The following is a 56,768-nucleotide window of genomic DNA, read 5'->3' as shown; positions in this document are numbered from 1 at the left end:
CGTAGCCGATCCCATCGTACGGGCGGGCGGACCCGGGGCCCGCGAGGCGGACGGCTGGACGTACTGGCAGGCCGGCGGCTCCGGCCGCGGCATGCAGGCGCTGCGCGTGCACGTCCCGCCCGGCCGCGGCCAGGGCGAGCTGGTCCGCGTCCACCCCGGCGAGGAGTGGCTGTACGTGCTCACCGGCACGCTACGGCTGCACCTGGGGGAGGCCGAGTACCTGCTGGAGCCGGGCGACAGCGCGCACTTCGACTCGCTCACGCCGCACCGGATCGGTGCGGCGACCGCCACCGGGACGGACCTCCTGTTCGTCCACACCCTGCTGCAGAGCAGTCTCGCCGGGCTGTGCCTCGGCGGGGCGGCCACCAACCCCACCAGCCCCCGCTGACCGAGGAGCCGCACCATGTCCCACACCCCGCCGCCCGACCAGCCCGTAGGCGTCCTCAAGCGCATCGAGTCCAAGTTCCCGCGCGGGCTGATCATCCGGCTCGTCGCCTACCTCTTCGTGGGCCACCTCTTCGCCGCATTCGTCTACCTGCTCTTCGTCCTCGGCGCCCGCAACCAGTGACGGCGGGGCGCTCGGCTGCGCACCCAGCCCAGCACCAGCACCGACGCCACCGCCGCGAACGCACACCAGGTGGAGGCGAACTCCAGCCGCCACAGCCCCGCACAGACCACCGCGCCCACGGCCAGGACCGCCCCGATCAGCCGCAGCCGGCGGTCACCGCCGAGCAGCAGGGCGCCCAGCGTGGCGAACAAGTAGCCGGCGATGACCGGCGCCGGGTACGGCACGTCGACGCCGTAGCCGATGGTGTGGCCCCGGATCCGCGCCGACACCGGGCCGGTGGCGAGGCAGTGTGCCAGGACCCCGGCCGTGGCGAGACCGGAGGCCACCGGCCACCACAGCCGCCGCGGAGCACCCGGCCCGGCGGCCAGCAGCACCCCCAGTGACACCCACACCGGCAGCACCGGCAGGGCGATCACCGCCCACGCGGTGGCGGCCGTGCCACAGCCCCCGCCCGACTCCCAGACGGCCGCCTCCAGCAGCTGGTGGACGCCGAGCAGCAGCGGCAGCGCGGCCACGGGCAGATCGCGGGCCCGCCGCACGCGCAGCACGCAGACCGCCCCCACGGCGGTGATGACGGTGCCCGCCGTCAGGTCGGCCGTCGCGCTCCAGCACATCGCGGCTCGAAGGCCTCACCCCTCCGCCGTGCGCGGCGGTTCCAGGGGCGCCTGCGTCGCTCGCGGCGGCTCCAGCGGCGGCGAGGTCACCCCGCAGCACGTACGGCACAGCGGGTGGCACGCCGCCGGCGCGGGATTGCGCACGGTCGTCCACGCCAGCACCGCCCCCACCACCAGCACCCCCGCGCACCAGGCCATGGCCCGGCCGAAGGCCGCGTCGAAACGCGGCGCGGAGAGGTAGGAGTCGGGGCCCATCCCCGCCAGCAGCGGCAGCGCGGCCACCGCCAGCAACCCGGCGGCCCGTGCGGCGGCGTTGTTGATGCCGCTGGCCAGACCCGCCCGGCCGGGATCCACCGAAGCCAGCACCGTCGCCGTCAGCGGAGCCACCAGGGTCACCATCCCCATCCCCATCACGACCAGTGCGGGCAGCACGTCCAACAGGTACGAGGCGCCCGGTCCGACGCGCAGCATCAGCAGCATCCCGCCCGCGCACAGCAGCGGGCCCACGGTCAGGGGGAGCCGTGGCCCGATGCGCTCCCCGAGCGCGCCCGCGCGGGCCGACAGCAGCAGCATCAGCGCCGTGGTCGGCAGCAGCGCGGCCCCGGCGGCCATCGCCGAGTACCCGGAGACCACCTGGAGCTGGAGCACCACGAGGAAGAAGAAGCCGCCGAAGGCCGCGTACACGCACAGGGTGACCAGGTTGACGGCCGTGAATTGGCGGGAGGCGAATATCGACGGCGGCACCATCGGGTACTGCCTGTGCCGCTCGACATAGACGAACAGGACCCCCAGCAGCAGCCCGCCCACCGCCGTGGCCGCCACCAGCGCCGTACCGGACCGGGCCTCGATCAGCGCGTAGGTGAGCAGGCCGAGCGCGGCGGCCCCGATCACGGCTCCCGCCACGTCGAACCTCCCGTGCGCATCCGGATCGCGTGATTCCGGTACGTGCCTCAGCGCCACCGGCACGCACAGCGCGGCGAGCGGCACGTTCAGCAGGAACACCCAGCGCCAGCCGGGCCCGTCGACCAGCCACCCGCCGAGGAACGGCCCCACGGCCGCGCCGACACCGCCCAGCCCGGACCACAGACCGACTGCCCGGGCCCGGTCGTCGCCCCGGATCGAACCCTGGATCAGCGCGAGGGAACCCGGTGTCAGCAGCGCCCCGCCGATGCCCTGGAGGGCGCGGGCGCCGATCAGCACACCGGCGTTCGGCGCGATCCCGCACAGCAGGGAACCGGCGGCGAACCACACCACGCCCAGCACGAAGACCCGCCGCCGCCCGAAGCGGTCCCCGAGCGCCCCGCCGACCAGGATCAGCCCGGCCAGGGTCAGCAGGTAGGCGTTCACCGTCCACTGGAGCACCGCGAGGTCGGCGCCGAGGTCCCGGCCGATGCTCGGGAGCGCGACGTTGACCACCGTCGAGTCCAGCAACACCATGCTCGACCCGAGCACGGTGGTGAACACGATCCACCGCCCCCGCGCGGAGGCCAACGGCACATCGGGCACCCCACCCCCGGCGGATGGCGGAACCCTCGGCCCGACGGACGGCTCTCGCGGCGGCTCCACAGCTCCGGTCATGACCCCAGGCTCACCCCCTCACCTCGGAAACACCACCCGGCCGGGGCCCGGCCCGGGCGCCTGCCGCACGCCGAGGCGGGTGTAGTACTCGGTGGAGAGGATCCGCTCCCGGGTCTCGGCCGACAGGCGCAGAAGAATGCCGGGAAGTGAACGCTCCCGCGCTGCTTCACTGCGGTGCGCGGCGATGGCGGCCCACTTCTGCCCCAGCCAGGCGCTCACGTCGACGGTCGCGGTGATGTGCTCGTCCGGCACGCTCAGCAGCCTCTTGCCGACCCGGGCCAGGAGGGGACCCAGCTCGCCGACGCCGGAGTGCGGGTGAGTGGCCAGGTGGAGAGCGGCCGGCTGCCAGGGCGCTCCGGCGTCGGGATACAGGTGTTCGAGCCCGGCGGCGTGCGCTGCGACGGTGGTCAGCCGGTGGGTGCGGACGTGGTCGGGGTGACCCGTCAACTGGCCGTAGGCGTCATGGGTGACGATGACCTCCGGACGGAACTCGCGGATGTGCCGGACCAGCAGCCCGGCCACCTCGTCGAACGGCGCGTCACACAGCCGTGGCCGCCCGGGCGCCGAATCGGGGACCCGCGCGTCGGCGAACCCGAGCATCCGAGGGCGTCCGGCCCCGAGGACGGCCAGGGCGTCGGCGAGCTCGGCGGCCCGCCGGCCGTCCGGCGCCCAGGTGGTGGTGACGACGCCCGTGCGCGCGCCGCCGGCGGCGAGCTGGGCGAACACGCCCCCGGCGAGGAGTGATTCGTCATCGGGATGGGCTTGTGGGCGGGGTTGTGGGCTGACCGTTGACCGCTCTCGGTGTTGTTGACCCTGGGCATGGCGTCTCCTAGCAGATCCAGCGGGTCTTGTCCGACAGCCGAGAGAGCAACAGTCAGTCGCGGTCAAGGATTGACTGCAGGACGCCCGGGTCGGTCAGATCTCCCTCGGGAACCTCATAGCGGTTGGGCCAGGTATGAATGACCGCAGGCTTCTTCGTCTTGATGACGATCGGAGTGGCTAGCTGAAGCCCTGTGAGGACATGAAGAGTGGCGTCGTCTTCTTCGTCCAGGATGAAGAACGTGTCAGTAGCCAGGGCCTGAACCAGCTGGTTGCGGAAAGTAGGGGAATCCAGGCGCGGGCTGGGTTCCGGAGCGTCTTCGAGTCGCGTGAGTCCGGCGGCATGCCGGATCGCGTCTCTCAGTCGCTGCATTGCGTCAGTCAGTTCAGGCCGACTCGTTTCCGTGACGATGAAGAACCCGCATTCGAGCAACCCACGTCTGGCATGTAGGCAGCGCTCAAGTGCTCCAGCCCTGACCCAAGCCGTGCCGTTCAAGGTGATGAGGTGCGGGATAGGGACCAGCGTGGTGGCGGGGACCTGCGTCCCGGCGGAAGGAAGCGCAGCAGCTCGCCGACGTCGCAGCTGAAGCCGGATCATGGGCAGGTGGACGAGGTAGCTGAGTGCGACGACGAGGGGGCTCAGCTTGCCTGGGGTCGCTGCTAGCTCGGCCAGCCATTCCTCGGTGTAGCGCTCCGTGACATCAGGGCTCCCTAGGCGCCGGGCCGTCCATCGTGTGATGCGTTGGGCTGATGACGGCGCCCGCTCGCTGAACTCGCTCAGGGCAAGGGGAAGCACGATCGCGGTGAGCACGAAAAGAATGACCGTCGTCATCAACGTCCCCCTGCGAGACCTGGCCGGGCGATGCCGATGCCGTGCGTCTTCGGCCGGTTCCGGGAAGCCACTAGCCTGCGTGCCCCGGCGTCGCAGTTCGGGTCCAGCTCATAAAACCGGCGCCGCGGCCCCCGGCTCTCCGAGCCAGAGTCTTCCCACTTGCTGGTGACCCAGCCGCAGTCCTCAAGTCGCATGAGGATGGGAACGACGCTGCCGGAAGGGCGGCCGATCTCTTTGGCGATCTTCAGACCGTAGAGATCCGGCTGGCCCGTGAGGAGCACCTCGATCACGTCGAGGGTCGCGTCGGTGACGCGGAAGGGAACATCCATGCAGTCAACTCTAGCTAGCTAGAGATAGCGTGTCAGGGGTTCAGAAATCTGGTCTATCGGATATTCCGCCGGACGGGGATGCTGGTGACGTTGGCAGCGTTCTCGACGGCTTCGAGGAGCCGTGCGTTGCGGAGGGCGAGGTGTTGGATCTGTGCGGCGGCGAGGGCGAGCTGGTTGGTCAGGTCGCGGTTTCGTCGGCGGAGCTTCGCGTTGCGGGCGATGAGCTTGTCGTGTTCGGTCGGCCCGCCGCGACGAGCGGTGGGTGCGGCTCGATGTTCGGAGATCTCTTGCGCGATCTCGGGATAGCGGCGGCGGAATGTCGTGTTGGTGAGATTGAGGCGTCGGGCCAGCGTGAGAACGCTGGGTCTGGTGTTGCTTGCCCGGCAGGCGTCCAGCATCTCTTGGAGATGCCTGCGGACCAGGGCTTCGGGAAGGTCGGGGACTGGGCGAGTCATGCCGGGATGACCTCCTGTCCGTTGGCCTCCAGGAAGGCCACCACCTCAGCCCGCCGGTTCTGGTGGAGTTGCTTGAGGCGGGGGGCCAACGTCGGCCGTGAGCCGAGGCGCTTGTCGATGCGGGCGATCTCTCGTTGCCAGGCACCGACGTTCTCCGGCGTGAGCGTGACATTGCGGCAGGCCAGGGGCAGGCAGCCGCCGTGGGCCGGCAGACCTTCGCTGTTTCCGCGGCGTGCCTTCTCGCAGAGGGCTTTGGCGGGGTCGTTCACGCAGGTGATGTACTCGCCGGGGTAGATCGCTGGATCGTTGCGCTTCATGATCCTTCTCAGGCGGTGCTTGTCCAGGGCGACCTGGCCCTGGAACTGGGCGCGGTCTCCGAAGTCCGTCAGGCGGCGGGTGGCCTCTTCGGCTGAAGGGCCGGCGAGGTTGAGGTGCTGGTGGGCTTCGATCATTTCCATGTAGACCTCGCCGCGGGCGATGGCCTGCTCGCTTTCGACTTCGGCCCGGAAGCCGGAGTCGCTGGTGCCGGCGTAGCCCTCGAACATCCGGATCGACCGGTGCCGGTATTGCAGGGCGCCGGCGATGACTCCGCCTGGGTGCCGGGCGATGAACCAGGCCAAGGTCCGCCGGAAGTAGCTGGTCTTGAGCTTGAAGGGCCGGCCCGCACTGTCCGCGATGATGTCGCTGCGGCCGCGGTCTGCGCAGAGCTGGTTCACGAACGCCACGAGGTCGTTGAGGTGTGTGTTGGTCGCTCTATTTCCCTCCACCTTGTTCGATGACTTCTTGGCGCCGTTGCCGTGAAGGAGTCCCGTGAAGAGGTAGTCGCAGGTCTTCGGCTGGAGCTTCTCGAGCATCTCGACTGCGCGGACGACAGTTGCGCAGACCGTCCAAGTCGCTGGGACGCCCTCCACCTCGTCTTCCCCTTTGAATGCGAGGCTGCTGAGTTTCCAGCGGTAGGGACGGCCGTCTTCGTCGTACTTGATCTCGATGCAGTCGCGTTTGATGTTTTTGACCTCGCTCTCTCTCATGCCACTGAGGAAGGCGATCACCACGTAGCAAGAGGCGTGGAGAATGCGGCTGAGCCGGGCCAGGCTGTTCGCAGACTCGTGGTTGGTGGCGATCGAGTCGACCCACGGTTCCCCGTCCAGACATCCTTGGACGCTTCCGTCGAGGAATGCGCCCTCGGTCACGCCGACGACAGCGGCGGCGGCCGCGAGGGCAGCCTGATGGGGCCGGACGGCGTCGTGACGGCAACCGAGAAGGCGGCTGAAGTGGGTCAGGCTGGGCTGTCCGCGCCAGCCGGGCAACGGGCGGCCGACGGCGATGTATTCATCGAGGATCGCCTGCAGGCGTGATCCGACAGCGCTTCGCTCCAGGTATGGGCCAATATGCTTTTCACGGCTTGCTCGCCATTCTCTGTCTGCTTCGAGGATGTCGGGGGCGAAGTCGTCGATGAAACGGAGTGCCCAGACCAACAAGGGCCCCAGGACTTCCTCGGGCAGTCGGTCGGTTTTGTTCTCGCCCCTCCCGGTGCTGGACGACTCTCTCCATCCGTCGAGGTGGAGCGGTTCGAACCGCAGGGCGTGTTCATCCATCTGCAGTCGCCAACGCCAGAGCAGCCGTACTCCGCCTCGGGAGGACTCGCGCTGAGAGCGATTGTTCGGGAAGCGGGCCAGGAGGTGTTTGCCGTAGTCCTCGAGATCGCTTGAGGACAGTGCAGACAGTTCGTTCCGCTCCGGTGACCACCGTTTGTCGAGCCACATCAAGAACCGTCGCATCTCCGTGAACATCCCTCGGATGGTGGCGATGGTTGGGGATGGCTCACCATCCGGCGGCTTCAGCGAGAGCAAGGCGTAGAACAGCTGCTTGACCGCCTGCCGAAATCGTTGGGGCAGAGACAGAAAGTTCAAGATCATCGAGTACTCGTGGATCTTGAGTCGTGCGGGCGCCAGGTGCCAGACGTCGTGGCTGTAGCGGGAGGTGTCCTGCAGCCGGGCTCCTGGCCGCAGCGGGCGGCCGTGGAGGACGTACGGGTCTTTCAGCGTGACTGCGTTGGGGTTGGAGGCGAAGGTCGCGATGCTCATGGCTGTTCCCAGGGTGGTTCGACCAGGTCGAGGAGGGCGTCGGGCAAGGACTGCTCTTGTGCTTTGCTGACTTCGGCCGAGGAGAACTTGGCGAGGATGTCTCGCCGGACGGCGACCCATGCAGGGCCGTAGCGTTTCCACCAGTCGTCTTCGCTCATGCGTTGGCGCAGGCCCCCCAGGGCTTCCAGTAGGGCCAGGAGCCGGGGGAGATGATCGCGGGTGACCAGGCAGTTTCCGCAGTGGAAGCAGGCGAGGAACGAATCGCCGCAAGGTGCTCCGGTCTCCGGGTTGTGGTCGTGGTCCTCGCAGGCCGTCCAGGCGGTGTCCAGGTTCCCCTCGGAGAGATCGCGGGCGGTCTGCGGGGCGAGTCCTGCTTCCTCGAGCTGCTGGGCGGAAGAGTCGTCAGTGATCACCTTGGGGCCGCCACCGCGTCCCGCCACCGCCGCATGGGCGTCCAGGGCAGCTTGCTCCGCATCCCCGAGAGCCTCGGTGATCACTTCCTCCGCCCACTCGCGGGTGGCTTCGTCGGGCTTGAGGTAGTTGGCGAACAGAACCTGGGCGGTGTTGCTCTTCGCCGACGAGGGCAGGTGGCCACCCAGCTGGCGAGTCCGGCGAGCGTCCATACTGGTTTTGATTTTGTTGAAAGTCACCACCAGCGGGACTGGCGGCTCCTTCTCCGGGGCGTCTTCCGTGGCCTTCGCTTTCGCAGCAGGCCGCGGATCCGCGAGTACTGGTTTGGCCCTCGTGGCCGCCCATGCGGACATTTCGATCTTAGAACCGCGTCCAAGGTCTATCTCGAACGGAGCGAAGTGCTCCGACCGGTTGCGGTCTGCGACGGCCCAGTTGTTGCGCCAGAAGCAGATGGCCGCAGTGGAGCCGCAGAATTCCCGGCTGCGGCCAGTCAGCTCGAGCAGGAGTAGGTAGAGGCCGCCTGGGGTGTGCAGCTCGCGCGACTTGGGGCCGATTTCCCAGGTCACCGTCTCGAACCACTGCTGGGCTCGGTGGCGCCGTTTCACAAGGACGACCTCGACCGCCCGGTCCTCCAGCAGCCGGTGCCTGGCAGGAAGCTCCTTGAGGGTTTCCCCGTTGCGTTCAGTGACTATGGCGAGGAGAGCCATCAAAGGCGCCAGATCCGCCCACGTCATGAAGAGGTGTCCCGCGAGATCGGCTCTCCGGCGGAGCCAGTTTCTGTCGCCCTCCAGCAGAGGGATCTCGCCGGTCTCCGCGATGCGGACGAGGGTCTCCCCTAATTCTCGCTGCCGAGCATCCAGTTTCCCGGGGTCGTCCCGCGCCTGGCGCAGGAGCTGTTCGCCGGCACGAATACGCCGAGAGATCTGGGCCACGTCCGCTCGGGCTGCGGCCGTCAGGCGCTCCAACTCGCCGTGCGAGTAGCCTCCGACTCCCGACTGCTTGAGCGTGGGCAACCGGCGGTTGAAGGCATCCCAAGCGTCAGAGGGAAGGCGGCGCGAAATCCGCTCATTCTCGAACTGTTTGCTCATTTCGCGCATTTGGATGTGCCGCGTACTCTTGGCGAAACCTGGTCGAGTGTAGAAGGCATCCACATGTTCGCGGGTTAGTCCATCGACGGTTTTCGGCGGCTGCTCCAGCGAGACCAGGAACTGGATCCAGGCTTTGGTCGAGTTCCAGCTGTTCCGGCATCCCGCCAGAGTTCGGATTCCGCCGCTGTGTCCGACCCTCAAAGCAAGGGCCTCAGCCAGAATCGGATGCCAGCCGGGCATCGCCAACGGCCCGAAGTCGTAACTGACCCGACGGTCGTCATCACCATGGAAGTCGACGACCAAACCGCCCGTGTGTCCCGCACGGACCAACGGCGGCGCTTCATAGCCACTGGGCGGCAGGGCCGACGGGCGTCCTGGACCAGTGCTGCCACGGCCTCGACTCGTCATGCCGATACCTCACTGGGAAGATCCTGCGGCGGCGTCTCGTTCCCGAGGTTCACCAGCGGAGTGTCCCGAGGGTCCTCCCAGGTGTCAGGAACCAGGGCCATACGCGTCTCCATCTCCAGTTCCTGCAGGGCATGCAGATAGATCAAGGTCGAAAGCTGCGAAGCATGGCCGAGCCTGCGGCGGATCCAGTCCATGGGATCGCCGAAGATCCGCTGGTAGTGGAGTCGCTGAGCCTGGTTCATGTCGGCGAGCTGGGCAATGTGGCCGCGCTGGAGCTGTTCGAGAGTGATGACCGCAAACGTGTGACGCAGCAGGTGGGCATGAGCTCGCAAAGCCAGGCCGGCCTCTTCGCATCGGCGGTTGGCGTCGGTGAACATGTCCTTCCACGTCGACAAGGACAACGGCAGCCCGCTCTCACCGAGCCAAAACAGCGCGGGCTCGAGGCCGTCCTCGGTATCCACCAGCAGCCGGCGCCGCTCGTGCGGGTCGAGGAGCCTGACGTTCACCTTCTCGCCGCGGTTGACGCCGCTCGTGTACCGAGCCATGTGTGGAGTTCTCGGATCATCGATCACGATCGGGCGCCGGATCTTTCCATAGAGGCCCGCGTCACGGGCCTCCTCGACGACCCACCGTCGGTCCGAAGCCTCGTAGGCGGTCAGATCCCGCCGAACCGACGCAGGCTCATATACCCAGCGTCCCGAGTTCCGCTTGGCGATCGCCCCAGGCAGCCAGAACCTGCTGTAGCCCGCCGGACCGGGCCCCGTCGGAACTTCCAGAATGATGCGACTGGCCTGCTCCTCCAGCCTCATCCCCGTCCGGACCAACGAGTCACTGAAGGCACCATTGCGCGACGCCCACCGGCCGCGGAAGTTGTCCCGTGGCAGGCCCTCTCGGTCATAGCCGAGGACGCCGATGTCCCGCCACCGGCGGTATGCCGGTGGCGGCAGCCACTCGAAGGCTTCCTTGCCGCCTTGATCGTGGGAGTACGATGCCGGCACCGTGTCCACATCGTCGTCCGGCACCGGGCGCCGTCGGGATCGGCCGTTCTTCTCCTCGCCCTTCGAATCACGCCGGGGCCGCTGTGGGATCGGGACTGACGGGACCCAAGATTTGGACTTCGCGAAAACGTAGAACTGCTGGATGTGAGAGATCTCCTGGCTCCACGTGTCGCCATCGACGCGGGGCCCACCTGGGTCACGGCGGCGCCAGTGGTGGTAAGCCGCGTGGTCCTCCTCGGTCGCGTCCCTCCAGTCCTTCCCGCCCCGGCTCCTGTGCAGGAAGTTCAAGTTCCGACAGAGAGCCGACGCCCGGTTGAGCTGGCTGTTCAGTGGACCCGCCATCAGGTTCACCCGATGGAAGTACGAGTTCAGGTCCGTGTCATAGACGAAGCACGGCGACAACAGGTACGGAGTCCCATCAGGGATGCCGAGGTCATCGAGCCAAAGCTCCCACTCGTCCGAGGAAAGCTGCAGGTGCCAGGGCTGTGGCTCAGGCTGCGGTAGGTCCCGCGAGGTGTAGTGCACTGACCAGGCGTCTTGTCTCAACACCCGCGGACCGTACCTCCAGCCGGTCAGTGACCGAGCGTGCACAAGTGTGCGAAGACCCCGAGCAGGGACGGTTGCGAATCCCGGAGTGCGGTCACGGCCGTGGCCCTTTCCGTGCGGTCAGCTGGAAGAGCCTGGCGGTGTGCATGTACGGCGGCCGCGCAGTGGCGGCGAGCTCCAGGCGCTCAAGTTCGGCGTAGAACGCCGGGTCGTACTTGCGCGCGTCGTCGGTGATGTAGTCGCAGAAGCTGCGGATGCCGTAGTGCCGCACGTCATGGCAGTCAAGGCTGCGCAGGACGGGAACGATCTCATCGGCGGCGTGAAGCGTCAGAGCCGAGTCGAACATCGCGGTCCGGGAGCGGTCGGTACCGAAGGAGGCGAGTGCGGCGGCCGGGTTCATCTCCCGAATGGCGAGTTTCAAGGTCGCCGAGTGCCGGTTGATCGCCATCACCGAGAACAGCCCGCCGGGCCTGAGCGGCGCAAGGGCGGAGGCGAGGATGCCCGGTACGTCGTCCACGTAGGGGAGGAGGTTGTGGCACAGCACCACGTCGAAACCCGCCTCGGCAAGGTCTGCGGGCAGCGCGGCCACGTCGGCTTGCACGCAGGTGATCAACTCCGCCAGGCCGGCCGTCGAAGCGCGCTCGCTTGCCGCGGCAAGCATGGCGGGGGCGTAGTCGACGATGGTGACGTGGTGGCCACGGGCCGCGAGGCGCACCGCATCACCACCGTCACCGCCGGCGAGATCCAGTACGCGCAACGGCCCGTCGCCCAGTTCCGCGAGGTGACGGACCAGGTTCGCCTCGGCGATCGCGTAGCGCAGACGGCCCCAGGGAGCGTCCTGCCATTCCTGCCACGTCGTCATCGCAGCGTCGAACTTTCCGGGAGCTTCAGCCATCCGGTGACGGTATCCGCCTTCCCACACCCCTGGGGTACAGCGGCCGGCGGAGGGATGGCCGCACCAGCATCCGGGTGGAGGGCGTGGGCGCGCCCCGAGGGGGTGGACCGGGGCGGGGCGGCAGGCCGCTAGCGTGGGGGACATGACGCTGCGGAGTGGGCAGGCGGGCGCGGGGGGACTGGCGGAGGCCGCCGGGAGCGGGGCCGTGTGGGCCGTCGGAGGGCCCGACGGGGTGCAGGACGCGGGCGGGGACCAGGACCGCGCGCTCGACGTCAGCGGCCTCGCCGCCGTGCTGGCACTCTGGCCCGTCATCGGCAGCCTCGTCGCCCAAGGGGAGCTGGCGCTGCACACCCCGCTCAACGCCTACGGGGCCGAGGCGCCCGACGGGAGCACCGCCCACCACCTCCTCACCCGCCCGGGCGGCGTCCCCGTACTGACCCGCTTCGCGGAGCACCTCTGCGGCGGGCCACTCGCCGAATACGCCACCGCCCGCATCTGGCGCCCCCTCGGCATGACCCGTACCCGCCTCACCGGCGCCACCCTGCACACCACCGCCGCCGACCTCGCCCGGTTCCTGCGCCACCTGCTCTCCACCGCCGACCACCCGATCGCCCGCGCCTGGACCGCCGAGTCGTTGCGCATCCGCACCGGTGAGCTCACCCCGGCCCGCGGCCTGCTCTGGCGCCCGGCTCCCTCCGGGGTCTGGTCCCACGGCGACGGTCCCGCCCTGTGGATCTCGCCCACCCGGCGCCGGTGGGCGGTGCTCGTCCCCGCCTCCCCGGGCGGCCCGCCGCCCACCGCGTTCCGCGAAGCGGCGTTCGCCGGTCCACTCCCGTAGCGCACCCGCAGCGCGCACCCACCACCCCCGACGTACGGTGATCCCGATGTCACCGACCGAACAGGCAAGGTGGGCCCGGCCATGACCCAGTCGACCACGGCGGCCGGCCACGGCCCCGGCGGGACCGGAGCGGGAGCCGGGCAGCCCGCCAGGGCGGGGCGCGCCGAGACGGTCCGCTTCGCCGCCACCCACGCCCTGCCGGAGCTGGTACGCGGCTTCGTGACCCGCCGCCCCCACGTGACACGGCCCTGGGCCGCCCTCGCGCGGCCCCACTGGTCCGCCGCCACCCTGCGGGCCATGCGGGCCCGGCACGGCGGAGCGCCCGTCCTCGTGCGCGGCCTGTCCGGAACGCTGCTGGTCCTCCTCGACCCGCAGGACCTGCACCAGTTCTACTCCGCGCCGCCCGGCGGCCGCGGGGACCGGCGCGAGATCGACGACGCCGTCCTCGCGTCCGGCACCGTCGTCCACCCCTCCTGCGTGCCGTTCCTCTCCGTCATCGCCGAGGAGGCCCGGCAGCTCACCGCCCACGGCACCCTCCGGCTCGCCCGCGCCCGGTACGCCGTCGCACGCGCCGGCCGCCGGATGGTGCTCGGGGACGCGGCCGCGGGCGACGAGGAACTGACCGGGTGGCTGCGCCGGTCCCGCGGCGGAGCCACCCGTGCCGTCCGTGAGCTCTCCGACAAGGCCGCCACCCGCATCGGGCAGTACGCCGCCCACGCCGAGCCGCACACTCTGATCGGGCGAGCCCGCCGGCACGCCGACTCCACCGGTCAGGCCCGGCACTGGCTCCAGGCGATGGACACCGTCCCCCCGACCCTGCTGCGCACGCTGCTGCTCCTCGCCGCCCACCCCGCCGAGCAGGACGTGGCCGCCGCCGAGGCCCGGGCGGCCGACGCCGCCTCGGGCGAACTGCCCCGGCTGCGGGCCTGCGTCCAGGAATCGCTGCGGCTCTACCCGGTGGTGCCGGACCTGATCCGGGTCACCCGCGACGAGACCGAGTGGCGCGGCGTGCGCCACCCCGCCGGGACCGCCGTGCTGCTGCCCGTCCTGTTCCACCAGCGCGACCCCGACCACATGCCGGCCGCGCACGTCTTCGTACCCGGGCGGTGGTCCTCCCAGGGGGCCGGCCAGGACATCCGGATGTCCCCGTTCAGCCACGGCGCGGGCCGTTGCCCCGGCGACCAGCTGGGCCTGCTCGTCGTGGCCGCGTTCTGCGCGGAGGTGCTGCGCGGACACCGGGTACGGGACGGGCGGCCCGCGCTGGACCCGATGGGCCCGCTGCCCGTGACGCTCGACCCGCGCGGGATCCGGCTGGGGCTGGCCCGCCGATGAAGCCGCCGATGAACCCGACGGTGAAGCCGCCGATGAGCCGCCCTCGGGCCCGCCGCTGAGCGGGCCGCCGAACCCGCCCTTGAACCGCCGATGACCCGCCGATGAGCCCGCTCCCCGCCCCCGGATCCGAGCCACCGAGGTGCCCATGTCCGACACCCCGACCTCCGCGTCCACCACCGAGGACGCCGAACTGCTGCGCGCCCTGTGCCGTGAGCTGGCCGAGGCCGCCGACGCCGTGGACGAAGCCGCCCGGTACGCCTCCGGACTCGCCCTCGGGGCCCCCCTCCCGGCGGCCCTGTTCGGCCGCGGCGGCCGGCCCGGGGCCGCCTGGCGCACCCTGCTGCGCACCCTCACCGACCCGGCGGGCCTCGGCTGGGCCGCGCGCGGCCGGGGCGCGGCCCGGGCCGGGTGGCTCGCCGGGATCCTGGCCGGCCGCGAGAGCCTCGCCGTCAGCCTCGCGGTCTGCGGCCTCAAGACCAGGCTCCGGGCCGCACGCGAGGCCCACCCCGACCTGATGGCCGACCCGGACTGCGCCGCAGTGTTCCGGGCGGCCGAGGCGGGCCGGCAGGGCGAGGCCGTCCGGCTGTTCCGCGCGATGCTGCGCGAGCGGGGGGCCGGGCGCGCGTTCGGCCTGCTGGCTCCGTCCTTCGCCGACGTCCTGGCCTGGGACGCGCTGACCGACGACAACCCCTTCAACGACCACGCGGGCTGGCAGATCGCCACCGGCCGGGGCAGGCCCGCCCCACGGCTGCTCGGACTCGGCGCGGCCTTCCGGGCCTTCCTCGGACGTGGTCCCCGCCGCGCCGGCGGAAGCGGGTGACCGGCTCGACCACCTCCACACCTCCGCGCGGAAACCCGCCGACCCCGATCCCGACCCCGATCCCGACCCCCTCCGGAGGACCCGGATGAACCACCTTCCCCCCACCCCCAGGGGCCGGCCCGGCCCGCCCGGACCCGCCGACGGCCTCCGCGCCCACTCCGCCGTACTGCGCTCGCACGCCGAACGGCTGCGCTCCGTCGCCGCCGGTCTCGGACGCCGGGGCCCGCACGCCGCCCCCCTCCACGCCGAGGTCACCGCCCTCGCCGAGCGCTGCGCCGTCGCGGCCGGCGGCCTCACCCTCGCCGCCGCCCAGCTCGACGGCCCGCGCCGGACGCGGCGCCCGACGGGCCCCGCGCTCCGCCGCACGCACCCCTAGGGGCGGCCGGCGCCCCGCAGCGCGGTCACCGCCCGCTCCGCCGCCTGCCGGGGCGCCCCGCCACATCGACGGCCACACCGGCCTCGTCGCCTCTCGGCCAAAGGGCCGAATACCGTCGACGGCCCGGCAAACACCCCGCGCGGCAAGATCACCGCTTCGAGGTAAACCAACGGCTTCTCAGGGCCGAGTGGGGGTACCGGCCGTTACCGTTCCCGTGGATCTGGCCGGATTCCCGGATGTTCACCCCCTATTTCCTCTTTCACCGGTGACGCGCGCGTACGCCGATCACCGCCCTTGCGAAGGAGAGCCCGCCCCATGACCGTTGACACCGGCCCGGAAGCGCAGCTGGAGCCCCCTCGGCAATCCAGCCTGGGCACGGCAGCCGCCCGCAACCTTGCCACCACGACCAAATCCGCCCCGCAGATGCAGGAGATCACTTCCCGCTGGCTGCTGCGGATGCTCCCGTGGGTGGAGGCCAAGGGCGGCGCCTACCGGGTGAACCGCCGGCTGAGCTACACCGTCGGGGACGGACGCATCGAGTTCGTCCAGGACGGTGCCGATGTGCGGGTGATTCCCCGCGAACTCGGCGAACTGGCTCTGCTGCGCGGCTTCGACGACGTGGACGTGCTGACCGCGGTCGCCGGCCGCTGCGCGCAGCGCGACTTCCGTGCGGGTGAGGTGCTGGTCCAGCGCGGTGACCGCGCCGGGCAGATCCACCTGATCGCCCACGGCCGGATCAGGCAGACCTCCGTCGGCAAGTACGGCGACGAGGTCACCGTGGCCGTACTGGCCGATGGTGACCGGTTCGGTGAGAACGCCCTGCTCGACGGCGAAGGCAGTTGGGACTACACGGCCGTCGCCGAGACGAGCGGCACCCTGCTCACCCTGTCCCGCGCCGACTTCTCCGCCGTGCTGTCCACGGCACCACATCTCCAGGACCACGTCCGCAAGTTCAGTTCTCTGCCCCGCCAACGCCAGAACAAGCACGGCGAAGCCGAGATCGCGATGTCGTCCGGCCACACCGGCGAGCCCGAGCTGCCCGGCGCCTTCGTCGACTACGAGCTCAAGCCCCGCGAGTACGAACTGTCCATCGCGCAGACCGTGCTGCGGATCCACACGAGGGTCGCCGACCTCTACAACGAACCGATGAACCAGACCGAGGAGCAGCTCAGGCTCACCATCGAGGCGTTGCGCGAGCGCCAGGAGCACGAGCTGATCAACAACCGGGAGTTCGGTCTGCTCCACAACGCCGCCTTCAAGCAGCGGATCCAGACGCACTCGGGCCCGCCCACCCCGGACGACCTCGACGACCTGCTCTGCCGCCGCCGTGGCACGAAGCTGTTCCTCGCCCACCCCCGGACGATCGCGGCGATCGGGCGCGAACTCAACGCCCGCGGGCTCTACCCGGACCACGTCGACGTCGGCGGGCAGCAGGTCCCGGCCTGGCGCGGGGTCCCGATCCTGCCCTGCAACAAGATCCCGATCACCAAGGAGAACACCAGCTCGATCCTCGCCATGCGCACCGGCGAGGACAACCAGGGCGTCATCGGTCTGCGCCAGACCGGGTTGGCGGAGGAGTACGAGCCGGGTCTGTCGGTGCGCTTCATGGGCATCGACGAAAGGTCCATCATCTCCTACCTGGTCACCACCTACTACTCCGCCGCCATCCTGGTGCCCGACGCGCTCGGCATGCTGGAGAACGTACAGATCGCCCGCAAGCCCGAGTAGCGACAGCCCGGACCGTCCTGCGCCGACCGGGCACGCCCGGAGTCCGGGACAGCCTGCCCACACCACAAGGAGCCACGGATGCCCGAGCCCGGGCTTTCCCCTCTGCAGTCGAGCCTGCCTGCGGCCGCCGCCCGCTTCGGGGCCCATGTCCTCGCGAACGCCCTCGCCAAGGGGCAGGGGCTCGCAGCCGCCGCCGGCTCCGGTCCCGCGCTTCCCTCTCCGCCCGCCCTCCCCGTCCCCTCGGCAGGGGCCGCGCCCGTGGAAGCGTCCGCACAAGCACCAGTAGAAGCAGCCGCGGCAGCACCGGTGGACGTGGACCTGCCCGTGCCGGAGGGCCCTGCCGCGGCCGTGGAGCGGAGCCCTGCCCTGGAACGGATCCTGCGTGGCCCCAGCGGTATGGGTACGGCGAGCCTGTACCCGGCCCGGCGCGTGGGGCCGCCGGCTCCCGTGGCGCCCCGGCCACCCGCCGAGGGGCGCCCCGTCCCCGGCCTGTACCACCATCCGGTGCCGGAGCCCGATGCGGCGCGGGTGGAGGAGGTCAGCCGGAGGATCAAGGCCTGGGCCCTGGACGAGGTCGAGCTGTACCCGGAGGACTGGGAGGACCAGTTCGACGGCTTCTCCGTCGGGCGCTACATGGTCGCCTGCCATCCGGACGCCCCGGGCATCGACCACCTGATGATCGCGACCCGGCTGATGGTCGCCGAGAACGCGCTCGACGACTGCTACTGCGAGGACCACGGCGGCTCGCCCATCGGGCTCGGCGGACGCCTCCTGCTGGCGCACACCGCCCTCGACCCCCTCCACACGACGGGGGAGTACCACCCGCAGTGGGTGGAGTCACTGGGCGCGGACGCCCCGCGGCGCGCCTACCGCTCCGCCATGGAGTACTTCGTCCAGCAGTCCACGCCCTCCCAGGCCGACCGCTTCCGGCACGACATGGCCCGGCTGCACCTGGGCTACCTCGCCGAAGCCGCCTGGGCCCAGACCGACCACCTCCCCGAGGTGTGGGAGTACCTGGCGATGCGGCAGTTCAACAACTTCCGCCCCTGCCCCACCATCACCGACACCGTCGGCGGCTACGAACTGCCGGCCGACCTGCACGCGCAGCCCGCCATGCAGCGGGTCATCGCGCTCGCGGGCAACGCCACCACCATCGTCAACGACTTGTACTCGTACACCAAGGAACTCGCCACCCCCGGCAAGCACTTGAACCTGCCCGTGGTGATCGCCGAACGGGAAGGCCTGTCCCACCGCGACGGCTACTTGAAGGCCGTCGAGGTCCACAACGACCTCATGCACGACTTCGAGGCCGAAGCCGCCGCCCTGGCGGCGGCCTGCCCGGTCCCGAGCGTGCTGCGCTTCCTGCGGGGAGTCGCCGCATGGGTCGACGGCAACCACTACTGGCACCAGACCAACACCTATCGCTACAGCCTGCCCGACTTCTGGTAAGGATTGGATCCATCTGTGACTAGCACTGATCTCACCGCGGCCACCACCACCTCCGTGTTCATCCCCGGCCCGGCGACGCCTTACCAAGGCGACATCGCCCGCTACTGGGACGTCGAGGCCAGGCCCGTGAACCTGCGGCTCGGCGATGTCGACGGCCTGTACCACCACCACTACGGCATCGGCGACGTCGACCACGCGGCCCTCGGCGACCCCGGTGACAGCGCGTACGAGAAGAAGCTGATCGCCGAGCTCCACCGCCTCGAGTCGGCGCAGGCCGAGGTCCTCCTGGACCACCTCGGCCCGATCGGGCGGGACGACACGCTCGTGGACGCCGGTTGCGGCCGCGGCGGTTCGATGGTGATGGCCCACCAGCGCTTCGGCTGCAAGGTCGAGGGAGTCACCCTGTCGGCCAAGCAGGCCGAGTTCGCCAACCAGCGCGCCCACGAACTCGGCATCGAGGACCACGTCCGGGCCCGTGTCTGCAACATGCTCGGAACGCCCTTCGAGACCGGGCAGGCCGCGGCCTCGTGGAACAACGAGTCGAGCATGTACGTCGACCTGCACGACCTCTTCGCCGAGCACTCCCGCGTCCTCGCGGTCGGCGGCCGGTACGTGACCATCACCGGCTGTTGGAACCCGCGTTACGGTCAGCCCTCGAAGTGGGTCTCCCAGATCAACGCGCACTTCGAGTGCAACATCCACTCCCGCCGGGAGTACCTGCGTGCCATGGCCGACAACCGTCTCGTACCGCAGGCCGTGATCGACCTGACCCCGCAGACGCTGCCCTATTGGGAGCTGCGGGCCACGTCGTCACTGGTCACCGGCATCGAAGAGGCGTTCATCAACTCCTACAAGGACGGCTCGTTCCAGTACGTCCTGATCGCGGCCGACCGGGTCTGACGGGCCGCGTCCGAAGCATTGCCCGTGGAGCCGGGTCCGTCATCCGACGGCCCGGCCCCCGTCGTCGCCCCGGGCCCGGGCCGGCTGCGAAGCGGAACTCGGTTGTGCCGTGCCGGGCCACCGCGCGCGGCATCACCCGGCCGCCGGGCCCGCTGCCGGGCGGTGTTGACCCGCCGGGCCCCCGGCCGGCCACAGCGTCGGCGCCCGTCCGGCGGCCTCGTCGGCCCACGGTGACCCTGCCGTCCGGCGGGGGGTCTTCGCTCGGCCGCCCCGGCCGCTGGGCGGGGTGGGGCCGGCTGCGAAGCGGAAGCAGGGTGGCCGGGCCGGGGCTTGCCGCGTGGAATCGCCCTGCCGCACGAGCCGCGCCCGTTCGGTGGCGGCGTCGGGCGCGGTGATCCCGCGGGGCGGCCCGGGACCGGCGCCTGCGGCTATTGGCGGGCCCGGCTCATCCGCTCGGGGTCGGCAGGGTGGGTTCCGGGCGGGGCGAACTGGGTGCGGTGCAGTTCTTCGTAGCGGCCGCCCGCCGCCAGGAGTTCGGCGTGCGTGCCGCGTTCCACGATCCGGCCGTCCTCCACCACCAGGATCAGGTCGGCCGCCTGGACGGTCGACAGGCGGTGTGCGATCACCACCGCCGTCCGCCCCGACAGGGCCTCCGCGAGTGCCTCCTGCACGGCCGCTTCGGAGGTGGAGTCGAGGTGGGCAGTGGCCTCGTCGAGGATCACCACCCGCTGGCGGGCCAGCAGCAGCCGTGCGATCGTCAGCCGCTGGCGCTCCCCGCCCGACAGCCGGTAGCCGCGTTCGCCGACGACGGTGTCCAGGCCGTCCGGCAGCGAGGCGACCAGCCCGTCCAGGCGCGAGCGGCGCAGGGCCTCCCAGAGTTCCCCCTCGCTCGCCTCGGGCCGGGCCAGCAGCAGGTTGGCCCGTACCGACTCGTGGAACAGGTGCCCGTCCTGGGTGACCATGCCGAGGGTCTCGCGGACCGAGTCGGCGGTGAGGTCCCGTACGTCGATCCCGCCGAGCCGGACCGCGCCCTCGTCGGCGTCGTACAGGCGCGGCAGCAACTGCGCGATGGTCGACTTGCCCGCTCCGGAGGAGCCGACCAGCGCGATCATCTGGCCGGGCTCGGCGCGGAAGGAGACGTCGTGCAGCACCTGGGTGCCGCCCCGCGCGTCGAGGGTGGCGACTTCCTCCAGGGAGGCGAGCGAGACCTTGTCGGGGGAGGGGTAGCCGAAGGAGACCCGGTCGAACTCCACCGCCACCGGCCCGTCCGGCACCCGCCGCGCGTCGGGCTTCTCGGCGATCAGCGGCTCCAGGTCGAGGATCTCGAAGACGCGCTCGAAGCTGACCATCGCGCTCATCACCTCGACACGGGCCCCGGCCAGGGCGGTCAGCGGCGAGTAGAGCCGGGTGAGCAGCAGGGCGAGGGCGACGACGGAGCCCGCTTCCAGGGTCCCGTGCACGGCGTAGTAGCCGCCGAGGCCGTAGACCAGCGCGAGGGCCAGGGCGGAGACCAGGGTGAGGGCGGTGATGAACGCGGACTGGGCCATGGCCGTGCGGATGCCGATGTCCCGCACCCGGGCCGCCCGCGCCGCGAACTCGGCGGACTCCTCCGAGGGGCGTCCGAACAGCTTGACCAAAGTGGCGCCGGGCGCGGAGAACCGTTCCGTCATCTGGGTGCCCATGGCGGCGTTGAGCGCCGAGGCCTCCCGCTGCATGGAGGCCATCCGCGTCCCCATCCGCCGGGCCGGCAGCACGAACACCGGCAGCAGGACCAGCGCCAGAAGGGTGATCTGCCAGGAGATGCCCAGCATCACGGCAAGCGTCAGCAGCAGGGTGACGATGTTGGACGCCACCCCGGACAGGGTGTTGCTGAAGGCCCGCTGGGCGCCGATCACATCGTTGTTGAGCCGGCTCACCAGGGCGCCGGTACGGGTGCGGGTGAAGAAGGCGACCGGCATCCGCTGCACGTGGTCGAAGACCGCGGTCCGCAGGTCCAGGATCAGCCCCTCGCCGAGGGTGGCCGACAGTTTGCGGGTCAGCAGACCGAGCCCGGCTTCCGCCACCGCGATCAGCGCGATGAGCAGGGCGAGGCGGGTGACGGTGCCGCTGCTCCCGCCCGCGACGATCGTGTCCACGACCCTGCTCGCGAGCAGCGGGGTCGCCACCGCGAGCAGCGCGGTCACCACGCTGAGGAACAGGAAGGCGGCCAGGCCCCGCCGGTGCGGGCGGGCGAACGCGGCGATCCGGCGCAGGCTCGCCCGTGAGAGGGGGCGGCGGTCCTGCTGGGCGTTCATGGCGCTGTGCAGCGATGTCCAGGCGGTGACTTCCATATCCATAGACCGAACGCTACGACCTCAACCAGACTTGAGGTCAATGGTTTGCCGTGACGCGCCCCAACTCCACTGCGCAGCAAGCATGTTCGCCCCTCTACGCGGTCCCCGCCAGGTGGCATCATCGGTCCATGACGCAGGGATCAGAGATCACCCGCTCAGGACGGCAGGCCCCCGGCAGTGTCCTGCGGCGTTTCGAACAGTGGGCGCTCGACGCCCCCGAGGCCCGCGCGCTCGTCGCCGGGCCGGTCAGTCTCACCTACGAACAGCTCGACGCCCGCGCCAACCGGCTGGCCCACCACCTCCTCGCCGCGGGGCTGCCCGCCCAGGGTCTCGTGGCCGTGGGCACCGCCCGGCAGCCGGAACTCGTCGTCGCCCTCCTCGCCGTCCTCAAAGCCGGCGCGGCCTACGCGCTGATCGACGTCGCCGACCCGCACACCGGGCGGCGGCAGCTCGCCGCGATCCGGCCCGACGCCGTCCTCACGCACGCCGCGCACCACCCCCTGCTGGACGACGGCCGCGGCCTGCGGTTCATCCGCCTCGGCGCCGACGCGGCCGCGATCGCGGAGCAGCCCGACGACCGGCCCGCCACCGCGACGCGCGACCGGGACACCGCCGCGCTGTTGTTCACCGGGGCCGCCGAACCGCGCCCCGTGCACGTCAGCCACGCCCTGTTGCTCGCCGCCTGCGACAGCTGGGCCGAGGTCGCGGCTCCGGCCCCCGCCGACCGGCACCTGATCAGCGCCGGGCCCGATGTGACCGCCTTCGCAGCCGGCTGGCCCCGCGCCCTGTGCACGGGCGGTGCTCTGGTCCTCGCCGAGCGCACGCCCTGGTGGCCGGAAGGCGTCCGTGCGGCCGTCGAGGCCGAGGAGGTCACCGTCCTGCACACCGACCCGGCCGGAGCCCTGCGGCTGCTCCTCGGCGACGGCCCGCGGTCACCGGGCTCGGCCGCCCGGTCGCTGCGCATGGTCACCGTCTCCGGAGACCGCCTCTACCTCGACGACCACGCCGCCCTGCAAGGCCGCCTGCGGCCCGGCGCGCGCGTGCTCGCCCTCTACGGGACCACCGAGAGCGCCGGGATCGGCACCTGCTTCGAGCTGTCCCGGCTGCCCGCCCCGCCCGCCGACCCCGCCCGGCTCGCGCTCATCGGCATCCCCTTCCCCGGCTGTCGCGCCGACCTGCGCGACGGGCAGATCCTGCTCACTCCGCCCGACGGCGGGGACGCGATACCCACCGGCGACCTCGGTCTGCTCCGCCCCGACGGGCTGCTGGAGTTCCGCGGCCGGATCCGGGACCGGATCACCGGCCACGGCGCCCCCCTCGACCCCCACCACCTCGAATCCCTGATCCGGTCCCACGACGGCGTCGGGTCCGCGCTCGTCGCCGACGTCCGAGGCGCCGACGTCCGAGGCGCCGACGTCCGAGGCGCCGACGTCCGAGGCGCCGACGCCCGCGACGACGGCATCCGGAGCGCCGGCAAGCGCCCCCGGGGCGGGTCGCGCGGGCTCGTCGCCTACCTCGCCCCACCGCCACCCGGAACCCGGACCGGCGCCGGGCTGCCCGACACCGCCGGGCTGTGGGCGCACCTGGCCGAAGAGGTGCCCCCGGAGCACTTCCCGTACGCCGTGGTCCCGCTACGCGCCCTGCCCCGGGACCGGGCGGGCCGGGAGGACCGCACCGGCCTTCCCCTGCCGCCCCTGCCGGACGGCCCCGCGCGGACCGCCCGAGGCGCCGGCAAGTACGCGGGCGCAGGAGGAGGGGAGCAGCTCTCCCCCGCGTTCGCCTCCGGCTGCGCGGTGTTCCTGGTGGCCCTCGTCGCGCTCCTCCTCACCGGTGTGTTCTGGCCCGGCTCGACCGACCTCACCGGCGTGCCGGCCCGCTGGGCGGCCCTCTTCTTCGTCCTCTACGTCTTCGAGGTGCTGGCCTTCGCCGTGGGCGTCGTCTTCCTGTTCGGCGGGCGCTCCCGGATGCGGGGCCGGGGCCGCGCCCTGACCAGGGCGGCCCACCTGGCCGTCGTCTACCTGCTCGTCGCCTGGTGGCCCCAGGACAACCTCTACCGGCTCGCCGCCAAGCACGACTGGCCGCGCCAGGCCGCCCTCGTCTACGCCTTCAACATCCCCCTGATGATCGCGGGCGCCGTCGTGGCCCTCTACCTCACCCGGAAACCGGCCTCCGCCTTCGGAGACGACTGAGGTCACCGCCCGTCGGCGAACGGCCGCCCGACCGCCAGTGCCTCGGCCCGCACCAGTGCCTCGGCCGCGTCCAGCCCCTGCCTGCTGAGCGCGGCCACCAGTACCCCCAGCCAGGGCGCCGGCTCGAACGCCGCGGTGGGGACCGCCGGGACGAACACCGCCCCGAGTCGTGAGCAGGCCCGCGCCAGTTCCCCGCACAGCTCCTCCAGCTGCCCGTCCGGCAGCCGCGCCCCCAGCTCCACCCGGTCCACGATCCGTACGAAGTGCTCCGCGCCCCGCAGCGCGTCCAGCCGGGCCGCCACCATGAAGGCCGCGGCCGGCCCGGTCAGGCGCAGGTTGGTCTCGGTCGGCGCCAGGCCGCCCGCCCCGTCGGTGACGAAGTCCACGTCGAACCAGCCCCGGTAGCCCGCCGCCGCCAGCTCCCGGCCCACCGCCGCGCCGAAGGCCAGCAGCGGACGCTCCGACTCGGCGGGCACCACCCCGGGCCCGACCGTCGCACCCCGGTAGCCGCCGTCGGCCACGTCCATGACCGCCGCCCCGACCTCGTGGACGTCGCCCGCGCCGTCCACGAACCCGTCGTAGGTGAGGTCCCGCAGGCCGCCGCCGGGTTCCCCCGCCGCGGGACCGGCCACGTACTCCTCCACGAGCAGCGGCCCGCGCGGCAATCGCCGCAGCAGGGCCCGCGCCCCACCGGCCGAACGCAGCCGCTCGGGTGTGACGACCGTGACTCCCGAACCGCCCACACCGTGCTCCGACTTGAGCACCGAGCCCGCTCCGGCGGCGGCCCGCCGGGCCAGCAGCCGCGCCGCCGCCCCCCGGGTCGCGGGCCGCCACTGCTCGGGCAGCCTGATCGTGGGGTGCCCCCCGCCCGCCAGGATCCGGGCGAACAGGTCGTGCGAGGCCGACTTCGACTCGTAGCGCAGCTCCCGCGGCTGCCACGGCCGGCCCGCCAGCCGCCCGAAGGGTTCCGTCAGCCCCCACGGTACGAGGGGCAGTCCGGCCCCCGTCAGCCGCTCCGCCAGCGCCGGCCGGGCCCGTACCGCCCGTGACAGGCCCGGTCCCGACTCCGCCAGGGCGTCGAACACCTCCACCTCGCCCCAGCCCAACTGCCGCCCCACCAGCACCGGCCAGCCCGTCGGCACCCGCCGCGGCAGCACCAGGGCCGCCGGTTCGGGACTGTAGAACGCGGCCAGCGATGCGTAGTGGTGCGCGGCCGACTGCTCCCGGTCCAGGGAGGCGTCGGCGAACTGGGCGTTGAACTCGGCGACGTTGCCCACGTGCACGGCGCGGCCCCCGCCCGTCCACGCCCGCGCCCACCCGGCGAGGGGGACCGGAGCCACCTCGAACCGCACCAGCCCCTCCGGGGCGCCCGACGCGGCGACCGCGCCCATCGCCCGGTAGAACCCGGCCGCATGCGGATCGGCGTCGATCAGCAGCCTGCGAACACCCCGGGCGGCCGCCCGGCGCAGCACGTCCCGGTACAACAGCCGCCCCACGCCGCGGCCGATGACCGCCGGTTCCACGAACAGCAGTCCAAGTCGCGCCCGTTCCCCTTCCCCTTCCCCCTCCGGCTCCAGGGAGGCGAGCCCCACCACGGCGCCGCGCCCGTCCTCGGCGACTACGACCCGCCGGGCCGTCACCTCGTGTGGTCCCAATGCCAACTGCGGTGCACAGGCGGCCAGGAACCGCGCGTCGTACCCCCAGTGGGCCTTGGACCGCAGGACGAGAGCGGTCAGTGCTCGCGCCTCATCGGCCCGTGCGGCCCTGAGCTGTTCCACGTACCGGCCTCCCATGGTCCACCGCCCGGACGTGCGATAGATTCGCCCGGCCCGCGGCGGGGTGCAACCCCCTTCCGCCCACGCCTTCCTCCCCTTCGCGCAGACAGGCTTCCCCATGAGCGACATCCTCGACGGACTCGGCCGGACCAGCGCCTTCGGCGCCCTCGGCCTGGTGCTGATGGCGGTCGCCTTCCTGGTGCTGGACCTGGTGACCCCCGGCAAGCTCGGCGCGATCGTGGTCGACCCGGAGCCCCACCCGGCGGTCTGGGTCACGGCTTCCTGCAACGTGGCCGTGGCCGCGATCGTCGCCGCCTCCATCGCCTGACGGTTCGGTCGCCGCCCTTACGCCAGGCCCAGGGCGAACACCGCGAACCCCGCCGCCAGTACGCCCGCCAGGGCCCTGCGGACCGTCGTCGCCCGGGTCCACGGCTCCTCGAAGCGGCGTGCGTAGCAGGCGATTGCGGCCAGCAGCGCCGCGAACAGCGGCATCCAGGCCAGCCGGGCCGCGATCCACCCGAGTCTGTCGGGGGCGGTGGTCAGACCCGCGAGTTCCCCCACGAACGAGCCGGGGACCGCGGCGGCCAGCATCGCGCTCTGGTGCCAGCACAGGATCGTCATCGCGCACAGGTTGACCACCACCACCGGCGCCCACAGCGCAGGCCGCGTCAGCAGCTTCGCCAGCCGGTCGCGCAGCAGCATCGCCGCGCCCGACTGGGCCGCGGCCAGCGCCGGCACCAGCAGCGACGGAGGGTGCGAGTTGGTCCGCGCCGCGCCCGGCACGCCGACCATCGACGCCGGGTAGTGGAACACCGCCAGCAGCGTCGCGAACAGCGCGGCGCCACCCAGCAGCAGAGCCCACGCACCGCGCCGCCCGATCCGGCCCTCACCCCAGTCCACGCCCAGCTGGTACGCGAACAGCCAGCCCGGCAGGATGTTCAGCAGCGACAGCCAGCCCGGCACCGAGCCGGCGAGCGGCCCGTAGCGCAAGGCGTCCACCACGGCGACGGAGGCCACCAACGGTACCGCCGCCCACCCGCCGAACCGGTGCGACGCCCGCACGCAGTACGGGGTCAGCGCGGTCACCACCACGTACACCCCGACGAACCACAGCGGCTGGACCACCAGCGTCGCCCCGGTCCGCAGCGTGGCCTCCGGCACCCCCACTGCGTACAGCACCGGCGCCGCCAGGGCCCACACCGCCGTCACCCCGAGCACCGGCCGTCCCAGGCGGGCGATCCGGCCCCGCAGCCAGGCCCCGGTCGAGCCCGTGCGGCGGTGGAAGGACAGCACGGAGGCGTAGCCGCCGACCAGGAAGAAGATGCCGAGCATCTGCAGTACCCAGCTCGCCGGGGCCAGAGCGCCGAAGGCCGACAGCGGGCTCGCGTTGTGCAGGCCGCCCGCCGGGTCGAGGGTGAAGCCGCCGAGCAGCCAGTGCCCGGTCGGCACGGCCAGCAGCGCGAGGGCGCGCAGCCCGTCGACCGCGCGGTCCCGGTGGGCGGGGGTCTGCCGGTCGATCCGGGCAGCCGTGGCCCGCAGCGCGGTCAGGGCGCTCATCGCACGTCCCCCGTCGCGATCGCGGCGAAGGCCGCCAGGGACTGGGTGCCGGGCGCGAAGTAACCGGTGTGGCCCTCCGCGTCGGCGGCGGGCACCCGGCGGGCACCGAACGCGGCGGACGTGGGGTCGGCGCCGTGACCGAGGCCGGCCAGTTCGACGTTCGGGACGTCCGCGATCCAGTCGGAGGGGCCCCGGGCCGCCCAGACGCGGGCGCCGGTGCGCAGCGCGGCGGCGCTCGCGGCCCGCATGCCGGGCGAGCCGCACACCACGATGTCGGCGGCGTCCGTGTGCCGGGCCGCGAGCCCGCACACCACCGAGCCGTAGCTGTGGCAGAACAGCGCCGGGTGGGGGGCGCCGACCGCGTCCAGCCCGGCAGTGAACCGGGCGAGCCGTACGGCGCCGGCGTCCGCCAGCCGCCCTCCGGCCGCGTCCAGGCCGACCCCGACGGGGGTGGTGTACCCGGTCCACGCGACGACGGCGGTGCCGGAGCCGGCCGTCGCGGCGGCCAGCGCCCGGGCCATCCCGGCGGGGCCGGTGCCGGGCCCCCGGGCGGCGTCGTGGTGGGTGGCGTCGTTGTCGGAGCCGGGGACGATCACCGCCACATGGACCGCGTGTTCCAGGTCCCCGAACACCTCGGCCACCTGGCCCCGCCCGCGCGGGTCGAAGGCGAGGATCTGCCGGCCGGGGCGGGCCAGGGAGGCGTACCGGGCCTCACCCGTGGCGGTGAGCGCCAGCCTGTTGGCCTCGTACCGCAGGGTGAGCGGCGCCCCGTCCAGGTTGCCCACCACCAGCGGGTGACGGCGCAGGAGTTCCCGACGCGCGGTGTCGTCGAGCCCCGAGAAGAACCGGGCGACCTCGGGCGCCGACGCGGTCGCCGGGTCGGGCAGCGGGCGGCCCGGCAGCGGGTCGGCCAGCCAGGCGGCGGTGCCAGGCGGCGGACCGGTGACCGGGGTGACGCTGTCCGCGCCCGCCCAGCCGGCGGTCCCTGTGACCAGCGTCGCCGCCAGCGCGGCGGCGGCCAGCGTCCTTCCGAAGCGGCGCATCCGCTTTCCCCTCTCCTCGTGGTGAGGCAGAAGGTAGGAAGGAGGTACCGGCCGCTACGTCAGACCGTGGAGCCAAGTCGGACCCCCTACCCGGGTAGGACCCCGTACCTGGGTAGGGGGTGGCGGAGGAAGCCGGGGCCGGAGCGGGCCGGATGCTCAGGCGCTGTCTCCGGGCCGGACCAGCCCCGCCTCGTACGCGAAGATCACCGCCTGGGCCCGGTCCCGCAGGTCCAGCTTGCCCAGCACCCGCCCGATGTGCGTCTTGACCGTCTGCTCCGCCACCACCAGGTGTCCGGCGATCTCCTGGTTCGACAGTCCGCGCGCGATGAGTTCCAGTACCTCCGTCTCACGGGGCGTCAGCCCGTGCAGTCGCAGCGCCGGGTCCTTGCGGGGCGCCGGCCGCCGCTCCACGAAGTCCGCGATCAGCCGCCGCGTCACCGAGGGCGCCAGCAGCGCCTCGCCCGAGGCGACGATCCGGACCGCCGCGATCAGATCGGCCGGCGGCGCGTCCTTGAGGAGGAACCCGGACGCGCCCGCGCGCAGCGCCTCGTACACGTAGTCGTCGATGTCGAAGGTGGTCAGCATCAGCACCTTCGGCCGGTGGACGACGCCGGGCGGCGGGCCGAGGATCTCCCGCGCCGCCGCGAGACCGTCCATCTCGGGCATCCGTACGTCCATCAGCACCACGTCCGGGTGCACGGTACGCGCGACGCGGACGCCCTCCCGGCCGTCCGGTGCCTCACCCACCACGTCGATGTCGGCCTGCGCGCACAGCAGTGCGGCGAATCCGGCACGCACCATCGCCTGGTCGTCGACGATGATCACACGGATGGTCAACTGGGCTCCTCGGCCGGGGGGTTCACGGGCAGGCGGGCGGCGACGCGGAAACCGCCCTCCGACAGCGGGCCGGTGTCCAGCGTCCCGCCCGTCAACCGTACGCGCTCGCGCATCCCCACCAGACCGTGCCCCGTCCCCGAGGTCTCCACCGGCACCAGGGCGTTGCCGGCGGGGCCGTTGACGACCAGCACGAGCACCTCGTCCGGCTCGCCGGGGGAGCGGGTCACCGAGACCCTCGTCGGCGCCCCCGGAGCGTGCCGCACCACATTGGCCAGCGCCTCCTGGACGATCCGGTACGCCGACAGGTCCACCGCCGGCGGCACGCCCTGCGCCGCCCCCGCCCCGAGGGACAACTCCACGGGCTGCCCCGCCCGTACGGTCGCCTCCACCAGCTGCTGGAGCCGGTCGATCCCAGGCTGCGGCGCCCGTTCACCGCCCGGTCCGTCGCCACCGTCCCCGCGCAGCACCGTCAGCAGCCGCCGCATCTCGCCCAGCGACTCGCGGGCACTGGCCGCGATCGCCGCGAATTCCTCCCGGACCGGCTCGGCCATGCCCGGCAGCCGGTACGGCGCGGAATCGGCCTGCACCGTGATCACCGACATGTGGTGTGCCACCACGTCGTGCAACTCCCGTGCGATGCGCGCCCGTTCCTCCAGCAGCGTGCGCCTGGAGCGCTCCGCCTCGCTGATGTCCTCCTGCTCCGCGATCCGCTGCTGCGCGTCACCCAGCCCGCGCAGCGCCCCCGTCAGCGCGAGGAGCGTGCCCCCGAGGACGAAGAGGAGGGCGACGGTGTTCATCGCCCCGTCGGGCGCGAAGAAGCCCAGCACCACCCCAACGGCGCCGGTCACCAGCCACACCCCGACCAGGGTCCGGACGGACTCGCGCAGCCCCAGGCAGACCATCAGCAGCAGGTAGCCCATGATGGCCATCGGCGTCCACGGCCAGGCGTGCCCCGCCACCTTGTCGGCGTGGATCAGCAGCACCGCCCCGACGGTGTCCGCGAGCAACACCATGCCCCAGGCCGGCAGCGGCCGGGTGACGGCCAGCAGCAGCGGCACCGTCTGCGCCACGCCCAGCGCCCCGGCCCAGCCGCCGCCCGCCTTGTAGTCGTTGGTCAGCACCGCGATGGTCACCGGCAGCAGCGTCACGACGAAGACGCCGGTGACGACGGTCGGCATCCACCGCTGCCAGCGCTTCGGCGCCCGCGCGAAGAGGGGCTCTCCGGGCCGGGCCGGCGTCCGCAGCACCGCGGCGAACCGGGTGGCCTTGCGCGGCCCCCGGACGGGGGCGGGGGGAGGGGCCGTGGGCCCGGGTGCGTCGCTCATGATCGCACCAGCCTATGCGGCCGCACCGCGCCGTGGACGGCATGAGTAGGCTGCCCCCGGGCGATCAAGGGGGACCGTGTCATGGGCGGGGCAGCCGCACTCGAAAAGCTGGTGCCGGTACTGCTGGCCTTCGGCGGCGGGGTGCTGCTCGCGCGCCGCAAGACCGTTCCGCCCGAGGCGTCCAAGGCGTTCGCCGACTACGCCTTCCTCTTCGCGGTCCCCTGCTACCTGTTCGGCAACATCTACGCCAGCGACCTCGCCGCCCTGTTCGACTGGCGCGCCATCGGCGGGTACGCGGCGACCGCGGCCGTCGCGGTGCTCTGCGTGGTCCTCGGCGCGGTCGCCTACGGCATACGCGAGCCCCGCGCCATCGCGCTGCGCGTCATGGCCGGCGTGCAGGTGAACACCGCCTACTTCGCCGTTCCCGTCTTCATCACCGTGTTCGGGACGGCGGCGCCCATCTTCCCGGTGCTGCTGTTCCAGGTCTGCGTGCTGTCCCTCGTCGTCATCGCCATCATGGAGCTCGGCCGGGCGGGCGCCGGGGCCGGCGGCCCCGGGAGCCGCCTCGCCCGGGCGGTCCGCGCCTCCCTCGTCACTCCGCTCGTGCTGGCCTGCAACGCGGGCATCCTGTTCAACCTGCTGTCGGTGCACCTGCCGAAGGTGGTGCTCGACGGAGCCGCCTTCGTCGGCGACAGCGCCTCGCCCGTCGCGCTGTTCGCGCTCGGCCTGCACCTGGGGGGCACCGGGCTCGGCCTGCGGGACACCACGCGGGAGGAGATGGCGCTGATCGCCGTCAAGTGCCTCGGCTTCCCGCTGCTGGCCTGGCTGGTCTGCGGGGCCCTGTTCGGCGTCCGGGGCGACTGGCTCGCCTACCTGGTGCTGATCGCCGCGATGCCGACGCCGCAGAACCTGTTCATCTTCGCGCAGCGCTACGACGTGGGGGTAGGCCTCTCGGCCTCCGTCGTGATCAAGAGTTCCGTCGTGTCCATCCTGCTGCTGCCCCTGTGGCTGCAGACTGTCGTCCCGTGACCGACCCGGACCCGGCCCCGGGGCCCGAACCCGGAACCGGCAGGGGCCCGTTCGTTCCCCCCGGCGGGCCCGGTCGTTGACCCGGCATGGACCTGCTGCCGATGAACGCGGCGCCGGGTGTCGGTGAACGGGCCGACGCCGCGGCCGATGCCGCCTGCCACCTCTACGACGCCGTCGCGCCTTGGAGCGCGGGCGGCCCCGGCGGGTGGAGCCGGACCGCCGCGGAGGACGCGGCCGAGACCATCGAGACCACCGCGCACGCCCTGGCCCGCATCCACCCGTGCGCCGAGGTCATCCTCGCGCCGGTGCACACGGCCCTCGCGGAGCTGCGCCGTCAGCTCGCGCTGGCTCCGGCGGACCCGTTGGGCGTCGAGGAGGTCCCGGTGACCCCGCCCACCGTCGGCAACCCGCGCCGGACCCGCTGGGTACGGGTGCACGCGCAGCCGGGGCCACTCACCCGGCCCGGGTCGTCCGCGTCGCCCGCGTTGCCCGCTCCACCCGGGCCGAGGCGACTGCCGTCTCGTACAACGCCCTGATCTCCGCCCCGAAGTAGGAGCTGTACGAGGTGTCGTCGGTGTCGCCGCCGGTCTTCCAGCCGCCGATGACCCCGATGACGTCACCGGTCAGGCTCCGCGTGTCGAAGTGGGTCAGGAAGGGCCCGCCGCTGGTGCCGCCGGGGTAGCCCGTGCAGTCGATCCGCTGGAACGACCCCGGGATCTTCGGGTCGGAGCTGACGAACTTCGTCGTCCGGTTCACGCACAGGCGCGGCCGGGCCGCGGACGCCGGATAGCCGACGAGCGTGACCGAGGGCTGTGCGTAGGAGGCCCCGGTCACCAGCCGGTTCCCGCCGACGACGTCCTCCACCAGGGCGCCCGAGGCGTTGGGCCCGACCTGGGCGAAGGCCACGTCGAGCGTGGCCGCGCGGTCGGCGCCCTCACGCCGGTAGCGCGGGTCGATCCACACCTTCGCGCGCCCGGCGGAGTCACGCAGCACCGGGAACAACCCGTACGGCTGGGGCTTGTCGGCCCGGTAGTGCGGTACGAAGGCCACCTGGCGGGCGTCCGCGCCGAGCAGGCAGTGCGCCGCGCTGACCACCAGGTCGCGGCCGGGGGAGGAGACCACGCTCGCGGTGCAGAAGTACGCGCCGCCGCCCGTCATGACGAACATCCGCCCGACGACCGGCATGCCGTCGAAGTCGCGTCCCGCACCGGGGTGGGCGGCCGCGGCGGCGTAGGCGGGATCCGGGGCGCGGCCGGGCTTGACGGCGGCGACCGTCGAAGCCGCGCTCGGCGTCGGCGTGGGGGCGGGAACCGGCGCCGGCGCCGGGGCCGGGCCGGAGGAGGGGGACGGAGCCGGGACGGCGGGGCTCGCGGCGGGATCCACGGACGGCTCGGTAGCCGGGGACGCGTCCGGATCCGGGGGCGCGGGGACGGCCGACGCCATCCGCTCCGGCGTCCAGAAGGCCTGCGCCTCCACGGCCGACCAGCGCCCGAGGACGGGGGCGCTGCGCGCTTCGGTGACCGCCAGCGGCCCGCCCACCAGCGCCAGCGCGGCAGTGGCCGCCGCCATCGTCAACGTACGTCGCATGCAAGGGCTCCCTAGATCGCTTGGGGAAAGCGGAACAGCCTGGCGGGGTCGTAGGTACGCCGGACTTCTTCCAGCCGGGCGAGGTTCGGGCCGTAGTACGCCTCGCGCCAGCCGGTGAGCTTCGGGTCGACGTAGTTCTGGTACGCGCTGCCGCTCGCCCAGGGCCGCAGGTCCCGCCAGAGCCCGTCCAGCCACTCCTGGTGCCGGGCCACCTCGGCGGCCGGCGCGGAGTCCGGCCAGTAGGCGAGGTACTGGGCGAGGAAGGCGTGGCCGCGGTGGGCGAAGGCGGTGTCCGTGGGCGCCGGCCGGTTCATCGCGCCGCCGCACTCACCGAGGAACTGCACCACCCCGCGGCCGCCGGCGGGCACCGCTCCCCGGTAACGGCGTACGGCGGCCAGAACCGCCCGGACCGCCGCCTCCGGGAGCCCGGGCTCCGTCCAGAAGTCGGAGCGGGCGGCGTAGGAGTGCCGGCCGACCCGCCCCCGCGGGTCCCGGCCGGGCAGCGTTCCCGGCAGGTGGCACTGCGCCTCGTTGACGTCGGCGCACCCCGACATGGCCCGTACGGTCTCGCCGTACCCGCGCACGGTGACCGAGCCGTCCTGCGGTTCGCGGCCGACCAGGTCGGAGAGCCGGGTCAGCTCCCGCTCCAGCTCGTGGCGTCCGTCGAAGCACAGCACCCTGACGGCCGGGGCGTCGTCGCCGCCCGCTTCGATGATGAACTCCAGGTGGCTCCAGAACGGGTCCGGGAGGCCTCCCAGCCAGCGCTGCCAGCCGTCGAGCACCGCTGCGGAGTCCGCGCCGGGCCAGCGCAGCTCCGCGGAGGCGACGTCACCGACGGGGTGGGTGCGGAAGCGGAACTCGGTCACGACGCCGAAGTTCCCGCCCCCGCAGCCGCGCAACGCCCAGAACAGGTCGGGATCCCGGTCGGCGTCGGCGTCGCGGACCACCCCGTCCGGGGTGACCACCCGTACGCCGGTCAGGGCGTCGGAGGTGGTCCCGTGGGCCCGCGAGGCGAGGCCCATGCCCCCGCCGAGCGCCAGCCCGGCGATCCCGACGGAAGGGCACAGGCCGGTCGGGATGCCGAGGCCGCGGGCGGCGAGGGCTCCGTTGAGGTCACCGAGCCGGGCCCCGGCGCCGATCCGTACGCCGTCCCCCTCGACGGCCAGTGCGGCCATGGCCCCCACGTCGACCACGAGCCCGCCGGCGGTGGTGGACCAGCCCGCGTAGCCGTGCCCGCCGCCGCGAGGCACCACGGGTACGGCGCAGCGCCGGGCGAATTCCAGGCAGACGGCCACGTCACCGGCGTGGGCCGGGTAGGCGACGGCGCCGGGGGCGACGGCGTCGTAGCGGGGCTGGAACAGCTGCCGCGCCTGCGGATACATCCGGTCGCCGGGGACGATCACCGGGCCGTCCATCGCCCGGGCCAGCGCCCCGAAGTCGGGGCCGCCCGAAGGCCCGCGGGTGGAAGCCCGGGCACCCGCCCCCACGGTGGAGAGTACGGCGGCGGCCGTGCTTATCAGGACCAGACGGCGGTGGAGGCTCATCCCTCCTTCCTGCCATCGGCCGGGGCGTTCGGGACGAAGGCGGGCCAGCAAAGGGCGGGTTGCCCCCCGAACGGCCCAAACCGCTGTTACTCACCGGCCTCGGGCGGAGTCCGCCCCACGCGCCGGGCCTGCGCGCCGGCAGGAACCCCAGGGCTCCCGCACAGCCGCGCCACCTCCTCGGGGCGGGCTCCGGCCAGCGTGTACGGGGCACCGCTGCCGCACCTCGTGGCGGGCCGATCGAGCCCGAAGGGGCGCCCGCGCGCGTGTTCCCGCCGCCCCCGCTCGTCCCCGGCCTTGTACGCGGCCGGCGCCTACCCGCCGTGCCCGCTCGTCCCCGGCCATGAACGGGACCAGTGCCTACCGGCCGGGCGCGGACCGCCCACACCGGCCCCGGCTCCCACGGCCCGGGCCGCAGCTGTCCGGCTGGGGCAGCCGGCACGGCGCGGTCGACACCGGGCCCTAACCCCTGTCCCGTGGACCGGCGGCCGGGTGGGGCAGCTCCGCCCACTGGTCACCGGGCACGCCGGGGCTCAGCCGCATCAGGGTCAGGGCCTTCACCGGGATCGGCTCCCGCGCCAGGGCCTCGCTGTCGGCGGTGGGGACCGGCGACACCGGCTGCGCCAGCGCTTCGCCGAGCGCCCGCGCGGAGCCCAGCGTGGCCGCGAGCGCCCCGGCCACCGCCGAGCCGAACACCTTGCGCCGCAGCGCCGTCACGTCGTCCGTGATCTGCCGGCCCGACACGGCGGGCACGGGCAGGCCGTGCGCGGCCAGCCGGGCCGGGCTGATCCGGATGTCGCCGAGGTCGCGGTAGACGAGCCGCACCGGGTTGCCGTCGGGGGAGAGGACGACCAGCAGGTTCTGCCCGTGCGCCTCCAGCGCGACCCCGAGGTCCAGTACCTCCAGGCACACCGACAGGACGAGCCGGGCGAACTCCCCGCGCCAGGCCGCCGACCGCACCGCCGCGGTGCCCGCCAGCGCCGCGACCGGCAGCACCCGCTCGCCCGGGCCCGCGCACGTATCCGGCGGCTCGCGGAGCACCGCCGCCAGGTCGGGGCTGTGAGCGGTGACCGCGCCCAGCGTGCGGGTCACGTGCAGCCGTCCGTCGAGCCGCTCGCACAGCACCTGCGCGAAGTCTGAGAGGACCGCCGCGGTTTCGACCGACCGGCCGGAGATGTCCCGCACGGAGGACGTCAGCCGGGTGCTGAGGGCCGTCTTCACATGCGGCCCGCCTTCCGCCGGGGCGAGGGTCCGCAGCGCCATCAGGGGATGCGCCGTGAAGCCGGGGCCGGAGGGGCCCCTGCCGGCCCCGGCTTTCAGGACGTGCTCCGCCTGCCAGGGGTGCACCGGGATCAGGAGGCGGTCCCCGTCCCTGAGCCGGTCCGGCCAGGCCCCCGTCAGCAGGCACTCCCCGGCCGGGACGGCGACCGTCCCGAGTTCGACCAGCGGGCGGTGCTCCGGGGCGTACGCTAGCTGCTCGGCGACCGAGAACCCGGGGCGGGAGCGGCAGTTGGGGTGGTACGGGTGCCCGTCCACCACACGCTGCTCCCACTGCCAGCCGGCCTTCGGGGCGTCGTCGAGGTCCTCGCGCGGCTGCCCCGCCCGGGACAGCGCGAGCGAGGCCGTGCTGTCGTCGAGCTCGGCGGCGAACGCGGCGCCGTGCGGCACGTCCAGCGCCGCCATGAGCCGCGCGGCCTGACGGTGGGCGCGCCCGTCCAGGCGCAGCTCCGTCACCCGGTCACCGGTGGCGTACGGGTCGGGCAGCGGACCTTCCAGCCGCCGGCCCCCGGTCGTGAACACCACCAGGGAATCCGGCCCGCTCTCCCGGCGCTCCACCCAGGGCAGGGGTTCGAAGGCCAGCGCCCGCCACAGCCGGGTCAGTACCGCAGCCCGCGCACCGCCCAGGGCCGCTTCGTAGGAGGCGGCGAGCGCGGGGCGGACCCCGGCCAGCTCGGCGGCGACCGTTTCCTCGGCCGGAGGGCGGGGGGCGTGCGTGCTGCGGTCCAGGGTTCCGTTCCTCTCTCATAATTGCCTTACCCGATGATCGGTGATGATCACCGAATGGATCGAATGGAACCAGTGGACTTCAACGCCGCCGCCGACGCGTACGCCGCCACACCGCTGCTGAACTGCCTGCTGCGGGAGACGGCCGATCCCACCGGGGAGGAGGGAGTCCACCGGCTGCGCGGCAGCGGCAGGCTGCTGCGGGTCCGCGGTGCCCGCCGCTCCCAGGTCGCCGAACTTGGCACGGCCCACGGCTGGCGCCGGCTCGGTCACGCGGAGCTGGTGAAGCTGAGCTCCGACGAGCTGCGCCACTACACGGGTGTCCCCAATGACGAACTGCCGGCCGAGATCAACGACAGCCGGGACACCATCGCGGCGCTGCTGGCGGCCCGCGCGGCGGCCGAGGCCCCGGAGGACCCCTACGTCCGCTCGGAGCAGGCCCTCGTCATGGGGCATCCGCACCACCCGGCCCCCAAGGCGCGGGGCGGCGCCCCCGCCGCGAGCTGGCTGCCGTACGCCCCCGAGGCCCATGCCCGCTTCCCGCTCCTCTTCCTCGGGGTGCGGGAGGACCAGACCCTCGAGGAGGGCGGCGCGGCCGCCGCCGACGCGATCGAGGCGCTCGCGGGGATCCTCGACGGCCCCCGGGCGCCCGCCGGGTACCGGCTGCTGCCCGCGCATCCGTGGCAGCTGGCCCTGGTTGCCGACCGTCCGGCGCTGCGCGAGGCCTTCGCCGACGGGAGGATGCTGCGGCTCGGCCCGGGCAGGCGCAGCGTCTGGCCCACCGCCTCCGTCCGCACCCTTTACGTGCCGGACCCGGACCGGGACGTGTTCGTCAAGTTCAGCCTCGACGTCCGGATCACCAACGACGTGCGCCGGCTGTGGCGGCACGACCTGCTGCGGCTGCGGCGCACGGACGCCGCGGTCCGGGCGGGCTTCGCCGAGCTGCGCCGGGCGGGTTCGGACGCGGTCTGGCTCGCCGACCGGGGTTACCGGACGGCCGGCTTCGCCTTCGAGGAACTCGCCGTCCTGGTCCGTGACGGCCTGCACGGGCGGGTCGCGCCCGGGGCCGGACCGCTGCTGGCGGCCGCGCTCGCCGAAGGCTTCGAGGGCAGCCCGCTCGCGGCCGCCCCCGACCCGGTCGGGTGGTGGCGGGGGTACCTGCGCCAGGTCGTGCCTCCGGTGCTGGGGCTGTTCGCGCGGCGCGGGATCGTACTGGAGGCCCACCTGCAGAACTGCCTGGTCGCGGTCGACGGCCGGGGCATGCCGGTGCAGGCGCTCTTCCGCGACGCGGAGGGCGTCAAGCTGCCGGGGGACCTTCCGCGGGAGGCCGCCTGGCAGCGGCTCGTGTACTGCCTGGTCGTCAACCACCTGGCGGAGATCGCGGAGGCGCTGGCGGAGCGGCACCCGCAGGCCGCCGGGCAGCTGTGGCCCGCGGTCCGCGAGGAACTGCTGCGCTTCGACGCCGCCCACGGCCTGCCCGAGATCGCCGCCCTGCTGGCCGCCCCCGCGCTGCCCGCGAAGACGAACCTGCTGCTGCGGTGGACCCGGGCGGACGGAGCGGAGGCGCGCTACGCGCCCCTGCCGAACCCGTTGCGCGGCTAGTGCTGTGACCGGAAAGGTCCACCGGGTCGCGACGCCCGGCACGGCACCTCGCCGCGTTGTCGGACCGCGCGGGTACGTCCGTGACCGGTCGGTCCTCCCGGGCCCGCGACGTCTGTGGCGCGTGTGTCACACCAGTGCCGCGCCGCCGTCTATCGCGAGCGTGGTGCCGGTGACGTAGGCGTTGGCCAGGACGAAGAGGTGGGCCGCCGCGGCTTCCTCGGCTGTGCCGACACGCCGCGTGAGCAGCTCGGACCCGGCGCCCCGGAGGAAAGCCTCCGGGTCCGGGACACTGCCGTCCCACAGCTCGGTGCGGATCACACCGGGCCGGATCACGTTGACGCGCAGGGGGGCGAGTTCGACGGCGAGTGCCCGGGACAGGGATTCGATGCCGCCGGTGATACCTGCCGTGAGCGCGGTTCCGGACAAGGGGCGGATCGCGAGGACACCGGAGCTGAAAGTGATCGAGCCGCCGTCGCGCAGTCGCGGTGCAGCGACGTCCGCCCCGGCCGCAGCGGCCTGTCGGGCTACCGCGAAGCCGATGCCGGAGGTTCCACCGATGGTTCCACGTGGTCGTGGAAGGGCACTGCCACCTGCTGCCACCGCACGGCCAACCGCTCGCGCTCGGGCCCGGCGACATCGGGATTGGGCGGCCGCGCTGACCGACCCGGCGGTCGCCCCGGCCCTGAAGGCGATCCACGACGATCCCGGCCATCCCTGGACCGTGGAGTCGCTGGGCACCCGCGCCGGGTTGTCCCGCGCGGCGTTCGCCCGCCGCTTCGCCTCGGTGGTCGGCGAGCCGCCGCTGATCGCCGCCGGGGGCCTACCAAGCAGGCGCACCGGAGCATGAGGGGGTAGGGATTTCGGCCAAGGTGGTTCCGGTTGCCCGACGGACCCGCGCCAAAGGTATAGACCACTGCTACGTTGGTGGGGCAGACCGCAGCCCTTGGCCCCCGTCAGAGGAGACGTCATGCCCGGCCCGGCCGCCATGCCCAAGTACCAGCGGATCGCCGCCGCGCTGCGGCAAGAACTCGCCCGAGGGGCGCACGGCCCGGGCGGGAAACTGCCCTCGGAGCGCAGCCTCGCCGCCCGCTACGGGGTGAACCGGCAGACCGTCCGGGCCGCCCTCCAGCAGCTGCGCGAGGACGGTCTGGTCGTCACCGGGCGGCGCGGCACCCGCCCCGCACCGGCCGCCACCGACCCGGCCTCCCGGATCCCGGCACCGGCCGCCACCGACCCGGCCTCCCGGATCCCGGCACCGGCCGCCACCGGCCCCGCCCCTCAGGCACCCGCACCGGCGGACGCCCATCCCGGCCCTCAGGCACCCGCACCGGCGGCCGCCGTCACCCTGGGCCGGCTCACGCTCGTCACCGTGTCGCCGTCCTTCGCCGCGCTGCTCGGGATGCGCGGCGGGGAGCGCACGCTCGTCCACCACCACCGCGAACTGGGCCCGGCGGGGGAAACGCGCCGGCAGGCGGTGACGTACCTCTGCCCGCGCGTCGTGGAGCGGACTCCCGAGCTGGCGGACCTGCGCGAGCGGGTGGCCGTGCGGGACCTGGACCTCGCGCCTCTGGAGCGCTGGCTGGAGCGCGCCGCGACCCAGGGCCGGACGGTGGAGACCCTCACCATGACCCGCACCACCCATCCGCCGGTGGCCATGGCACCCGCCTGCGGCCTGACGGTGCGCCGCGCGCTCCACGACGCCTCCGGACGCCTCCTGGCCTTCACCGACCTGGCGTTCCCGGCCTGGGACCGGCTGACCTTCCACCGGGACCGCACGGCGGACGCGTTCCGGGTGATGTGAGCGGCGGACGGGGCGGGTCTAGCCGCCGATGCCGACGCCGGCTTCGGACGCCGAGCCGGCTTCCGCCTGGCGCGAGCGCGGGGCACCGGCGAGGAGAGCGAGCAGCCCGGCGACTTGGACGCCCGCCTCGGCGGGGTGGCGGAACAGCGCGTTGTCGGAGATCTCGTACCGGTTGCGGCGTCCGTCCCGCACCCGCCGCAGGTAGCCGTCCGTCTCGAGGTCGGTGACGATCGCCTGCACGGTGCGCTCCGTGAGGGCGCACGTGGTCGCCACATCCCTCAGACGTACGCCGGGATCGCGCGCGATGGTCACGAGGACGCGAGCATGGTTCGTCAAAAATGTCCAATTATGTCGCTGAGACGGACTGCCCATAGGGTCATCATGCGACATCTGATTCCGGTGGCGCAATACGCGAAAAGCGTTTCCGGTAATTCTTGACGTAAGAGCGGAAGCAGTACAACATCTACCGCAGTCAAGGTCCCGCGCCGCAAGCCGACCAGCCCAAGGAGCGAACCCCCATGCCGGTCCCCGTCCCCTCCTCCCGCACCGCCGACACCGCTCGTCCGGCCGACACGGGAGTCCCCGCCCCCCGCCCCCGTCCCCACACCGCGGGTCTCCCGCTGATCGAGGACCCGCGGGAGGTGGCCCCCTCGGACGCGCGGGAACTCTCGAAGGTCTTCTTCAAGCGCCTTCGGGAGCTGTCCGAGGGCACCCCGGAGTACCAGTACGTCCGCAACACGCTCATCGAGATGAACGCCTCACTCGTCCAGTACGCCGTCCGCCGCTTCCGCGGCCGCGGCGAGGGCGGTGACATGGAAGACATCGTCCAGGTCGGGACGATCGGCCTGATCAAGGCCATCGACCGCTTCGACCCGAGTCTGGAGAACGAGTTCTCCACGCTCGCCATGCCGTACATCACCGGTGAGATCAAGCGGCACTTCCGTGACACCACCTGGGCCGTCCACGTCCCGCGCCGGCTCCAGGAGCTGCGCATCGACATCGCCAAGGCCAAGGAAGAGCTGACCGTACGGCTCGACCGCTCGCCCACCGTCGCCGACCTCGCCGCGCACCTGCGCCTGACCGAGGAAGACGTCGTGGAGGGGCTCGTCGCCGCCAACGGCCACACCAGCGGCTCCCTGGACGCCCCGCAGTCGGAGCACGGCGACCAGACCGAAGGCCAGAGCCTCGCCGACGTCATGGGCGAGGAGGAGCCGGCCATGGAGCTGGTCGAGGACATCCAGACCCTCGCCCCGCTGCTCGAAAAGCTCACCGACCGCGAGCGCCGGATGCTCCAGCTCCGCTTCGGCGAGGAGCTCACCCAGGCCCAGATCGGTGCGGCTCTGGGCATCTCCCAGATGCAGGTCTCGCGGCTGCTGACCCGGCTCCTCACCCACCTGCGGGAGTCCATGCTGGCCGATCCGGAGCCGTCCGAAACCCCTGCCGGGCGCACCGCGCCCGCCCTCCGGGTCTGACGGACTCGCGCCCGCGAAGGGCGCGGCGAACAGCCGGCACCACCCCCGACGCACGTCGCCACCCCCGGCGGCGTGCGTCGTCGTATGCCCGCTCACTTCCTTACCTTCACCGTGAGGTAGATCACCTTTGCGTTTGCACTGAATTAAGCCGGGAACGAGGGAGTCCGGAACGGAACCTTCCACCGGCCTGTCACACCGTCGGCGGAGGGGCGGGCGGATCCCGCACCGCTCCACGGTGCGCGTCGCCCCACCGGCGCGCGAGCCGTATCCCCCACGACCCGCGAGGTGTATGTGTCCACGCTCCAGGCCGAGCACGTGTACAAGGTGTTCGGCAGACGGCCCGGCGACGGCGAAGGTGACGCGGCGGTGATCCGCACGCTCGAAAACGGCGCCGACCGCGAGGAACTGCGCGCCGACGGCATCACGGCCGCCGTGATCGACGCCTCCTTCCGCGTCGAGCCCGGCGAGATCTTCGTCGTCATGGGTCTGTCCGGGTCCGGCAAGTCCACGCTCCTGCGCATGCTCAACGGACTCCTGGAGCCGACGGCCGGACGCATCCTCTTCGACGGCGAGGACCTCACCGCCCTCGCCCCGGCGGAGCTGCGCCGGGTCCGTTCCACGAAGATCAGCATGGTGTTCCAGCACTTCGCTCTGTTCCCGCACCGGAACGTTCTGGAGAACGCCGGTTACGGCCTGGAGGTCCAGGGCGTCCCCCGGGCCGAGCGCGAACGGCGCGCCGCCGAGGCGCTGGCGCTGTGCGGGCTCGGCGGCTGGGAGAAGTCCTGGCCCGACGAGCTGTCCGGCGGCATGCAGCAGCGTGTCGGCCTCGCCCGCGCCCTCGCCACGGACGCCGACCTGCTCCTGATGGACGAGTCGTTCAGCGCCCTTGACCCGCTGATCCGCCGCGACATGCAGGACCAGCTGCTCGAACTCCAGCGCACGCTGAAGAAGACGATCGTCTTCATCACCCACGACCTCAACGAGGCCATGCGGCTCGGCGACTCGATCGCCGTCATGCGCGACGGCCGGATCGTCCAGCAGGGCACCGCCGAGGACATCCTGACCCGGCCCGCGGACGACTACGTGGCCTCGTTCATCCAAGACGTCGACCGCTCCCGGGTCCTGACGGCCGACGCCGTCATGGACGAACCCGAGCCGGGCGCCGACGCCTGCGACTGCCCCACCGTCAGCGAGGCCACCCCGCTCGCGGACCTGTGCGCGGTCAGCGCCCGCGTCCCGCACCCCGTCGCCGTCACCGGCGCGGACGGCTCCGTCGTGGGATCGGTGGGCCAGGACCGCCTCATCGCCTTCATCGGTGACGAACAGCGGCCCCCGGTGCACTGCGCGACGGAGGTGGCCGCCTGATGCCCCGCATCCATCTCGGCGCCTGGGTCGACAGCGGTGTCGACTTCCTCCAGCGCCACCTGTCCTGGCTCTTCGACGCGATCAGCTCGCTGGTCAACGGGCTCTACGACGGCATCGACGCCGTCCTGTCCGCCCCGGCCCCCCTGCTGTTCGCCGGCATCCTCGCCGTCGGCGCCTGGTGGCTGCGCGGGCTCCTCGCCGGTCTGCTCGCCTTCGCCGGGTTCGCGCTCGTCGACTCCGTCGGCCTGTGGGACGACGCGATGTCCACGCTCTCGCTGGTCCTGGTCGCCACCCTGGTCACCCTCGTGATCGCGGTGCCGCTAGGGATCTGGGCGTCCCGCTCGGACCGGGTGAGCGCCGTGCTGCGGCCCGCCCTGGACTTCATGCAGACCATGCCCGCCATGGTCTACCTCATCCCCGGCATCATCTTCTTCGGGGTCGGCGTGGTCCCCGGCATCATCGCGACCATCATCTTCTCGCTGCCCCCGGGCGTACGGATGACCGAGCTCGGCATCCGCCAGGTCGACGGCGAGCTGGTCGAGGCCGCCAACGCCTTCGGCACCACCCCGCGCAACACCCTCGTCCGGGTGCAGCTGCCGCTGGCCCTGCCCACGATCATGGCCGGCATCAACCAGGTCATCATGCTCGGGCTGTCCATGGTCGTCATCGCCGGCATGGTCGGCGGCGGCGGGCTCGGCGGCGCCGTCTACCGCGCCATCGGCAGCGTCGACATCGGCCTCGGCTTCGAGGCGGGCATCTCCATCGTCATCCTCGCCATGTACCTGGACCGGATGACCGGCGCCCTGGGACGGCAGGTCTCCCCGCTCGGCCGGCGCGCCCTCGCCAAGGCCCGCGCCGCCACGCAGGGCGCGGCCAGGGTGTGGCAGCACCGGCCGCAGCCCGTCCACGCGCTGAGCGGCGTCGTGGTCCTGGCCCTCGTCGCGGGCGGCATCGGCATGTTCGGCGGCGGGACGACCGCCACGACCGCCTCCGGCGTCCCCGACACCGGCAAGGGCCGCACCGTCAGCATCGGCTACATCCCCTGGGACGAGGGCATCGCCTCCACCTACCTGTGGAAGGAGCTCCTGGAGCGGCGCGGCTACAAGGTCGACGCCCGCCAACTGGAGCTGGGCGCCCTCTTCACCGGCCTCGCGGGCGGCCAGATCGACGTACAGACCGACGCGTGGCTGCCCGTCACCCAGTCCGAGTACTGGAAGAAGTACGGGAACAAGCTCGAAGACCTCGGTTCCTGGTACGGCCCGACGTCCCTCGAACTGAGCGTCCCCTCGTACATGAAGGACGTCACCTCCCTCGCCGACCTCAAGGGCAAGGGAAGCCGGTTCAAGGGCCGGATCATCGGCATCGAGCCCAGCGCTGGCGAGATGAAGATGCTCAAGGACAAGGTCCTTCCGCAGTACGGCCTCGACGGCGAGTACCAGGTCGTCGACGGCTCCACCCCGGGCATGCTCGCCGAACTCAAGCGGGCCTACGCCAAGAAGGAGCCGGTCGCGGTCGTGCTCTGGTCGCCGCACTGGGCCTACGCCTCGTACGACATGAAGAAGCTCCAGGACCCGCAGGGCGCCTGGGGCAAGGGCGACGGCATCCACACGGTCACCCGCAAGGGCTTCGCCGCCGACGAGCCGGAAGTCGCCGCCTGGATGCGCTCGTTCAAGCTGACCGAACAGCAGCTGACCGGGCTGGAGGCCAAGATCCAGGAGACCGGCAAGGGCAAGGAACAGCAGGCCGTCCGGGCCTGGCTGGACGCCCACCCGGAGGTCGCCAAGCTCGGCTGACGGGTTCGGCCCGGTCGACGGGCGGCTGCACGGGCGCCGGTGCGCGAGGACCCCACGGTCCTTCGCGCACCGGCGCTCCGGTCACGGCGGCCGGCCCTTGGGCGGCCACGCCCGCCCGCGACCGCCGTTCGGCGCCGCGCGGCCGCAGCGGCCACCAGGGGGAGCGCCCCGGCAGCGCGGCGAGCGCCGGCACGAGCACGATCGACAGCAGGAAGGTACAGAGCAGGACGCCGAGCCCGGTCGCGAAGCCGATCTGCCGCGTCGAGGAACCGGGGCCCGCCTACGTCCGCACCCCCGCCCGTCCCCGCGGCCCGTGTGCGTCCCGGCGGGGCAGGAGGGTCTGACCCCGCGCGAGCTGGGGATGTGGCGGTTGCTCGCCGGGGGCCTCGACAACGCCGGGATCGCCGGGGAACTGGACATCAGCGTCTCCACGGTGAAGAACCACCTCACCGGCGTGTTCGGCAAGCCGGGCGTACGCGACCGTGCCCAGGCGGTCATCGCGGCCTCCGAGTCGGGCCTGGTGGCGGTCAAGGTCGGGGGCGCCTGAGGCCGGCGCCGCCGCCCGGTCCCGCGAACAGGGCGGTGCCGGCCGGAACACCGGGCGGAACGGCCGTGCGTGCGACGAGCCGCGCATGACACAGTGCCGGGAGCACGACCGCCGGACCAGGGAGTAGCCATGCCCGACCCGCACACCGCGCCGCCGACGCTCCGGGCGGCGCCGGGCACCGCCGGGGCCCGCCCCGCCCCGCTGCCGCCCTGCCCGGTGTGCGCCGGCCGCGCGGAACGGATCTCCTGGCGCGGTCGCCCCGGGGAGCCCCTCGTCCTGGTCTTCGACCCCTGCGGCCACCACCACGCCGCACCGTCCCCGCCGCTCCTGGTCGTAGCCCCCGGGACGACGCTCGACATCTGACCCCGCGCCCCGCCGGGCGGCCGGTTCGCCGCCCGGCGGCCCGCGGCACCGTGTCCGGCCCGGGGGGCGGGGGGCGGGTACCGTTCGGCCGCGCGCGCCCCTGCGCGCCAAGGAGCGGCGCGGGTGTATGCAAGAGTCATGGACCTACGCCCGCAGCACGGAGGTACCCGCCGGTACCGCGAACCGCGCATGGGGATGTTGTCCGTTCCCCTGGCCCTGATCGCGACCGTCACCGCCGTCGACGTGCTGGCGCCGCCCGATGTGCATCTGGGTCCCTTCCTGGCCGCCGCCCCGGCCGTCACCGCCTCGTTCGCCGGGCCGCGGGCGACCGCGTTCATCGGAGCCGTGGCGGTCGCGGCGCAGGTGGCGGTGGCCGTCGCCAGGACCACGGTCACCGACCTGAACCACACCTTCCAGATCATCGCGCTGGTCCTGATCTCGGCGTTCGTCACCTTCTTCGCACACCTGCGGGAGGTGCACGAGGCGCAGCTCACCCAGCTCCGGTCGGTCGCGGAGACCGCGCAGCAGGTCCTGCTGAGGCCGCTGCGTGAACGCATGGGTCCCTTGCGGCTGGCCTCGGTCTACCTGGCCGCCGAGGCCGAGGCACAGATCGGCGGTGACCTCTACGCAGCGACCCGTACGGACGACGGCACCCGGCTGCTCATCGGGGATGTCCGGGGCAAGGGCCTGGAGGCGGTCGGCGAGGCGGCGATCGTCCTCGGCGCCTTCCGATCGGCCGCTCACCGCAAGGCGGGTCTGCCCGAGCTGGTCACCTACCTCGACGGCGCGGTCGCCGCGGACGTGGACGACGAGACGCGAGACGACGCGGGCCGGCCCCGGGGGGAGGGGTTCACCACCGCCGCCGTGGTCGACTTCCCGGACACCGAGACGATCCTGCGGGTCGTCAGCTGCGGTCACCCCCCGCCGCTGTTGCTGCGCGACGGCCGGGCCGTGGCGCTCCAGGTGGACCATCCCGCACCGCCGCTGGGGCTCTCGGGCCTCGTGCCGAGTGGCTTCACCGCGCAGTCGTTCCCCTTCGAACCGGGCGACGTGGTGCTCCTGTACACGGACGGGGTCATCGAGGCCCGGAACGCGGCCGGTGCCTTCTACCCCCTCAAGGAGCGGGCCGCCGCCTGGCCCGGCGACGGTCCGGACGGCCTGCTGCGCCATCTGTGCGCGGACCTGCTCCGGCACTCTCCGCACGGTCGGCTGGGGGACGACGCGGCGCTGGTGGCGATCGAACGTCTCGATGACGTTTGAGTGACCCATGCGTGAAGTTGCGTGGTAGTGCGCAATTCCGAGCATCTTCCTTCATCACGCGCCCCGGAACCGCTATCTTGGCCGTGCTGTTTGCCAGGCGCATGCCAAAGCGGTGTGTCCGTGACCCCGGACCGCACGAGGAGCTGCCCCATGAGACTGACCCTGAGGCGCGTCCGTCCCGTCCCCGTCCCCGCCCCGGCCAGACACCGGCCCCGCGCGCGCCGCCGCATACCCGGTGCGGCCCTGCTCGCCGGCGCCCTCGCCATGTCGGGACTGGCAGCCGCCGGACCGATGGCCTCTCCGGCCGACGCGGCCCCGGCCCCCGCGACCGCCGGCGACGCCACCGGCCTCACCCAGTCGGGCGACACCTTCACCGTGACCACGTCCTCCGGCGCCAAGGCCCGCGTGGTCGTCGCCCGCGCCGACATCTTCCGGCTGTGGCTCTCTCCCGACGGCGCGTTCACCCAGGACCCGGCCGGCTCCGACCTCGCCCCCACCACCGACTTCGGCCCCGTGAACACCACGTACGCAGAGGCGGGCGCCTACTACCGGATCACCACCGGCGCCCTGACCGTCCGCGTCAACAAGACGCCCCTGCGGTTCTCCGTCTACCGCGCTGACGACGCCACCCTCGTCTGGCAGGAGACCCGGCCCACCTCCTGGACCGCCGCCCAGACCACCCAGTACCTCGCCCGCGGCGCGGACGAGCAGTTCTACGGAACCGGGCTGCGCCTCGGGGAATGGGCCCTGCGCGGCAAGACCGTCCCCGTGGCCGTGGACAACAAGTGGCGCGAGAACGACAACGCCAGCCCCGCCCCCTTCTACATGTCCACCAACGGCTACGGCGTCATGCGCAACACCTGGGCCCCCGGCTCGTACGGGTTCAACGCCCCCACCACCCTCACCCACGACGAGAAGCGCTTCGACGCCTGGTACTTCACCGGCGACTCCCTCAAGTCGGTCCTCGACGCCTACACCGACGTCAGCGGCAAACCCTTCATGGCGCCGATGTGGGGCTTCGAACTGGGCAACGCCGACTGCTTTAACGCCTCCAACCCCGCCTACCAGGGTGACCACGGCCGCCTGCGCCACCAGACCACCCCCGACGTGGTCGGCTACGCCGCCGACGCCCGCGCCGCCGACATGCCCTCGGGCTGGTTCCTGCCCAACGACGGCTACGGATGCGGCTACACCGCGCCCCTCAAGTCCACCGTCGACGCGCTCAAGGCGAAGGGGTTCCAGACCGGCCTGTGGACCTCCACCGGCCTCACCGACATCGCGGCCGAAGTCGGCGGCGCCGGCACCCGCGGCGTGAAGACCGACGTCGCCTGGATCGGCGGCGGATACAAGAGCGCCTTCACCGGCGTCCGGCAGGCCGTTGAGGGCATCGAGAAGAACTCCGACGCCCGGCGCTACGTCTGGACCGTCGACGGCTGGGCCGGCACCCAGCGCAACGCCGTCGTCTGGACCGGCGACACCAACGGCACCTGGGACGACATGCGCTGGCACGTCCCCGCCATCACGGGCGCCGGCCTGTCCGGCATCAACTACGCCTCCGGCGACATCGACGGCATCTTCGGCGGCAGCCCCAAGACCTACGCCCGCGACCTCCAGTGGAAGGCCTTCACCCCCGCCTTCATGACCATGTCCGGCTGGGGCGCGACCAACCCGGCCGCCGGCTACCAGGACAAGCAGCCCTGGCGGTTCGCCGAGCCCTACCTGTCCGTCAACCGCAAGTACCTCCAGCTCAAGATGCGGCTGATGCCCTATCTGTACACGATGAGCCGCGTCGCACACGACACCGGCGTACCCAGCACCCGCGCCATGGTCCTGGAGTACCCGGACGACCCGGTGGCCCGGGGCAACCTCACCAGCGGCCAGTTCATGGCCGGCGACTCCTTCCTCGTCGCGCCCGTCGTCTCCGACACCTCCGTACGCGACGGCATCTACCTGCCCGCCGGCACCTGGACGGACTACTGGACCGGCGCGACCTACTCGGGCCCGGGCTGGCTGAACGGCTACCAGGCGCCCCTCGACACGCTGCCGCTCTTCGTCAAGGGCGGTGCCATCGTGCCGATGTGGCCGCAGATGAACTACACGGGGGAGAAGCCCGTCTCCACCCTCACCTACGACATCCACCCGCGCGGCGACTCGGCGTTCAGCCTCTACGAGGACGACGGCCGCACCCGCGCCTACCAGTCGGGCGCCTTCGCCCGCCAGCAGGTGAACGTCAGCGCCCCCACCACCGGTACGGGTACCGTCACCGTCTCCGTCGGCGCCCCCACCGGCAGCTACGCCGGACAACCGGTCTCCCGGGGATACGAGTTCACCCTCCACGTCGCCTCTGCGCCCACCGCCCTCACCGTCGACGGCGCGGCCCTCACCCGGCTCACCTCGAAGGGCGCATACGACGCCGCCACCACCGGTTGGTTCTTCGACCCGGCCGACCGCTCCGGCGTCCTGTGGGTCAAGACCGGTACGAAGCAGGGCGCCTTCGGCGTCACGGCCGCCGGGGTCACCCTTCCCGCCGCCGGCGCCATACCGACCGGCTCCGCCCCCCTGCCCAAGTCGGCCTGGCGCCTGCTCTCCGCCGACAGCCAGGAGAGCGCCGCCGAGAACGGGGCCGCCACCAACGCCTTTGACGGCGACCCGGCCACGATGTGGCACACGGCGTGGTCCTCCGGCACGCCCGCCCCGCTGCCCCACGAGGTGCGCATCGACCTCGGCGCCCGCTACGCGGTGGACGGCCTCGGCTACCTGCCCCGGCAGGACGGCGGGGTCAACGGCCGCATCGGCTCCTACGAGATCTACGTGTCCGACACCACCACCGACTGGGGGCCACCGGTGGCCACCGGGACCTTCGCCGACACCGCGGCCCTGAAACGGATCACCCTGCCCGCGAAGACGGGCCGCTACCTGCGCCTGCGCGCCCTGACCGAGGCCGGCGCGAGAGGACCCTGGACCAGCGCGGCAGAACTCACCCTGACCGGCCGGGCGGCGCCCCTCCCGGCCGACGCCACCCTCGTCGACTCCGCGTCGGGCAGCTGCGCCGACCTGCCGCACAGCAGCACCGCACCCGGCACCGAACCCACCCTGTACACCTGCCACGGCGGCCCCAACCAGCGCTGGACCCTCCAGGGCGACGGCCACATCACCGGCCTGGGCGGCGTCTGCCTCGACGCCACGAACGCGGCGGCCGTCACCGTACAGCCCTGCGCCGCCGTCACCGGCCAGACCTGGCAGCCGGGAGACGACGGCAGCCTGCGCAACTCCGGCCAATGCCTGACGCCGGAGGGATCGGCGACCGCCAACGGCACCCGCCTGACCCGCACCGCCTGCGCGGGCACCCCGGCCCAACGGTGGACCTTCACGCCCTGAACCCGTAGGCACTGCCAGGGCCTCGTGGGTCGACACCCGGACCCGTGCCCGCCTGGAGTCCGGACTCCGCGGCGGGCGCGGGTCCAGGTTGCCGCCCGGGCCCTGTACCGATCCTCACCGCGCTCAATACCCTAGTCAATCCCGGGATTTCGTCCCCATACCCAAGCTGTAGCTTGGATCTCATGACCCTCGACGACCTCCGCGTCTTCGTCGCCGTGTGCCGCACCGGCAGCCTCAGCGCCGTCGCCCGCGACCTCGGCCGGACCCAGCCCGCCGTCAGCCAGCACGTCCGGCGCCTGGAGAAGGAGACCGGCGCCCCGCTCCTGGAACGCCACGCCCGCGGAGTGGTCCCCACCGAAGCCGGCCGCATCCTGCTCGCCGCCGCCGCAGACGGCATCGCCGGCCTCGACGGCGCCCTGCGCCGCCTCGACGACCTCGTCCACGGGGACGCCGGATCGGTCCGCGTCACCACCGGAGCCACGACCGTCCGGCACTTCATGTCCGAGGCCGTCGTCACCTTCCGCCGCCGCCACCCCGAGGTGAGCCTGGAGTTCCAGACCGAGAACTCCAGCCGCAGCTGCTTCACCGCCCTCGCCGCCGACGACCTCGACCTCGCCTGGATCACCATCGGCGAGCCCGTCCGCGGCATCGAGCAGCGCCCCGTCATGCACCTGCCCTGGGTCCTCGCGGTCGGTGCGGACGACCCCCTCGCCACCCGGCCCCGCGTCGAACCCGCGGAGCTCAGCGGCATCCGGCACATCCGGCTGCCCGAGAACTCCGCCTCCCGCGCCCACCTGGACGCCGCCCTCGCCGCCCGCGGCGTCCGCATCAGCCGCTCCGACACCAGCGTGGCCGACTGGGACACCGCCCTGCTGCTCGCCGAACTCGGGCTCGGCCACGCCCTGGTACCGGCCCTGCCCGGCTGGCGGGTGCCCGGATCCGACGGACCGCTCAGGCTGCTGCCCGTCCCCGCCCTGCCACCCCTCGCGGTGGGCTGGGCCGTCCGCCGCTGGAGCGCCCTGACCCCGCCGGCCCGCCTCTTCGCCGACGAGGTCGCCCGCTCCTGCACCGCCCGCGCCGCCGGCCACGCGGAAGGGCCCCGCGGGGCGTGAGGGCGGCGGGCCGCCGCCTCAGCCCGCTTCCGGGGGAGCGCCGGGCGTGCCCGCCGGAGCCGCCGGTGCGGGGCCCAGCGTCGTGGTGCCCGGGACCGCCCGGTGTCCGAGGCCCGTGCGGTACGCGTCGAGCGCGGCCTCCGTGCGGCCGCCGCGCCGCAGCAGGTCCCCCAGGAGCCGGCACAGGTCCGCGAGGTCGCCGCTCGCCCCACTGCGCTCCAGCAGCGCCAACGCCCGTACGTAGTGTTCCTCGGCGGCCTCGGCGTCACCCCGCTCCTCGGCGATCAGACCGAGCAGCCGGTGCGCTCCGCCGGCGTGCACGGCGCCGTGGTGCTCGCCCAGCTCCAGCAGCGCCGACAGCAGCCCGGTGGCCTCGTCGTACCGGCCGAGCCGGCGCAGTACGTCGGCCAGCTCGACTTCCACCTGGGCGGTGTACAGCGCCGCCCGCTTGGCGGCGAGCATGTCCCGGGCCGTGCGCAACTGCGCCTCCGCAGCTTCCAGTTCGCCCCGCTGTGCCTGGACGTAACCGCGCATCCAGTGGCAGTGCGCCAGGTCGGTGCGCAGCCTCAGCTGCCGGTAGACCGCCTGCGCCTTGGCCAGGGAGGCGTCGGCGTCGGCCATCCGCCCCTTCGCGAGGAAGGTGCGCGCGACCTGGCGGTGCATGCCCGCGACCAGCGCCGGGTCCTGGACCTGCGGAGCGAGCGCCAGGGCCAGTTCGGCGGCGTGGGCCGCGCGGGCGTGGGCCCCCATGTCCATGTACGGGCCGATCGCCGCGGCGTAGAGCAGGACCAGCGCCTCGGGGTCGCCGAGCCCGCTCGCGTTCAGCTCGTCGATGGCCGATTCGAGGAGGTAGCACGCGTAGCGCAGCTCCCCGGCGAGCAGGTGGGCCACGGCCCGGCCGCGGAGGGCGCGGGCCCGGCGGGGGAGCGGCTCGTGCGCCAGCAGCCGTTCCGCCCCCTCGAAGTGGCGTATGGCGTCGGCGAGTTCCCCGCTCTCCAGACAGCAGTCGCCGAGTCCGAGCAGCGCCTCGGCCCGCTCGGGTTCCAGGCCGAGCTGCTCGGCGTCGGTGAGGAGCCCGCGGAAGAGGACGGCCGCCTCGTCGGCGGCGCCCGTGGCCAGCGCCCGCTGGGCGTCGGTCAGCGCGAGGCGCAGCTCGGTGGCCAGATGGGCGGGGCGGCCGGTGGCGAGTTCCTCGTAGGAGGTGCCGAGGCGCTCGGCGAGGAAGCGCAGGGCGGCCTCGGAGGGGCGGACCCGGCCCGACTCCAGGGTGGAGATGTAGGCCGGCGTGTACACCGGTTCGGCCAACTGCCTTTGGGTCAGCGCGCGTTCCGCGCGCAGGCGCTGAACGCGGCGTCCGATTGCGGCCGGTTCATCCATGAAATCCCCTCGGGTCGCGTGAACTCCCCAGTATTCAGCGGGAGATGTCCATTGCGCACGTCCCGCGCGCGCCCCTAACTTAAGCACCCGGTTAATCCTGCTTATCTTATTGCTTATGTTCCTCGGGGAGGGACTTCATGGGGTCACCCATCCGCTCGACCGTCCGCCTGGCCGTCGCCGCCCTCGGCGCGGGCGCCGTGCTCCTGGCCGCCGTACCCGCCGGAGCGGACGCCCCGCCACCCGGCTCGCCCGCGCCGCACGGGGTGGAGGTCGAGATACCCGGGCCCGAACAGGGCGGCGAAGCCGGCTCCGGTCACATCCACGTCCCGGCCGCCGGCCGGAACAAGGTGCCGACCGGGCTCTCCGCCGCCGAGCGCGAAGCGGACGGCGAGGTCACCAAGACGGTCGACAACGGGCCCACCGCGGACCGCCTCGACGTCGTCGTCATCGGTGACGGCTACACGGCGGCCGAACTGGGGAAGTTCCACGACGACGCCCGGCAGAAGTGGGCCGAGGTCACGGCCGTGGAGCCGTACGCGACCTACCGCAACCTCTTCAACGTCTGGACGGTCGACGCCGTCTCCCGTGAGTCCGGGGTCTCCGGCGACCCGGACCGGGCCACCACCCGCGACACCGCCCTCGGCTCCTACTTCTGGTGCGAGGGCGTCGAACGGCTGCTGTGCGTGGACCAGCCCAAGGTCGACGCGTACGTGGCGAAGGCACCCGCAGCCGATCTGGTCATCGTCTTGTCCAACAGCACCAAGTACGGCGGGGCCGGATACAACGAACCCAACCCCACCCTCGGCTACGAGGGCATCTCCACCGCCTCCGCCGGGAACGCGAAGTCCGGCCAGGTCGCCATCCACGAGACCGGCCACTCGCTCGGCAAGCTCGCCGACGAGTACTTCTACCCCGGCACCCCCGGCTACGAAAAGTACACCGGCCCCGAGACCGCCGAGCCCAACACCTCCACCCTCACCGCCGACCGCATGCGCGACACCCGGTCCAAGTGGTACCGCTGGCTCGGCGAACAGTCCCCGGACGGCGGCACGGTGGGCGCGTACGAAGGCGGCGGGTACTACGTCACCGGCCTCAACCGGCCCACCGACAACTCGATCATGCGGGTGCTCGGCAAGCCGTTCAGCCTCCCCGGCGTCGAGGCGATGATCGCGGGCTTCCACCGCCACGCCCACACCCTCACCGCGCTCACCCCGACCGACCGCACCCTGCGTACGCGCGACCGGGCGAAGATCTCCGTCCCCCGTCTCGCGAGCGCCGACGGCCGACAGCTCGCCGTGCGCTGGTACCTGGACGGGCACGAGCTGAAACGATTCGCAGGGCGGAGCGACGTACGGGTGGGGGAGCTGTCCCTCTCCGGCGGGCGGACCCACAAGCTGACGGTCACGGCCGAGGACCGGACCCCCTCGGTGCGCGACCCGAAGATCGCCGCGAGCCTGCGCACCACTGTTGGCTGGAGCGTCCGCCGCTGACCGCGAGCCGGGTCAGGAGCCGGCCGCGTACCGCCAGAAGTCCTGCATGTGGGCGGGCGAAGCCGGGCCGCTCAGTTCGCGCTGGGTGAGCAGGACGGTGACGGAACCGGTGGCCGGGACGATGTGCCACGCCGTCCCGGTACCGCCGATCCACCCGTAACGCCCGGGCTCGTTCCAGGGGTTGCGGCGCTCGATGTCCACACTGCCGCCGAACCCCCAGCCCTGGCCCTCCAGGAAGAGCGCGCCGGCAGCCCGCTGGGCCGGGGTCAGCCAGTCGGTGGTCATCCGCCGGACCGACTCGGCGGACAGCAGCCGGCGGCCGCCGACGGCGCCTTCGCCGAGCAGCATGCGGCCGAAGGCGTACAGGTCATCCGCCGTCGAGACGAGGCCCCCCGCCGCGGAGGGGAAGGCCGGCGTCCGGCTCCACTGGCCGTCGGGGGCGTCGACCAGTTGCAGGCCGCCCGCTGCGCCCTCTGCGCCGTCGTCGCCGCCCCGGTAGTAGCCGGTGAAGCGGCCCAGATGGGCCGCGGGAACCGCGAACCCCGTGTCCCGCATCCCGAGCGGCTCGAAGATCCGCTCCGCGAGGAACTCGGGCAGCGGCCGCCCCGAGGCACGGGCGATCAGTACGCCCAGGATGTCGGAGCAGGTGTTGTACAGCCAGGCCTCGCCCGGTTGGTACAGCAGCGGGATCCGGGCCAGCGCCTTCATCCAGGCATCCGGTTCCGCTACCAGCTGGGGCTGCGGGGGGCCTTGCCTGAGGTCGGCGAACAGCGGCTGTACGGCAGGCAGTGAGAAGTCCGCCGGGAACCCGTACCCGGCCCGGAAGGTCAGCAGGTGCTCCACGGTGATCGGCCGCTGCGCCGGCACGACGTCGTCCACCGGGCCGGACGGCGTACGGACGACCACGGGCGAGGCGATTTCCGGGAGCCGGCCGCCGACCGGCTCGTCGAGGGCGAGCCGCCCTTCCTCGATCAGCATCATCGCCGCCGCGGCGGCGACCGGCTTGGTCAGGGAGGCCACCCGGAAGATCGTGTCCCGGGCCATCGGGGCGAAGTCGCCGACCCCGGCCGAGCCGACCGCCGCCACCTCGACCCGGTCGCCGCGGGCCACCAAGCCCACCGCCCCCGGCAGGTAGCCGCTGCTCACGTGTGATGCCAGGATCTCGCGCAGGCTGGTCATGACTCCACCTTCCCCGTGGTCCTACGGGTGTGCGGCCGGCGGTGTACCGGCCTTCGCCAATCAAGACCCCCACGGCGCCCCGGACTCATCGGCCCCCGGACCACGAATCGCCCGGCGCCCATGGAGCATGCGGGAACCCCGGCTGCTCCGCAGTGCCGGTCCGGCGCGGGGGGCCGACCGCGTCCACCCGGCTTCGCCCTGGAGGACCGGGACCGGCGGCTGCCCGCGCCGGGGGCCCCGGCAGCCGCAGTCGGCCCGTCAGGGCAGGCCAGGCGCCTGTACCGCCTCCGCCCGAAGGACCGGCGACGGGCCGCCCGGCGCGCGGGCCGCCTTCGCCCTGGGGGGCTGGCCGCGCCTGGGGCGGCCCTCTTCCCGCGCGGGAAGCCCGTCGAGGCCGAACGGCGGTGTCACCGGCGCTCCAGGACTCCGCGGGCGAAGGCCGCCTGTCCGGCGTGCTGGAGGTCGTCGGCCAGCACGCTCACGAGCCGCGTCCCCAGGGTGACCGGCGGGTCCCAGCGCTCGTCGACCACCCGGCCCAGGTCGTCCGCGCCCAGACCCCGCACGAACCGCAGGGTCTGCTCGTGCACCGCGTCGTGGTAACCGAGCAGCAGCTCGGCCGACTCGACGCGGACCTTGCCGACCTCCCGCGCCGTGTGCCCGTAGCCGGTGGCCCCGGCCGGCAGCGGCAGTGCGAACCGCTCCGCCCAGCCCCCGGCCCGCCACACCTGCTCCAGCCCGGCCGCGTCCGCCACGTGGTCGTCCTGCACCCGGGTCAGGTGCCAGACGAGCCACGCGACGGAATTCGCCGCCGGGTCGACCCGCGCGTTGAGTTCCTCGGCCGAGAGCCCGTCCAGCACCTCGTGCACCACCTCACGGACACGTCCGTAGGCGTCGGCCAAGACCTCCGTGGCCTTCACGGCGCGGCCGGCCCGCTACCGCGGGTCCATGCCCGGATCGTCGATGCGGCTCTCCATCTCGCTCTGTTCCTGGAGCCGGCGGGCCTTGTCCTGGAGCCGCTTGCGCTCCTGGGGGTCGCTGGACCGCTCGGCCGCCGTCCTCATCTCCTGGGCCTTCTCGCGCAACTGCCGCGACCGGCCACTGGATCCGCCTGCAACGCTCATCATCTGCTCCTTGGCTCAGTGGTGGAGAGCGGGCGGAACCAGGGAATCAGCCGCGCGGCGCGCACGCATCTCGAAGCCTTCCCCGGCCCCGTCACCGCAGGTGGGCTACTCGCCGGCGATCCCCGTGATCACGGGATCGCCGAGCGGGGCGGTCCCGGAATCCAGCCCCGCGCCGTGCAGCGCCGACGACGCCAGGTCCCGGGCCTTGTCCACCGCTGACGAGGTGTCCGAGGCCTCGACCTCGACGTGGAGGGCGAACGCGGAGGAGCCCGAGTAGAACGACAGGATGTCCAGGTCCTCCGCGACCCCCAGCTCGGTGCCCCGCGGATCCGCCGGCCGCAGCGCGCTCACCAACCGCGTCCGCGCCTCGGGGGTCAGCTCGGTCAGCAGGGTCCCGGGGATGGTGACGAGATAAACAGTCATGCAAGACCGCTTGCCCCCGGGCGGCCCGGAGAATCACCGCCGCCCGGCCCACCCCCCGTTTGCCCGCCCCGAATGGCGCAGTCCACGCACATGCCCCTCAATGCAACTAAGCGTGCGCTTCCCATGACGCCCGATGACCGGCGCGCGAAGCGCAGACCCCCTGCGTCGGCGAACGGAGCTTTCCATGAATGACCGCG

General features: G+C 72.9%; 49 protein-coding genes and 3 pseudogenes (2 of these 52 cut by a window edge). 26 read left to right on the top strand and 26 right to left on the bottom strand.

Annotated features, from left to right (window positions below; translation table 11 throughout):
• Window positions 1-388, top strand: the 3' portion of a protein-coding gene (locus tag IE207_RS14625) for a helix-turn-helix domain-containing protein (protein ID WP_229873723.1). It extends 272 nt beyond the left edge of the window; the window shows 388 of its 660 coding nt (coding positions 273-660); the start codon falls outside the window, past its left edge; the stop codon is at window positions 386-388.
• 15 nt (window positions 389-403) lie between these two features.
• Window positions 404-568: a DUF6126 family protein gene (locus tag IE207_RS14620; protein WP_190184581.1), complete on the top strand. Its 165-nt coding sequence runs from the start codon at window positions 404-406 to the stop codon at window positions 566-568.
• Here the strand turns inward: IE207_RS14620 and IE207_RS14615 are convergent.
• The 10 genes and pseudogenes from IE207_RS14615 to IE207_RS14570 all read right to left on the bottom strand — a co-directional run bounded on the left by IE207_RS14615 (window position 532) and on the right by IE207_RS14570 (window position 11,625).
• Window positions 532-1,182, bottom strand: coding sequence for a DUF6629 family protein (locus tag IE207_RS14615; RefSeq protein ID WP_190184580.1), 651 nt, complete (start codon window positions 1,180-1,182; stop codon window positions 532-534). The two genes, IE207_RS14620 and IE207_RS14615, sit on opposite strands and share 37 nt — an antisense overlap.
• A gap of 15 nt (window positions 1,183-1,197) precedes the next feature.
• On the bottom strand, window positions 1,198-2,688 hold the full coding sequence (locus tag IE207_RS14610; protein ID WP_229873722.1) for an MFS transporter: 1,491 nt from the start codon (window positions 2,686-2,688) through the stop codon (window positions 1,198-1,200).
• A gap of 90 nt (window positions 2,689-2,778) precedes the next feature.
• Window positions 2,779-3,522, bottom strand: a pseudogene (locus IE207_RS14605) (PIG-L deacetylase family protein); the annotation flags it as partial.
• Between the two features lie 112 nt (window positions 3,523-3,634).
• Complete coding sequence (locus IE207_RS14600) at window positions 3,635-4,411, bottom strand: hypothetical protein (protein WP_190184577.1); 777 nt, start codon at window positions 4,409-4,411, stop codon at window positions 3,635-3,637.
• Complete coding sequence (locus IE207_RS14595) at window positions 4,411-4,740, bottom strand: PadR family transcriptional regulator (protein ID WP_190184576.1); 330 nt, start codon at window positions 4,738-4,740, stop codon at window positions 4,411-4,413. Before IE207_RS14595 ends, IE207_RS14600 begins: the two co-directional genes overlap by 1 nt.
• A 53-nt stretch (window positions 4,741-4,793) precedes the next feature.
• On the bottom strand, window positions 4,794-5,195 hold the full coding sequence (locus tag IE207_RS14590; protein WP_190184575.1) for a hypothetical protein: 402 nt from the start codon (window positions 5,193-5,195) through the stop codon (window positions 4,794-4,796).
• A complete protein-coding gene (locus IE207_RS14585; protein ID WP_190184574.1) occupies window positions 5,192-7,279 on the bottom strand; it encodes a hypothetical protein in 2,088 nt (695 codons plus the stop codon). Before IE207_RS14585 ends, IE207_RS14590 begins: the two co-directional genes overlap by 4 nt.
• A complete protein-coding gene (locus IE207_RS14580) occupies window positions 7,276-9,081 on the bottom strand; it encodes a hypothetical protein (RefSeq protein WP_190184573.1) in 1,806 nt (601 codons plus the stop codon). The genes IE207_RS14585 and IE207_RS14580 overlap by 4 nt, the downstream gene beginning before the upstream one ends.
• Window positions 9,082-9,182: 101 nt before the next feature.
• The gene (locus IE207_RS14575; RefSeq protein WP_190184572.1) at window positions 9,183-10,709 is read right to left on the bottom strand and encodes a site-specific integrase; all 1,527 of its coding nucleotides are present in this window, start codon (window positions 10,707-10,709) and stop codon (window positions 9,183-9,185) included.
• Window positions 10,710-10,824: 115 nt separating this feature from the next.
• Window positions 10,825-11,625: a class I SAM-dependent methyltransferase gene (locus IE207_RS14570; protein ID WP_190184571.1), complete on the bottom strand. Its 801-nt coding sequence runs from the start codon at window positions 11,623-11,625 to the stop codon at window positions 10,825-10,827.
• Window positions 11,626-11,767: 142 nt separating this feature from the next.
• On the opposite strand from IE207_RS14570, the gene IE207_RS14565 reads away from it, so the two are divergent.
• From IE207_RS14565 to IE207_RS14535, 7 genes are all read left to right on the top strand, one after another.
• Window positions 11,768-12,463, top strand: a complete 696-nt coding sequence (locus IE207_RS14565) for a serine hydrolase domain-containing protein (protein WP_190184570.1) — start codon at window positions 11,768-11,770, stop codon at window positions 12,461-12,463.
• 81 nt (window positions 12,464-12,544) lie between these two features.
• Window positions 12,545-13,795 (top strand): cytochrome P450, encoded by a 1,251-nt coding sequence (locus IE207_RS14560; RefSeq protein WP_190184569.1) that lies wholly within the window; start codon window positions 12,545-12,547, stop codon window positions 13,793-13,795.
• A gap of 145 nt (window positions 13,796-13,940) precedes the next feature.
• A complete protein-coding gene (locus tag IE207_RS14555) occupies window positions 13,941-14,615 on the top strand; it encodes a hypothetical protein (protein ID WP_190184568.1) in 675 nt (224 codons plus the stop codon).
• Between the two features lie 85 nt (window positions 14,616-14,700).
• Window positions 14,701-14,991, top strand: a complete 291-nt coding sequence (locus tag IE207_RS14550; RefSeq protein ID WP_190184567.1) for a hypothetical protein — start codon at window positions 14,701-14,703, stop codon at window positions 14,989-14,991.
• A 315-nt stretch (window positions 14,992-15,306) separates the two neighbouring features.
• Window positions 15,307-16,719, top strand: coding sequence for a family 2B encapsulin nanocompartment shell protein (locus IE207_RS14545; RefSeq protein ID WP_190184566.1), 1,413 nt, complete (start codon window positions 15,307-15,309; stop codon window positions 16,717-16,719).
• 78 nt (window positions 16,720-16,797) lie between these two features.
• Complete coding sequence (locus IE207_RS14540; protein WP_190184565.1) at window positions 16,798-18,168, top strand: family 2 encapsulin nanocompartment cargo protein terpene cyclase; 1,371 nt, start codon at window positions 16,798-16,800, stop codon at window positions 18,166-18,168.
• Between the two features lie 15 nt (window positions 18,169-18,183).
• Window positions 18,184-19,068, top strand: coding sequence for a geranyl diphosphate 2-C-methyltransferase (locus IE207_RS14535; protein WP_190184564.1), 885 nt, complete (start codon window positions 18,184-18,186; stop codon window positions 19,066-19,068).
• A 428-nt stretch (window positions 19,069-19,496) separates the two neighbouring features.
• On the opposite strand, the gene IE207_RS14530 is transcribed toward IE207_RS14535, so the two are convergent.
• Complete coding sequence (locus IE207_RS14530; RefSeq protein WP_190184563.1) at window positions 19,497-21,404, bottom strand: ABC transporter ATP-binding protein; 1,908 nt, start codon at window positions 21,402-21,404, stop codon at window positions 19,497-19,499.
• A gap of 125 nt (window positions 21,405-21,529) precedes the next feature.
• Here IE207_RS14530 and IE207_RS14525 point away from each other — a divergent pair, with 125 nt between their 5' ends.
• The gene (locus IE207_RS14525) at window positions 21,530-23,590 is read left to right on the top strand and encodes an AMP-binding protein (RefSeq protein ID WP_190184562.1); all 2,061 of its coding nucleotides are present in this window, start codon (window positions 21,530-21,532) and stop codon (window positions 23,588-23,590) included.
• A gap of 2 nt (window positions 23,591-23,592) precedes the next feature.
• Here the strand turns inward: IE207_RS14525 and IE207_RS33140 are convergent, their stop codons facing one another.
• Window positions 23,593-25,368, bottom strand: a complete 1,776-nt coding sequence (locus IE207_RS33140) for a GNAT family N-acetyltransferase (protein WP_229873720.1) — start codon at window positions 25,366-25,368, stop codon at window positions 23,593-23,595.
• Window positions 25,369-25,489: 121 nt separating this feature from the next.
• Between IE207_RS33140 and IE207_RS14515 the strand changes: the two are divergent.
• Window positions 25,490-25,693: pseudogene (locus IE207_RS14515) on the top strand (DUF350 domain-containing protein); the annotation flags it as partial.
• Between the two features lie 17 nt (window positions 25,694-25,710).
• Here IE207_RS14515 and IE207_RS14510 read toward each other — a convergent pair.
• From IE207_RS14510 to IE207_RS14495, 4 genes are all read right to left on the bottom strand, one after another.
• Entirely contained in the window at window positions 25,711-26,922 is a 1,212-nt protein-coding gene (locus IE207_RS14510) for an acyltransferase family protein (protein WP_190184561.1), read from the bottom strand.
• Window positions 26,919-27,965, bottom strand: a complete 1,047-nt coding sequence (locus tag IE207_RS14505) for an alpha/beta hydrolase (protein WP_190184560.1) — start codon at window positions 27,963-27,965, stop codon at window positions 26,919-26,921. Before IE207_RS14505 ends, IE207_RS14510 begins: the two co-directional genes overlap by 4 nt.
• 156 nt (window positions 27,966-28,121) lie before the next feature.
• Window positions 28,122-28,802, bottom strand: coding sequence for a response regulator (locus tag IE207_RS14500; protein ID WP_190184559.1), 681 nt, complete (start codon window positions 28,800-28,802; stop codon window positions 28,122-28,124).
• Window positions 28,799-30,127: a sensor histidine kinase gene (locus IE207_RS14495; protein ID WP_190184558.1), complete on the bottom strand. Its 1,329-nt coding sequence runs from the start codon at window positions 30,125-30,127 to the stop codon at window positions 28,799-28,801. The genes IE207_RS14500 and IE207_RS14495 overlap by 4 nt, the downstream gene beginning before the upstream one ends.
• Window positions 30,128-30,208: 81 nt before the next feature.
• Between IE207_RS14495 and IE207_RS14490 the strand changes: the two genes are divergently transcribed.
• Together IE207_RS14490 and IE207_RS14485 are read left to right on the top strand one after the other, a co-directional pair.
• Entirely contained in the window at window positions 30,209-31,156 is a 948-nt protein-coding gene (locus IE207_RS14490; RefSeq protein WP_190184557.1) for an AEC family transporter, read from the top strand.
• A gap of 86 nt (window positions 31,157-31,242) precedes the next feature.
• Window positions 31,243-31,692: a hypothetical protein gene (locus tag IE207_RS14485; RefSeq protein ID WP_190184556.1), complete on the top strand. Its 450-nt coding sequence runs from the start codon at window positions 31,243-31,245 to the stop codon at window positions 31,690-31,692.
• On the opposite strand, the gene IE207_RS14480 is transcribed toward IE207_RS14485, so the two are convergent.
• The 3 genes from IE207_RS14480 to IE207_RS14470 form a co-directional block, all read right to left on the bottom strand.
• Window positions 31,610-32,743: a trypsin-like peptidase domain-containing protein gene (locus tag IE207_RS14480; protein WP_190184555.1), complete on the bottom strand. Its 1,134-nt coding sequence runs from the start codon at window positions 32,741-32,743 to the stop codon at window positions 31,610-31,612. The two genes, IE207_RS14485 and IE207_RS14480, sit on opposite strands and share 83 nt — an antisense overlap.
• Window positions 32,744-32,754: 11 nt before the next feature.
• Window positions 32,755-34,287, bottom strand: coding sequence for an FAD-binding oxidoreductase (locus IE207_RS14475; RefSeq protein ID WP_190184554.1), 1,533 nt, complete (start codon window positions 34,285-34,287; stop codon window positions 32,755-32,757).
• 459 nt (window positions 34,288-34,746) lie between these two features.
• Entirely contained in the window at window positions 34,747-36,291 is a 1,545-nt protein-coding gene (locus tag IE207_RS14470; RefSeq protein ID WP_190184736.1) for an IucA/IucC family protein, read from the bottom strand.
• 54 nt (window positions 36,292-36,345) lie between these two features.
• Here IE207_RS14470 and IE207_RS14465 point away from each other — a divergent pair, with 54 nt between their 5' ends.
• Window positions 36,346-37,890: an IucA/IucC family protein gene (locus IE207_RS14465; protein WP_190184553.1), complete on the top strand. Its 1,545-nt coding sequence runs from the start codon at window positions 36,346-36,348 to the stop codon at window positions 37,888-37,890.
• A gap of 126 nt (window positions 37,891-38,016) precedes the next feature.
• On the opposite strand, the gene IE207_RS14460 is transcribed toward IE207_RS14465, so the two are convergent.
• On the bottom strand, window positions 38,017-38,490 hold the full coding sequence (locus IE207_RS14460; RefSeq protein ID WP_229873718.1) for an SDR family oxidoreductase: 474 nt from the start codon (window positions 38,488-38,490) through the stop codon (window positions 38,017-38,019).
• 31 nt (window positions 38,491-38,521) lie between these two features.
• Here IE207_RS14460 and IE207_RS14455 point away from each other — a divergent pair.
• A pseudogene (locus IE207_RS14455) lies at window positions 38,522-38,695 on the top strand (AraC family transcriptional regulator); the annotation flags it as partial.
• Between the two features lie 162 nt (window positions 38,696-38,857).
• Window positions 38,858-39,691, top strand: coding sequence for a winged helix-turn-helix domain-containing protein (locus tag IE207_RS33765; protein ID WP_268250185.1), 834 nt, complete (start codon window positions 38,858-38,860; stop codon window positions 39,689-39,691).
• An 18-nt stretch (window positions 39,692-39,709) separates the two neighbouring features.
• On the opposite strand, the gene IE207_RS14445 is transcribed toward IE207_RS33765, so the two are convergent.
• A complete protein-coding gene (locus tag IE207_RS14445) occupies window positions 39,710-40,027 on the bottom strand; it encodes a MarR family transcriptional regulator (protein ID WP_373304710.1) in 318 nt (105 codons plus the stop codon).
• Between the two features lie 182 nt (window positions 40,028-40,209).
• Here IE207_RS14445 and IE207_RS14440 point away from each other — a divergent pair, with 182 nt between their 5' ends.
• From IE207_RS14440 to IE207_RS14405, 8 genes are all read left to right on the top strand, one after another.
• On the top strand, window positions 40,210-41,163 hold the full coding sequence (locus tag IE207_RS14440; RefSeq protein WP_190184551.1) for a SigB/SigF/SigG family RNA polymerase sigma factor: 954 nt from the start codon (window positions 40,210-40,212) through the stop codon (window positions 41,161-41,163).
• 291 nt (window positions 41,164-41,454) lie between these two features.
• Complete coding sequence (locus IE207_RS14435; protein WP_190184550.1) at window positions 41,455-42,528, top strand: quaternary amine ABC transporter ATP-binding protein; 1,074 nt, start codon at window positions 41,455-41,457, stop codon at window positions 42,526-42,528.
• A complete protein-coding gene (locus tag IE207_RS14430) occupies window positions 42,528-44,321 on the top strand; it encodes an ABC transporter permease/substrate binding protein (RefSeq protein WP_190184549.1) in 1,794 nt (597 codons plus the stop codon). Before IE207_RS14435 ends, IE207_RS14430 begins: the two co-directional genes overlap by 1 nt.
• A 313-nt stretch (window positions 44,322-44,634) precedes the next feature.
• Window positions 44,635-44,868 (top strand): helix-turn-helix domain-containing protein, encoded by a 234-nt coding sequence (locus IE207_RS14425; RefSeq protein ID WP_229873717.1) that lies wholly within the window; start codon window positions 44,635-44,637, stop codon window positions 44,866-44,868.
• A 129-nt stretch (window positions 44,869-44,997) separates the two neighbouring features.
• Window positions 44,998-45,231, top strand: a complete 234-nt coding sequence (locus tag IE207_RS14420) for a hypothetical protein (protein WP_190184548.1) — start codon at window positions 44,998-45,000, stop codon at window positions 45,229-45,231.
• A 189-nt stretch (window positions 45,232-45,420) separates the two neighbouring features.
• Window positions 45,421-46,491 (top strand): PP2C family protein-serine/threonine phosphatase, encoded by a 1,071-nt coding sequence (locus IE207_RS14415; RefSeq protein WP_229873716.1) that lies wholly within the window; start codon window positions 45,421-45,423, stop codon window positions 46,489-46,491.
• A gap of 150 nt (window positions 46,492-46,641) precedes the next feature.
• Window positions 46,642-49,869 (top strand): TIM-barrel domain-containing protein, encoded by a 3,228-nt coding sequence (locus IE207_RS14410; RefSeq protein ID WP_268250184.1) that lies wholly within the window; start codon window positions 46,642-46,644, stop codon window positions 49,867-49,869.
• Between the two features lie 182 nt (window positions 49,870-50,051).
• Window positions 50,052-50,981 carry a LysR family transcriptional regulator gene (locus tag IE207_RS14405; protein ID WP_190184546.1) on the top strand — a complete coding sequence of 310 codons (930 nt, stop codon included), beginning with the start codon at window positions 50,052-50,054 and terminating at the stop codon, window positions 50,979-50,981.
• Window positions 50,982-50,999: 18 nt separating this feature from the next.
• Here IE207_RS14405 and IE207_RS14400 read toward each other — a convergent pair whose 3' ends face one another.
• Window positions 51,000-52,358, bottom strand: coding sequence for a tetratricopeptide repeat protein (locus IE207_RS14400; protein ID WP_190184545.1), 1,359 nt, complete (start codon window positions 52,356-52,358; stop codon window positions 51,000-51,002).
• A gap of 137 nt (window positions 52,359-52,495) precedes the next feature.
• Here IE207_RS14400 and IE207_RS14395 point away from each other — a divergent pair, with 137 nt between their 5' ends.
• Window positions 52,496-53,848 (top strand): M64 family metallopeptidase, encoded by a 1,353-nt coding sequence (locus IE207_RS14395; RefSeq protein WP_190184544.1) that lies wholly within the window; start codon window positions 52,496-52,498, stop codon window positions 53,846-53,848.
• Between the two features lie 12 nt (window positions 53,849-53,860).
• Here IE207_RS14395 and IE207_RS14390 read toward each other — a convergent pair whose 3' ends face one another.
• The 4 genes from IE207_RS14390 to IE207_RS14375 form a co-directional block, all read right to left on the bottom strand.
• A complete protein-coding gene (locus IE207_RS14390; protein WP_190184543.1) occupies window positions 53,861-55,027 on the bottom strand; it encodes a serine hydrolase domain-containing protein in 1,167 nt (388 codons plus the stop codon).
• Between the two features lie 407 nt (window positions 55,028-55,434).
• A complete protein-coding gene (locus IE207_RS14385; protein WP_190184542.1) occupies window positions 55,435-55,944 on the bottom strand; it encodes a mycothiol transferase in 510 nt (169 codons plus the stop codon).
• A 15-nt stretch (window positions 55,945-55,959) separates the two neighbouring features.
• Window positions 55,960-56,148, bottom strand: a complete 189-nt coding sequence (locus IE207_RS14380; RefSeq protein ID WP_190184541.1) for a DUF6381 family protein — start codon at window positions 56,146-56,148, stop codon at window positions 55,960-55,962.
• A 105-nt stretch (window positions 56,149-56,253) separates the two neighbouring features.
• The gene (locus tag IE207_RS14375) at window positions 56,254-56,571 is read right to left on the bottom strand and encodes a hypothetical protein (protein WP_190184540.1); all 318 of its coding nucleotides are present in this window, start codon (window positions 56,569-56,571) and stop codon (window positions 56,254-56,256) included.
• Window positions 56,572-56,755: 184 nt separating this feature from the next.
• Here IE207_RS14375 and IE207_RS14370 point away from each other — a divergent pair, with 184 nt between their 5' ends.
• A protein-coding gene (locus IE207_RS14370; protein WP_190184539.1) for a hypothetical protein crosses the window boundary here: on the top strand, window positions 56,756-56,768 show its 5' end (the start). It continues 1,106 nt past the right edge of the window; 13 of the gene's 1,119 nt are visible here — the first part of the coding sequence; the start codon lies at window positions 56,756-56,758; the stop codon falls past the right edge of the window.

This window comes from Streptomyces cirratus (assembly GCF_014650775.1).
GTDB lineage: Bacteria > Actinomycetota > Actinomycetes > Streptomycetales > Streptomycetaceae > Streptomyces > Streptomyces cirratus.
Note: the sequence above shows the minus strand (reverse complement) of the source record. Positions and strands in the feature narration are given on the sequence as shown.

What these genes read in the sequence shown, in the direction of transcription:
- IE207_RS14620 (WP_190184581.1), top strand. Translation starts at nt 404, where the DNA reads ATGTCCCACACCCCGCCGCCCGACCAGCCCGTAGGCGTCCTCAAGCGC.
- IE207_RS14615 (WP_190184580.1), bottom strand. Translation starts at nt 1,182, where the DNA reads ATGTGCTGGAGCGCGACGGCCGACCTGACGGCGGGCACCGTCATCACC.
- IE207_RS14600 (WP_190184577.1), bottom strand. Translation starts at nt 4,411, where the DNA reads ATGACGACGGTCATTCTTTTCGTGCTCACCGCGATCGTGCTTCCCCTT.
- IE207_RS14595 (WP_190184576.1), bottom strand. Translation starts at nt 4,740, where the DNA reads ATGGATGTTCCCTTCCGCGTCACCGACGCGACCCTCGACGTGATCGAG.
- IE207_RS14590 (WP_190184575.1), bottom strand. Translation starts at nt 5,195, where the DNA reads ATGACTCGCCCAGTCCCCGACCTTCCCGAAGCCCTGGTCCGCAGGCAT.
- IE207_RS14585 (WP_190184574.1), bottom strand. Translation starts at nt 7,279, where the DNA reads ATGAGCATCGCGACCTTCGCCTCCAACCCCAACGCAGTCACGCTGAAA.
- IE207_RS14570 (WP_190184571.1), bottom strand. Translation starts at nt 11,625, where the DNA reads ATGGCTGAAGCTCCCGGAAAGTTCGACGCTGCGATGACGACGTGGCAG.
- IE207_RS14565 (WP_190184570.1), top strand. Translation starts at nt 11,768, where the DNA reads ATGACGCTGCGGAGTGGGCAGGCGGGCGCGGGGGGACTGGCGGAGGCC.
- IE207_RS14560 (WP_190184569.1), top strand. Translation starts at nt 12,545, where the DNA reads ATGACCCAGTCGACCACGGCGGCCGGCCACGGCCCCGGCGGGACCGGA.
- IE207_RS14555 (WP_190184568.1), top strand. Translation starts at nt 13,941, where the DNA reads ATGTCCGACACCCCGACCTCCGCGTCCACCACCGAGGACGCCGAACTG.
- IE207_RS14550 (WP_190184567.1), top strand. Translation starts at nt 14,701, where the DNA reads ATGAACCACCTTCCCCCCACCCCCAGGGGCCGGCCCGGCCCGCCCGGA.
- IE207_RS14545 (WP_190184566.1), top strand. Translation starts at nt 15,307, where the DNA reads ATGACCGTTGACACCGGCCCGGAAGCGCAGCTGGAGCCCCCTCGGCAA.
- IE207_RS14540 (WP_190184565.1), top strand. Translation starts at nt 16,798, where the DNA reads ATGCCCGAGCCCGGGCTTTCCCCTCTGCAGTCGAGCCTGCCTGCGGCC.
- IE207_RS14530 (WP_190184563.1), bottom strand. Translation starts at nt 21,404, where the DNA reads ATGGATATGGAAGTCACCGCCTGGACATCGCTGCACAGCGCCATGAAC.
- IE207_RS14525 (WP_190184562.1), top strand. Translation starts at nt 21,530, where the DNA reads ATGACGCAGGGATCAGAGATCACCCGCTCAGGACGGCAGGCCCCCGGC.
- IE207_RS14510 (WP_190184561.1), bottom strand. Translation starts at nt 26,922, where the DNA reads ATGAGCGCCCTGACCGCGCTGCGGGCCACGGCTGCCCGGATCGACCGG.
- IE207_RS14505 (WP_190184560.1), bottom strand. Translation starts at nt 27,965, where the DNA reads ATGCGCCGCTTCGGAAGGACGCTGGCCGCCGCCGCGCTGGCGGCGACG.
- IE207_RS14495 (WP_190184558.1), bottom strand. Translation starts at nt 30,127, where the DNA reads ATGAGCGACGCACCCGGGCCCACGGCCCCTCCCCCCGCCCCCGTCCGG.
- IE207_RS14490 (WP_190184557.1), top strand. Translation starts at nt 30,209, where the DNA reads ATGGGCGGGGCAGCCGCACTCGAAAAGCTGGTGCCGGTACTGCTGGCC.
- IE207_RS14485 (WP_190184556.1), top strand. Translation starts at nt 31,243, where the DNA reads ATGGACCTGCTGCCGATGAACGCGGCGCCGGGTGTCGGTGAACGGGCC.
- IE207_RS14480 (WP_190184555.1), bottom strand. Translation starts at nt 32,743, where the DNA reads ATGCGACGTACGTTGACGATGGCGGCGGCCACTGCCGCGCTGGCGCTG.
- IE207_RS14475 (WP_190184554.1), bottom strand. Translation starts at nt 34,287, where the DNA reads ATGAGCCTCCACCGCCGTCTGGTCCTGATAAGCACGGCCGCCGCCGTA.
- IE207_RS14465 (WP_190184553.1), top strand. Translation starts at nt 36,346, where the DNA reads ATGGATCGAATGGAACCAGTGGACTTCAACGCCGCCGCCGACGCGTAC.
- IE207_RS33765 (WP_268250185.1), top strand. Translation starts at nt 38,858, where the DNA reads ATGCCCGGCCCGGCCGCCATGCCCAAGTACCAGCGGATCGCCGCCGCG.
- IE207_RS14440 (WP_190184551.1), top strand. Translation starts at nt 40,210, where the DNA reads ATGCCGGTCCCCGTCCCCTCCTCCCGCACCGCCGACACCGCTCGTCCG.
- IE207_RS14430 (WP_190184549.1), top strand. Translation starts at nt 42,528, where the DNA reads ATGCCCCGCATCCATCTCGGCGCCTGGGTCGACAGCGGTGTCGACTTC.
- IE207_RS14420 (WP_190184548.1), top strand. Translation starts at nt 44,998, where the DNA reads ATGCCCGACCCGCACACCGCGCCGCCGACGCTCCGGGCGGCGCCGGGC.
- IE207_RS14415 (WP_229873716.1), top strand. Translation starts at nt 45,421, where the DNA reads ATGGGGATGTTGTCCGTTCCCCTGGCCCTGATCGCGACCGTCACCGCC.
- IE207_RS14410 (WP_268250184.1), top strand. Translation starts at nt 46,642, where the DNA reads ATGAGACTGACCCTGAGGCGCGTCCGTCCCGTCCCCGTCCCCGCCCCG.
- IE207_RS14405 (WP_190184546.1), top strand. Translation starts at nt 50,052, where the DNA reads ATGACCCTCGACGACCTCCGCGTCTTCGTCGCCGTGTGCCGCACCGGC.
- IE207_RS14400 (WP_190184545.1), bottom strand. Translation starts at nt 52,358, where the DNA reads ATGGATGAACCGGCCGCAATCGGACGCCGCGTTCAGCGCCTGCGCGCG.
- IE207_RS14395 (WP_190184544.1), top strand. Translation starts at nt 52,496, where the DNA reads ATGGGGTCACCCATCCGCTCGACCGTCCGCCTGGCCGTCGCCGCCCTC.
- IE207_RS14390 (WP_190184543.1), bottom strand. Translation starts at nt 55,027, where the DNA reads ATGACCAGCCTGCGCGAGATCCTGGCATCACACGTGAGCAGCGGCTAC.
- IE207_RS14380 (WP_190184541.1), bottom strand. Translation starts at nt 56,148, where the DNA reads ATGAGCGTTGCAGGCGGATCCAGTGGCCGGTCGCGGCAGTTGCGCGAG.
- IE207_RS14375 (WP_190184540.1), bottom strand. Translation starts at nt 56,571, where the DNA reads ATGACTGTTTATCTCGTCACCATCCCCGGGACCCTGCTGACCGAGCTG.